The sequence below is a fragment of the Pseudonocardia hierapolitana genome (assembly GCF_007994075.1).
Classification (GTDB): domain Bacteria; phylum Actinomycetota; class Actinomycetes; order Mycobacteriales; family Pseudonocardiaceae; genus Pseudonocardia; species Pseudonocardia hierapolitana.
In genome coordinates this window covers 1,694,518-1,750,833 of the sequence record NZ_VIWU01000001.1, presented here as the reverse complement: position 1 = coordinate 1,750,833, position 56,316 = coordinate 1,694,518, and the positions used below count along the sequence as shown (strand labels likewise).

The following is a 56,316-nucleotide window of genomic DNA, read 5'->3' as shown; positions in this document are numbered from 1 at the left end:
CGGCTCGGTGAGGTAGAGCAGCACCTCGCTGATCGGCGGCCACCCGACCCCGCCGAGTCCGGTCCGCCCGATCAACTCGGCCAGCACGAGCACCGCGAGCGCACCGGCCGTGGCGAGGCCACGGTCGGCGGCTCTCACGGCGCCACCTCGGGGTCGTCGAGCAGCGCGGTGAGCTCGTCGACGATCTGGTGGAACCCGGGGTCGCGGGTGACCTCCGTGCCGCGCGGGCGCGGGATCCCGATCTCCCGGACGTGGCGTACCCGGCCCGGCCGCCCGGTCATGACGACGACGCGGTCGGCGAGCAGCACGGCCTCGTCGACGTCGTGGGTGACGAGCAGGGTCGTGATCCGCTGCTCCGCCCAGATGCGGGCGAGCTCGAGGTTCATCCGCCTGCGCGTGACCGCATCGAGGGCGCCGAACGGCTCGTCGAGCAGCAGGACGTCGGGTTCCAGCGCGAGCGCGCGGGCGATGGCGACGCGCTGGCGCATCCCGCCGGACAGCTGCCGCGGCCGCGCCGACTCGAACCCCGCCAGCCCGACGAGGGCGAGCAGGGCGGCGACGCGCTCGTGGTCGACGGGGCGGCCCGCCACGCGGAAGGGGAGCGCGACGTTGTCGCGGGCCGTGGCCCACGGCAGGAGGGCGTGCTCCTGGAACGCCACACCGAGGCGATGGCTGCGGATCAGGTCCGCCGGGCCGGCGCCCTCCACGGCGACATCGCCCTCCGTCGCCCGCTCGAGGCCCGCGACCAGGCGTAGCACCGTGGACTTCCCGCAGCCCGACGGGCCCAGCAGCGCCACGAACTCGCCGTGGCCGATCTCGAGATCGAGGTGGTCGAGGGCCCGCACCGTCTCGCCCCGGCGCAGTGGGAACTCCTTGACGATGCCGGTGAGGGCGATCGCGGTGGTGGTGCTGGGGCGGGTGAGCATGCAGGCGGCTCCGTGGGTGAATCGCGCGGTTCACGTCACGCTATGGAGCACTGGTTGCTGCCGTGTTGCGCACGCGGCGCCCGCACGTAACGCCTGACGCCTGGGCTACCGTGCTGCGCCATGGGTGGCGAACCGGAGCGGGACCGGCTGCTCCGGCTCATCGCCGACTACGTCCTCGAGCACGGCATCGCCGGGATGACGCTGCGCGGCCTCGGCGCCGCGATCGGCACGAACAACCGCATGCTGCTGTACTACTTCGGCTCGAAGGAGCAGCTGATCGGGCAGGCCCTTGCGGAAGCGGCGCAGCGGTTCCCCGCGTTCACCGCGGGCATGGCGGCCCTCGACGACCCGGGTGTCCCGCTCGTCGACCGGCTGCTCGCGGCGTGGCGGGGCATCGCGGCACGGGAGAACCTCCCGTTCCTGCAGCTGTTCTTCGAGGTCTTCGGCCAGGCCGTGCACAACCCCGGCCGGTTCGACGACTTCCTCGCCCGCGTCGGGCACGACTGGACCAACCAGGTCGCCAAGGCGCTGCACGCCGAGGGCATCCCCGCAGCGGAGGCCGCCGCTCTGGCCCGCGAGATCGTCGCCGTCTGGCGCGGGCTGCAGTTCGACCTGCTCTCCACGGGCGACGCGGACGCGGTGGCGGCCAGCTACGCCGGCACCGCGGCCGCCTTCGCGGAGCGCTGCAAAGCAGCTGCTCAGCGTTGATGTTCGCTCCGCAAGCTCCGCTCAGCGTTGATGTTCGCTCCGCAAGCTCCGCTCAGCGTTGATGTTCGCTCCGCAAGCTCCGCTCAGCGTTGATGTTCGCTCCGCAAGCTCCGCTCAGCGTTGATGTTCGCTCCGCAAGCTCCGCTCAGCGTTGATGTTCGCTCCGCAAGCTCCGCTCAGCCGGCCAGCTGAGCAGGCGCCTTCGGCATCACGATGTCCAGCTCACCGGCCGGCACGGCCACGGCCGCGCTGCTCCAGCCCCAGATCGAGTAGAGCGTGCGCGCCGGGTCGGTGTAGCCGTGGCGGCCGTGGAAGAGCCGGTAGTTGTCCACGCACGCCATCTCGCCCGCCTCCAGGCGGAACCGGGCCCCGGAGTCGCGCGCGGCGGTCACCGCGGCGGTCCAGTGCTTGACGAACGGCCACTGCGCCTCCTCATCCGGTCCCGTGACCGGCGCGAGGTAGGGGTGGTGGCGCACCTGCGTGCGCCCGGCGGGCGTGGTGCGCAGGATCGGCGAGTACGTGCCCTGCGGGAAGTTCGGCTCGGAGTGGTCGATGTCGACGGTGCGGCAGAACCGGACCATCTGCGCGTTCGCCGGATCGCGCTCGAGGATGTCGAGCACGGCGACGCCGTCGATCAGGAACGACTCGCCGCCGGTGACCGCCGGGCGCTCGCTGAACAGGAACAGCCGGTCCGGCGCGTAGTCGCCGAAGGCGAACCCGTCGTTGTGCGCGGGCATCGGGAGCGACGTGTCGGTGACGAACCTGCGCTTGCGGCCGCGGGCGTCGGCCGGCTGCTTCGCGACCTTCGCGCTCTCCTCCTCGCCCCGTTTCCTGGTGACCTCGATCTGCCGGCCGATGCGCCGCAGATCCGCACCCAGCATCGCCCTGCCGAAGGCGATGGCCGCCTCCTCGTCGGCGATGCCGCTCACGATCGCGGCGCCCTCGGAGTCCACGACCTCGCGGGCCTCCTCCGGGGACGACACCCGGCGGGGCACGACGCAGGCCTCGGCGAGGTCGGAACTCAGCTGCATGGCGCGCTCCTGTCGTTGAACCAACCGGTTCAAGAGACTCTAGGGGCGCCGCGTTGCCCTGGCGTTACCCGATCGTGACGGCCTCGCCCGGTGGCCGGACGGCCCCCCGATGGAGACGATCTGCACGTCGGCAGCGTGCCGCGCCGTCGTGACGCGGCATGATGGCCGGGTGGAGCCGGTGCTGTCCGTCCCCGAGCACGGCCTGCCAGGGCACCTGGTCGACTTCGTCGGCGCACTGCGCCGCCGCGGGGTCTCGGTCGGGCCGGGGGAGACGATCGACGCCGCGCGCGTGCTCACCGCCCTCGACCTCACGCACCGCGATCACCTGCGGGAAGGCCTGGCGGCCGCGCTGTTGCGCCGGTCCGGGCAGCGCGAGGTGTTCGACCCGCTGTTCGACCTGTACTTCCCGGCCGCGCTGGGAGCCGGGGCCCGTCCGGTGGAGGTGCCCCGGGTCGACGACGGACCGGTGGACGTCGACGCACTGCGCGCCGTGCTGGTCGACCTGCTGCGGGACGGCGACCCGGGCGCGCTCGCCGAGCTGGCCCGTGCGGCCGTCGACGCGCTGGGGCGCTCCGGCGCCGCGGGCACCGGGGTGCGTGGGGCGGCGGCGCAACCGGGCTGGTCGGCCTACCAGGCGCTGCGCGTGCTCTCCCCGGAGACGCTGCTGGCGCAGATCATCGCCGACCTGAAGGCGGGCGCCGATGAGGACGGCTTCGCCGACGAGGTGCTGCGGCGGGAGGTCCGCGACCGCATCGCCGCGTTCCGCCGGATGGTCACCGACGAGGTGCGCAGGCGCACCGCGGAGGTCCGGGGCCGCGAGCAGGTCGCGCGCTCCGCGGTACCGACCCAGGTCGAACAGGTCGAGTTCCTCTCCGCCCACGCCGAGCAGCTGGCCCGGCTGCGGCGCACGGTGCACTCGCTGGCCCGCCGGCTCGCGTCCCGGCTCGCGGTGCGCCGCCGGCACTCCAAGCGCGGCGAGCTCGACATGCGGCGCACGCTGCGGCGGTCGATGTCCACCGGTGGCGTGCCGATGCGCCCGGCCCACCGCAAGCGAAGGCCCGGTCGGCCCGAACTGGTGGTGCTGTGCGACGTGTCCGGGTCGGTCGCCGGGTTCAGCCATTTCACCCTGCTGCTGGTGCAGGCGCTGCGCGAGCAGTTCAGCAAGGTGCGGGTGTTCGCGTTCGTCGAGCGTTCCGACGAGGTCACGCACCTGTTCGAGCCCGGAGCGGAGCTCTCCGGTGTGATGCAGCGGGTGCTGCGCGAGGCCGACCTCGTCGCGTTCGACGGGCACAGCGACTACGGCGGCTCGTTCGGCGGCTTCGCCGAGCACTGGGGCGACGCGGTCGGGCCGAGGACCTCCCTGCTCGTGCTGGGCGACGGGCGCACCAACTACCGCGACCCGAACCTGAAGGTGCTGACGCGGCTGGTCGGGCAGGCCCGCCACGCCCACTGGCTCAACCCGGAGCCGCGGCGGCAGTGGGGCAGCGGCGACTCGGCCGCCCTGCGATACGCCGAGGTCCTCCCGATGCACGAGTGCCGCACCGCCGCCCAGCTCGCCGACGTGGTGGAGGCACTGTTGCCGGTGTGACGGCGGTAGCGTGGAGAACGACCGTTCCCCGCCGACGAGGACCGCCATGGCACCGCCCGACACCGAGACCGCCCGTACCTGCCTGCTCGACGCCGCGGAGGAGCTGTTCTACGCCCGCGGGATCCAGTCGGTCGGCATGGACGAGATCCGTGCCGGGGCCGGCCTGCCCCTCAAGCGCGTCTATGCGCTCTACCCGGCGAAGGAGAACCTGGTCGAGGCCTACCTGCAGCGCCGGGACGTCCGGTGGAGGGGACGGCTCGCGGCGGCGGTGGAGGAGGTGGCGGACCCGCGCGAGCGCATCCTCGCGGTGTTCGACTGGCTCGGGTCGTGGTTCCGGGAGCCTGGGTTCCGCGGCTGCGCGTGGATCAACGGGTTCGGCGAGCTCGGCGCCGTGTCGGAGGCGATGGCCCGGCAGGCCCGGGCCCACAAGCAGGCCTTCGCCGACTACGTCGCGGGTCTCGTCGCCGACGCGGGCGCGCCGGCCGGGCTCGCCCCGCAGCTGGTGCTGCTCGCCGAGGGTGCCATGGTCACGGCGGGCATCCTCGGCACGGACGCCCCCGCAGCCCAGGCGCGCACCGCCGCGGATGCGCTGCTCCGTGCGGCCGGTGTTGATCCGAGAACGAGCGTTCTCTAGGCTCGGTGAGAACGCTCGTTCTCGCCGTGAGGAGACCCGATGGCCGACCGCCCGCCGCTTCCCCCGTTCACGCTCGAGACCGCGCGGCAGAAGGTGCAGGCCGCCGAGGACGCCTGGAACACCTGCGACCCGGAACGCGTGTCACTCGCCTACAGCGAGGACTCGGTGTGGCGCAACCGGGACCGCTTCGTCCGCGGCCGCCGGGAGATCGTCGAGTTCCTGACCGAGAAGTGGGAGCGCGAGCTGGACTACGCGCTGCGCAAGTCGCTGTGGGCCTTCGCCGGCAACCGCATCGCCGTGCGCTTCCAGTACGAGTGCCATGACGCGTCCGGGATCTGGTACCGCAGCTACGGCAACGAGAACTGGGAGTTCGACGAGCACGGTCTGATGGTGCGGCGGGAGGCCAGCATCAACGACCTCGTCATCGACGAGTCGGAGCGGCGGATCTTCGGGCCGCGCGCGGAGGGGGAGCGCGACCTGGAGATCCCGCTCCGGTAGCGAGATCATCATCGAACTGATGTTCGATTCGGGGTAGCGTGGCGGTATGGCCGCACCGGACCTCGCCTGGCAGCCCTCCCTGCTCGACGCGCCCGTGCTCGAGCTGGACCGCTCGTTCGCCGCACTGCGCCGGCGGGAGCTCGCCGACGGGGCCTGGGTCGACCACGCTCCCGGCTGGTGCCGCGGGGCCGACGCGCTCTTCGCCCGGCTGCTGGAGGACACCCCGTGGTCGGGGCGGGAGGTGCGCATGTACGACCGCGTCGTCCCCGAGCCCCGGCTCACCCACCGCTGGCGGCTGGACGACGGCCCTGCGCCGCCCGCCGAGCTGTGCGAGATGGCCGACGTGCTGAGCGAGCGGTACGGCGTGGCGTTCACGCAGGTCGGGGCGAACCTGTACCGCGACGGTGCCGACAGCGTCGCCTGGCACGGCGACCGCGTGGCCCGCGAGCTGCCCGAGGCCGTCGTCGCGCTGGTCTCGCTCGGTGCGCCGCGCCCGTTCCGCCTGCGCCCCGCGGGCGGAGGGCCTTCCGTCGGCTACCTCCCCGGCCCCGGGGATCTGCTGGTGATGGGCGGGTCCTGCCAGCGCACATGGCAGCACGCCGTGCCGAAGACGCGGGCGTCTGCGCCGCGCATCAGTGTCCAGTTCCGCCACGCCTACTCCGTCTGATCGCCTCCGCTTCGCTCCGGCCCGCACGCCGCTCCGCAGTCGCCTCCCCGCAGCGCATTGCTGTTCCGCACGTCTCAGAAGATCGGCTCGAGTCGTCTTGACCGGGCGGCCAGTCAAGCGCATCATGAAGTCATCTCCTCACAAGGGAAGGGTGATATCCATGACCAGGACATGGCACCGGTGGCAGGACTGGACGGCACTCGTGATCGGTGTGCTCACGCTCCTGTCGCCCATCGTGGTGTCCACCGACGCCGCCGCACTGTGGTCGCTGATCGTGTTCGGCGTGCTGATCGCCGCCACGGCGCTGTGGTCGCTGGCGCAGCCCGGCTCGGTGGCCAGCGAGTACGTGCACGCGGTGCTGGGCGTCCTGCTGTTCATCTCGCCATGGGTGTTCGGATACGCCGACATGGCCGGCGCGGCCTGGACGTCCTGGATCGCCGGCGTGCTGACGCTCGCGGTGGGTCTCGCCGCGGTACCGGCCGCCCAGGCCGACCACAGGGGGCTCGCCGGCCAGCACTGACCGGGCCGCAAGACACCACCGAACACCGGAACGGCCGCGGCCGCGGGTTGGCCGCGGCCGTCCCGCGCGTACAAGATGGGCCGGTGAGGAGCACATGAGCGACGTCCCGCCGCCCGGCGAGCCCGGAGCCCGCGAGCGGATCCTCGCGGCTGCCGAGGAACTCTTCGCACAGGCAGGCTTCGACGCGACGCCCACGTCGCGCATCGCGGAACGGGCGGGCGTGCCGAAAGGCCTCGTCCACTACTACTTCAAGCGCAAGCCGGACCTGCTGGCCGCGCTCGTCGAGCGGCTGCCCGAGGATCGCATCGACCTGGGCGCCGTGGTCGTGCCCGGGGACGTCGCGACCAGCCTGCACCGTCTTGTCGACGTGTTCGACCATGCGCTCGAGGCGTCGGCGGTGCTGTCCCACCTGTTGTGGCGGGAGGCGGACACCCACCCGGCCGTTCTCGACGCGCTCCAGGCGCGCTTCGACCGCATGGTCGGGGAGATCCGGGAGGTCGTCGCGGCCGCGCGCCCCGACGGCTGCCCGGAGGCCGACGTCGACTGCGCGGCACAGCTGCTCGCCTCGGCGATCAGCTACCGGCACTCGGTGGCCCGGCACGCCGAGGACGGGCAGGAGGCCATGCACCGTGAGCTGCGCTTCCTCGCCGACGCACTCGCCGCCGGGGCGGGCGTGACCACGGCGTCGCATAGTCTTTGACGGTGCACCGCAAGATCGGGGTCATGGGCGGGACGTTCGACCCGATCCACAACGGCCACCTCGTGGCGGCCAGCGAAGTGGCCCACCGGTTCGATCTGGACGAAGTGATCTTCGTGCCCACGGGGCAGCCGTGGCAGAAGTCCGAGCGCGCGGTGAGCCGCTCCGAGGACCGCTACCTCATGACCGTGGTGGCCACCGCGTCCAACCCGATGTTCTCGGTCAGCCGGGTCGACATCGAGCGACCCGGCCCGACCTACACGGCGGACACGCTCACCGACCTGCACGCCGAGCACCCCGACGCCGAGTTGTTCTTCATCACCGGCGCCGACGCGCTCGCCCAGATCCTCACCTGGCAGCGGCTGGACGAGCTGTTCCGGCTCGCGCACTTCGTCGGTGTCACCCGGCCCGGCTACACGCTCGGCGACGACCACCTGCCCGCGGGTGCGGTCACCCTCGTCGAGGTGCCCGCGATGGCGATCTCGTCCACCGACTGCCGGCGCCGGGTGGCCGAGGGCCGCCCGGTCTGGTACCTGGTGCCCGACGGCGTGGTGCAGTACATCTCCAAGCGCCACCTCTACCGCTCGTAGCCACCCGGGTCGATCCACTTCCACTGGCCGACCGGCCGCGGACGACGCACGTCCTCGGGAGTACGCGGGATGTAGCCCGCTGGGCGACGTCGACGGCGCTCTCGTCCGCGACGCTTCCTCACCGTAGGAACGGACGAGGGGCCGGACGTGGCGGCACCTCCCGGTGCAGGAGGGGCATCCGATGGAAGCAGACATCCCGCGGGCGAGGCGGTGGCGTCGGACGGCGGGCAGGGCACTCGCTGCCGCGGTGGCGCTCACGGGTCTCGCGAGCGCGTGCGCGGAGACCGACCCGCCCACGGTGCAGGAGTGGATCACGGCGACCGCCGTCCCGCTGGGGACCGGTGGTCCCCGCGCCCCGCTCGACGACCTGGCGCCGCTGCGGGCCGCGATCGGCGACGCCGAGGTCGTCGGCCTCGGGGAGTCCGTGCACGGCGTCGCCGAGGAGCTCACGCTCAAGCACCGGGCGCTGCGGGTCCTCGTCGAGCAGCTGGGCTTCCGATCCGTCGCCTGGGAGGAGGACTGGACGACGGGGCGCCTGATCAACCACTACATCACCGCGGGCGTCGGTGATCCGGACGAGCTGGTGGGCCGGATGAGCCCGCAGTGGCAGTCGCGCGAGGTGGTCGACGTCCTGCGATGGCTGCGCGAGTTCAACAGCGGGCGGCCGGACAAGGTGCTGTTCGTGGGCGTCGAGTACTACCTGACCGGGCAGGAGGCCTACGACGTCGTGGAGGCCCACGTCGCCGCGGCCGCTCCCGGGCGGCTCGACGAGCTGCGCGAGCACCTTCAGGCCGTCCGGCCGGCCACGGCGAACGTGTTCGAGCACATCCAGGCGTACGCGGCCGAGGCGGACAAGGAGCCGTACCTGCGCCACGCGCGTGCGGTTCGGGACCTGGTCCTCGGCCTGCCGCACACCCACGGGAACCGGGACCACGATCTGGCGGCGCACGCCGCCCGCCAGATCGTCTCGTTCTACGAGCACTTCGACCTGCCGGAGGGCGAGAGCCACGCGTACCGGGACGCGCACGCGGCCGAGCACCTGATCCGGTGGCAGGAGCTGACCGGCGACAAGATCGCGTACTGGGCGGCGAGCCCGCACACAGCACGTGCCCCGCAGCTGCGGATCGTCGCTCCGGACGGCGAGATGCGCTTCCGGAGCGCCGGCTCGTACCTCGCCGACCGCTGGGGTGGGCGCTACCTGTCGATCGGCTTCCTGGTCGACGGCGGCAGGGCGAGCGTCGGAGGCGGGCAGACCTCGGACCTCGGCGAGCCTGCGGAGGACTGGTTCGAACGGCCGCTCGGCAGGGCGGGGCTCGACCGGTGCCTGCTGGACCTGCGCGCGCCCGCGCCGCAATCCGTCCGCGACTGGCTCGCCGCCCCGATCAGGACGCGCGGCCCCAGCGGGCCCGGTTCGTACGTCGACGGTGGCACGGCCTCGCAGTGGTTCGACGTGATCGTGCACGAACAACGGGCGGCACCGGCGGGCTCGCTCTGAGCGGGGGCGGGGCCAACGTGGCACATCCGGCTGCGCGCTCACCTGCCCAGCGGGGGCACCTTCGCGCTCGTCAGCAACATCGTGACGCCGTCGACCTCGCGGGTGACCTCGACGGCGTCCATGCACGTGTGGATCATCACCAGCCCGGGGCCCTCGAAGCCCTCGGGCTCCGGTGTCCAGTGCTCGCCACCGGCCACCGCGACGAGCACCCGCCGCTCGCCGCTCCGCTCGGCGTACTGGCGCGCGGCCACCCGCACCTCGGCTCCCACGGCCGACGGGTGCGTGTGCTCGACGGCGCTGGTCACGGCCTCGTTCACGGCCATCACGACGTCGTCGACCTCGCGCGGGGGCCAGCAGAGCGCCCCGAGCCACCGCCGAAACCGTTCCCGTACCACCGAGAGCGACACCGGATCGGCCATCAGGACCATCGAGATCACATCGTCGGGTGGACCGGCGGCCTGCGGGTGCGGCGAGCTTTCCACGAGCGGCTCCCGCCGCTCAGGCCGCAACGGCCTCGTCGACGGTGCGGAAGAGCGACAGCACCTCGTCCAGGCCCATCGTGCGGATCGGCCGGATCACCGGCCGGGTCGGGTCCACGACGACCCGCAACGGGGCGCCGAGCTCGCGGCCGTCGTCGTTCAGCGCGACGAGCAGGCCGAGCCCTGAGGAGGAGAGGAAGTCGACCCCCGTGAGGTCGAGGATCACCGGCTGGTGCGCCGATTCGTGCAGCGCCGCGCTGCCGGCCTCCATCAGCCGCCCTCCCGTACTCAGGTCCACCTCGCCGTACACGACCAGTACCAGGCATCCGTCCCGGTCGTCACGCTCGATCGTCATCAACTGCTCGGCTGGCGGTACCCCGCCGAGTGGGCCGTTCATGTTGGCGCAGCGTACAGCGGTTGGCGTCGCTGTCGTCCGATCGCGGCCCCCCTGTCGTGGCGAGGCGGGTGGATTCGCGCAGCACACGGTGGGCGAGCGCGACGACCTCGCGCAGGCCACGCCGGTCGAGCAGCCGCGCCACGTCACGGGCCGCCGCCTCGGCGACGCCCTCCGTGTCCTCCAGCGTGGCGTCCTTCACGTGACCGTCCCCGCCCGCAGCTCGCTGCTCGGCCCGCTCGTCAACCCGGCTGCCGTCGATGGTCTCGTCGGTCGCCTCGTTGGTTGCAGTCATCGGCCCTCGCAGCCCTCGGACGTCCGCACACCGAGCCCTTTCCCGCTCCGCGCGGACGGCAAACCACCTCTCGCCGGACCGCATACAGGCGACGCCGAACGGGACTGGGACAATGGACGTGGAGCAGGTGGGCGTGACCCGCCGGGGAAGGGGAACGGGTGACGGCGACCGACGAGGCGCTCGACATGGCCCGCGTGGCGGTGGCTGCCGCGGCGGACAAGAAGGCGCAGGACATCGTCGTCCTCGACGTGTCCGACCAGCTCGTGATCACCGACTGCTTCGTGATCGCATCGGCCCCCAACGAACGGCAGGTGCAGGCGATCGTCGACGAGGTCGAGGAGAAGCTGCGCCGCCACGGTGCGAAGCCGACGCGCAGGGAGGGCACGCGGGAGGGCCGCTGGGTGCTCCTGGACTTCGTCGACGTCGTGGTGCACGTCCAGCACACCGAGGAACGCGGCTTCTACGGGTTGGACCGGCTCTGGAAGGACTGTCCGCGGGTGGCCTTCCCGGAGGCGGTCGTCGACGCCGGACCGTCCGACGACGCGACGGGACGGGCGGAGTGAGCCTGCGCAGGCTGGTCCTCCTGCGCCACGGCCAGACCGACTACAACGTCGGTGGCCGCATGCAGGGCCATCTCGACTCACTGCTCACCGAGACGGGCGTGGAGCAGGCGGCCTCCGTGGCCCCAGAGATCGCCCGGCTCGTACCCGATCGGCTGGTCAGCTCGGACCTGCGGCGCGCGGTGGACACCGCAGACCTCGTCTCGGCCGCGTGTGGCCTGCCCGTCAAGTACGACGCCCGGCTGCGGGAGACCCATCTCGGGGAGTGGCAGGGCCGCACCGTCGCCGAGATCGAGGACGCCTGGCCAGGGGCGATCGCCGCCTGGCGTTCGGATCCCGGTTGGGCCCCGCCCGGCGGGGAGTCGCGCATCGAGGTCGTGCGCCGCTCGCTGCCCGTCGTCGAGGAACTGGACGAGGAGTACGCCTCCGTCGGGCCGGAGGTCACCGTCGTGCTGGTGGCCCACGGCGGTTTGATCGCCGGGCTGGTCTGCGGGCTGCTGGCGCTGCCCACGTCCGCATGGCCCGCGATCGGTGGCATCGGCAACTGCCGGTGGGCCGCGCTGGCGCGCCGGGCCGACCACCCGCGGTGGCGGCTCGCCGGGTACAACGTCGGGATCGGTACCTGACCGACGCGATGAACCGCCCGGTGCTGCTGGTGCTCGGCGACTCCCTCGCCTTCCACGGCCCCGAGCGGCCCGAACCCGCCGACCACCCGCGGCTGTGGCCCAACGTCGCGGCCGCGGCGCTCGGCGCCCGCGCCGAGATCGTCGCCGGCACCGGCTGGACCGCGCGCCACGCCTGGCACGCGCTGATCTCCGACCCGCGGGTGTGGGCGCTCATGCCGAGGATCGACGCGCTCGTGCTGGGCGTGGGCGGGATGGACACCCTCCCGTCCCCACTGCCCACCGCGGTGCGAGAGCTGATCCCGGTGCTGCGGCCGGACGGGCTCCGCCGCCGCGCCCGGGCCGCGTACCTGCGCGCACAGCCGGTGCTCGCCCGGACCTTCGCCGCGGTCCTGCCCGGGGGCGGGCCGGTTGCGCTGCCCCCGCGGCTCACCGTGGACTACCTGGAGCGCTGCCGCAGTGCCGTGCTCGCGGTCCGCCCCGACGTGCCCATCGTGGCCGTGCTGCCGCCGCCGCACCGCGCCGAGTGCTACGCGTCGGTGCATCCCGGGCGGCTGCCCGCGGAGCGGGCCACCCGGACGTGGGCGCAGGCGTGCGGGGTGGCCCTCCTCGACCTGCCCGCCCTCGTCGGCGACCACGTGCTGGGCGGCCACGGCAACCCGGACGGGATGCACTGGGGCTGGGACGCCCACGCGGTCGTGGGTGGGGCGTGCGCGCGGCTGCTGAGGGCGGGCGGGCGCTAGGCTCCGGCGTCGTGCCCGTCGCCGTCGTCACGGACTCCACCGCGTACCTCCCGAAGGGGGTTGCGGAGGAGCAGGGGATCGGCGTCGTCGCGCTCGAGGTCCGGATCGGCGACCGGATCGGGCGCGAGGGCATCGACATCGACGCCGCCGAGCTGTCCGCGGCGCTCGCCGACCGGCGCCTCGACGTGCAGACCTCCCGGCCGACACCGGCCCAGTTCGTCACCTGCTACCGCGCCGCGCTCGACGGCGGCGCCGACGAGATCGTGTCCGTGCACCTGTCGCGGGAGCTCTCCGGCACGTGGGACGCGGCCCGCATGGCGGCCGAGGAGGTCGGTGCCGACTGCGTGCACGTCGTCGACTCCCGGTCCACGGGGATGGGGCTGGGCTTCGCGGTGCTGGCTGCGGCCGAGGCCGCGCAGGCCGGGGCGCCGGGCACCGACGTCGCGGCCGCGGCGGAGGACGTCGCGGCGCGGTGTCGCCTGTTCTTCTCGGTCGAGACGCTCGACCGGCTGCGCCGCGGGGGGCGCATCGGGGCCGCCGCCGCACTCGTCGGCACCGCACTGGCCGTGAAGCCCCTGCTGCACGTGTCGCAGGGCCGCATCGTGCCGCTGGAAAAGGTCCGCACCACGGCCCGGGCCGCCCAGCGGCTCGTGGAGCTCGCGGTGCGGGCGGCGGGGGACGGGCCGGTCGATCTGGCGGTGCACCACCTCGCGGCGGCCGCGCGGGCCGAGGAGGTTGCGGCCCGGCTGCGGGAGCGCTTGCCCGAGGTTGCCCGGCTGCTCGTGTCGGAGGTCGGCGCCGTGATCGGCGCGCACGTCGGACCCGGTCTGCTCGGTGTGGTGGTCGTGCCGAAGGGCTAGTGCTCCCCGCCCGTGGCATGCAGGTGACGCCGACGGTTCCTCCGGTCGCCCGGCGAGTTGTCCACCTCGGATCCCGGCCATCCACAGCTCAGCAAGACATCCGTGCCCCGCGCCTTCGCCGGCCTAGCGTCGAACCCATGACGAGATCCGAATCCCTCGTCCTGCCCGCATCTCCCGAGCCGGCGGGTACGCCCGAGGCCGGCGCACTCGGTTCCGGCGGGGTCTGGCCGCCACCTCGCCCGGGAGGCGCGCCGAGCGGGCGAAGCGGGCTCGATCCGCCCACGGTGCCGATGCTGCTGGCCGGCATGCCCGATGCGCAGCCGCGGGCGGGCCCGCGCCGGCCGCTGGAGCGCCTCGCGCCGGACGAGAATCGCGCCGATGTCGGAGCGGATGGCCCGTTCGACTCCACGGCGGAGCCGCCAGGTCGAGTCGGTGCGGCGTTGCGCCGCCTGGCGCCCGCGTCGTGGCGCGAGGCGCGCATCGACCCCGGCCGGCCCGGTGCCACCGCGCTCGCGCTCGTGGCTGCGGTGGCCGCCGTGGTGGCGGCGGTGGGGGTCTGGTTCGAGCGTCCACGCGCGGAGCCGGTACCCGACCTGCCGGCCGTCGCCGTGTCCGCGGCCGAGACCGCCGCGTCGGCGGCGCCCGCTCCGGCGGCCGCCACCACCGCTGCGGCCCCGGCTGCACCGCCCGCCCCGCTCGTGGTGAGCGTGTCCGGCAAGGTCCACCGGCCCGGCCTGGTCGAGGTGCCGGAGGGCGCGCGCGTCGCCGACGTGCTCGACGCGGCCGGTGGCGCGCTCCCGGGCACCGATCTCTCCACGCTCAACCTGGCGCGCCGGGTGGCCGACGGCGAGCAGGTCGCCGTGGGGGTTCCGCCCGCACCGGATGCCGCCGCGAACCCGGCACCGGGCATCGGCTCGCCGGCGGCCGGGAGTGCTCCGGTGGGAAAGGTCGACCTCAACGCCGCCACCGTCGAGCAACTCGACGCGCTGCCCGGCGTCGGTCCGGTCACCGCGCAGCGGATCCTCGAGTGGCGCACGCGCCACGGCCGCTTCTCCCGGGTGGAACAGCTGCGGGAGATCGAGGGCATCGGGGAGCGGCGGTTCGCGCAGCTTCGGGAGCTGGTGGTGGTGTGACGATCGGCCACGGACGGCGGCTGTGCTGCCACCCGCCACCAGCCGGGTCCAGCTCCTGCAGCACCCGGTCGTTCACCGCCACCAGGCGTCGATCGGCGCGATCGGCGCGGTGAAGTCGGTGTGGCGCTCCAGCATCCGGAGCGACCGCTGCGTCTCCGGGTGGTCCGCACCCAGCACCGTCAGCTGGCCGTCGATCACGAGCGCGAGCAGCGCCATCCCCCGCATCCGCTGTCCGGTGTGCAGCAGCACGTGGGCGAGCGTGAAGGTCCAGCGGAGGGTGAGCGGGTCGTACGTCCCAGCCATCTTCTCGAGCTGCTTCACGTACACCTGCAGCTTCCCGGCGGCGTCGTCGTACCGGCCTGCGTCGATGTGCGCACATGCCCGCTTCATGATCCACACGTCCATGGCCCACTCCGCCGTGCCGAGGACGTAGGCCATCCCGAGGCCCACGGCGAGGAAGACCGCCATCGTCCGCATCCACTGCGGCGTGGCGTCGACGCCGCCGACCAGAACGGCGATCCCGACGCCTGCGACGAACAGCACGACCGCGGCGATTCCGATCGCCATCGCCGGAGGTACGGACGTCCGGTGCCGGCGTCGGTTCACGATCTTCGGTACTCCCGGGGATTCAGCCACACCGGGCACGACCCGGGGCGGGCCGCCGCGGTTGGGGTGATCAGTGTCGGCGCCGCCCTCCGGTGTCCAGTGTGGCCGGGGGGACCGACGGTTCGAACGATCCGGCGAGCGGGGGCGGCGAGTTGTCCACCTCGGGGTTCGGCCATCCACAGGTTCGGGCGAGGTCGCCCCACCGCCCCCGACCGCTCCTAGCGTCGGACGCGTGACGCTCCCCGCCCGCTCGCCGACTCCCGACCTCGACCAGGCGCAGCCGCGGCCACCCGACCTGCGGCTGGTGCCCGCGGCTGTCGCGGTGTGGGCGGTCGTGCTGCTGGGCATCGGGCTCGGCCCGGTCGCGGGTGTGGCCGTACTGGTCGCGTGCGCGCTGCTCGCCGGGGTGTCGGTGGTCCGGCGCCGCGGAGCGGCCTGGGTGCTCGCGGCCGGCGGCTGTGCGGGGGCTGCCGCGCTCGTCGTCACGGCCCACACCCTGCTGGTCGACCGGCACCCGCTCCGCACGCCGGCCGAACGAGGCGCTGCCGCGAGCGTGCGGGTGGTCGTCGCCGACGACCCGCGGCCGCTGCGGAGCCCGGGCTACGGCGCCCGGCCCGGGGAGGCGAGCCAGGTGCTCGTGCCGGCCGAGTTGCTGCGGGCCGACGTCGGCGACTCCGGCTGGGCAGCCGGTGGCCGGGTGCTGTTGATCGCGCCCGCCGAGGAATGGGCGGCGCTGCTCCCCGGACAGGCCGTCACCGGTCACGGGCTGCTCGCCCCGGCGGGACGGCGGGATCTCACGGTCGCGGCGTTGCGGGTCCGCGGCCCGCCCGAGGAGGTCTCGGCGCCGCCGTGGTGGCAGCACGCCGCCGGCGGGCTGCGGGCCGGGCTGCGAGAGGCCGCGCAGGTGCTTCCGCCGGCACCGGGTGGGCTGTTGCCGGGGCTGGCCGTCGGCGACACGAGCCTCCTCACCGCTGAGGTCGAGGCCGACTTCCGGGCTGCGGGGCTCAGCCACCTTCTCGCGGTGTCCGGGGCGAATCTCGCGATCGTGGCCGGCGCGGTCCTCGCGCTGCTGCGCCTGCTGCGGGCCGATCCCCGCCTGACCGCCGCTGTGAGCGCGGCCGCCGTCCTCGGGTTCGTGGTGCTCGCGCGGCCGTCCCCGAGCGTCGTGCGCGCGGCGGCGATGGCGGCCGTCGTGCTGCTCGCGCTGGCGATGGGGCGGGGACGGTCCGCGGTTCCCGCGCTGGCGGCGGTGGTGCTGGTGCTGCTGCTGGCCGATCCGGCGCTGGCCGTCGACCCCGGGTTCGCGCTGTCGGTGCTGGCCACCGCCGCACTGGTGCTGCTCGCCCCGGGCTGGTCGGTCGCGTTGCAGCGCCGCGGCGTGCCGCGGTGGATGGCGGAGGCGCTCGCCGTGCCGGCGGCGGCGTTCCTCGCCACCGCTCCGCTGGTCGCCGGGCTGAACGGTGAGGTGAGCCCCGTCGCCGTGGCCGCCAACCTGCTCGCCGTTCCCGCCGTCGCCCCGGCCACCGTGCTGGGCGTGCTGGCCGCTGTGCTCTCGCCGCTCGGTGCGTTGCCGGCGCAGGTGTGCGCGTGGGCCGCCGGGCCCGCCGTCGGGTGGCTGGTGCTGGTGGCCGACCGGTCCGCGGCCGTCCCGGGTGCGGTGCTCGGCTGGCCCGACGGGCTACCGGGCGCGGTGTTGCTGGGTCTGCTGGTGCTGGGGTTGCTGTGGTTCGGCCGCTCCCCGCGGTGGCGTGCGTTGCTCGTCGCCGTTGCACTGGGGCTCGCGCTCGTGCTGGTGCCCACGCGCATCGTGCCGCCGGGGTGGCCGCCTCCCGGATGGGCGGTGGTCGCCTGCGACGTCGGCCAGGGTGATGCCATCGTGCTCGCCACGGGCCGGCCCGGCTGGGTCGTGCTGGTCGACGCGGGTCCCGACGCCGGCCCGGTCGACGCGTGCCTCGACCGGCTCGGCGTGCAGGGGATCGCGCTGCTCGTGCTCAGCCACCTGCACGCAGACCACGTCGCCGGTCTCGAGGGCGCGCTGCGCGGCCGGGCGGTCGGCGGCGTGGCGGTCGGCCCGGTGCGGGAGCCGGGGTGGGCGTTGCGAGACGTCGCCGACACGGCCGCGGGCGTCGGCGTGCCGCTCGTCGCGCTCGCCGCCGGCAGGCGGCTGACATGGCCGGCGCTCGCCATCGACGTGCTCGGCCCGCTGCACCCCGCGGCATTCGTCGACGGCGAGGACGGCACGGCGGTCAACGACGGCTCGCTGGTGCTGCGTGCCCGCACCCCCGCCGGCACGGTCCTGCTCACCGGCGACGTGGAGCTCGCCGCGCAGGCCGACCTGCTCTCCTCCGGCGCCGACCTGCGCGCCGACGTGCTGAAGATGCCACACCACGGCAGCCGGTACACGTCGGTGGAGTTCCTCAACGCCGTGTCCCCCCGCGCGGTGCTGGTGAGCGTCGGCGCAGGCAACCGCTACCGCCACCCCGACCCCGGCCTGATCGGCGGCCTCGAGCGGGCCGGGGCCGCGGTGCGCCGCACCGACACCGCCGGGGACATCGCGCTGGTAGGGCGGCCCGTTGACGAGGACCTGCAGCTCGTCTCCCGCGGCTCCCCACTCCCGGCGCCGCGGTGAGGCGGGCGAGCACATGACCTCGATGGTCGGGCAGGCTGCCCGGCATCGTCGCTCCTCCCCGCCCGCCGCCACAGCGCAAGCAGGACACCCTGCACCGGCTTCAGCAGGACGTGGACGCCTGGGTTGCGACGAGTCGGGACGGCGAACTCCCGCCTCTGTCGCAGTCGTCGGCGGTGACGAACCGCTCGATGCTGTTGTCGGCGAAGTCGAAGTCGCGCCCCTGCGGGGGACCGACGACGCCGGCATGGACACGCCAGAGTCCGGGCCGGCATCCGGTCTTCACCTCGTGGACCTGGCGCTGGCGCGTGGGGATCGCGGTGCTGGTGGTCGACTCGGCGGTCTTCCACGTCGGCCTTGGCCGTACTGCACGCTGAGGGTGAGCACGTGCCGTTCGGGTGGGACGCCGCAGACCGCGAAGGCGTTGCCGAGGATGCTCGGGCCGGTCACGGTCGGGTTGGTGGGCGTGAATCCGAGATTGCAGGACTTGGCGAGGGCCTTCACGGGAAGAGCCGCCTGATCAGTGGCCTGGGCGACCGTGGCTCCGGATCCGAGGGTGAGGCCCGCGGCGACGCCAACGAGGATCACGGCCCGCACGGCACGGGCTGGCCATCGACGACCGTGGCGGCGGCCAAGCCGGCCCAGGGCGTGGATCCAGCGTGAGGTCTTCGGCGAGCGCGTCATCGTCATGGCCTCGTCAGACCACAGCGACCGCGGAGCGGTTCCCGTTCCTCTCGTCGCCGCCTCGGCCGCCGAAGCTCTCGTGCGCCATCAGCCGCGCCAGATGCAGCGTGATGGGCTGTTGAGCAGGGCGAACGTGTCCGCGGCCGCCTTCAGCTGTGGCTTGCAGCGGCAATTTCCTTATTGACCTTGCCATGCTCCGGACCCGAAGCCCCATGCGACCGGTTGCGCACGCCGATGGGGCGGTCCGCCCTGAGGTCTCGCCTCGCCGGAAGCGACGCGAGATGTCGGCCACCGGCAAGGCGCTTGTGTTGCCGTACGCGGCCCTATACACCGTGCGTGACGGGCTGATCGTCAGCGCCGGGAACTACTGGGACGGGCTGGAGGCGCTCGACCAGCTCAGGCAGACGCCGACGTAGCTGGTCCCCGACGCGCCCATGCTTGCAGTACGTCCGCACCCGTGCAGTATCGGCCACGGCGCTCGACGGGCGACATCTCCTATGCCGGAACCGTGCGCTCGCCCGTGAGCGGCCGGGCGTCGGTGCTGGTCACGGACGCACACGCCAGGCGATCCCGGCATCGGGCCCGTCAGGCGGGATCGCGCCACATCGGCCACATCGGCGGGCCTCCCGCCACGGAGATCGGGGGGCGGGCGCGGAACCCGTGCCGTTCGTAGAGCGCCTTGTTGAGAGGGCTCGTCGCCTCCAGGTAGGCGGGTGCGCCCGCCCGGTCGGCGCGCTCGAGCACGGGGGCGATGAGTGCAGACCCGATCCCGCGACCCTGCGCGGCCGGAACGACGCCGACGAACCACAGGTACTCGTGCGGCGCGTGTGGATGGCTCTCGTCCATCGCCGCGATCAGCTCCAGTGTCCGGTCGGCGTGCCGACCGCAGATCTCGGCGACCTCGGCGGCGAAGCGCTCGGCGCGTTCGTCGGACATCGGAGGCCGGCCGTAGGGAACCCACAGCGCGGCGCCGGTGATGCCGTCCGTGGTGGTCCAGGCGTCGTCGTGCACGGCCAGGACCTCGACGACGAGGTCGAAGAAGGCGCGGGTGCGGGCGGCGCGGTCGGTCTCGTCGGGCAGCATCCAGCGGAAGACGGGGTCATCCTCGAAGGCGGCGGCGAGCGCGGAGCTCACCACCGCTGCTTCGGCCGGCGCGGCCTTGCGGACGGCGGTGCGTGCGGGTTGCAGAGTGGTCATGGTTTCCTCCTGCTCGGTCGGCGGTCGGGATGGCCGCCTGCGAGACACCGTCGGTGCGCGACCTGTCAGTGCGATGACGTTCCGATGTCACCCGCGGCGTGCGACGATCCGCCGTGCATGTGGGAGGCCTCGTGCTGTTCCGAGTGCTCGGTCCGTTGGAAGTGGACTCCACCGAGGGCGTCGTCGTGCCCCCGGGGCCGCGCGCCCGCGCGCTGCTCACAGCCCTGCTGCTGGAGCGGGGAGCGGTGGTGCCGGTGCACCGCCTGGCCGAGGCCGTGTGGGGCGAGGAGCCGCCCGCCCGCGTGGAGAACGCCGTGCATGTCGTCGTCGGACGGGCGCGGCGCGCCCTCGGGCCCGCCGGAGCTCGGCTCGTCACGCGCGCGCCTGGGTACCAGCTCGACCTCGGCGGCGCACGGATCGACGCCGACCTGTTCGAGCAGCGCTGCCGCGCCGCTCGCGCTCTGTCGGGTCGGGATCCCGCCGCTGCCGCCAGGCTGCTGGACGAGGCGCTCGGGCTGTGGCGGGGGCCTGCGTACGGCGAGTTCGGCGAGTCGTTCGCCCGGCCCGCCGCCGTGCGTCTGGACGAGCTGCGCCGGGCCGCGGCCGAGGACCGCGCGGAGGCGCTGCTGCGGGCGGGAGTGGTCGAGGATGCGGTCGCGGCGGCACGGGATCTCGCCACCGCGCATCCGATGGCCGAGCGGCCGACGGCGGTCCTGATGCGGGCGCTGTCGGCGGCGGGTCGCACCGGCGACGCCCTCGACGCCTACCAGCGCTACCTGCGGGTGCTGCGGGACGAGCTGGGTATCGACCCGCCGGCCGAGCTCCGGGAGCTCCATACGCGGATCCTCCGCGAGGAGGTCGGCCCAACCCCGCGCCAGGCGGCCATGGACACCACGCCGCCGGGCCGGAGCCAGCTCCCGCGGCGCCCGTCGCCGCTGATCGGTCGCGAGGACGAGGTACGGACGCTTTCCGCCGCGGTCGCCGACACCGCTCTCGTGACGCTCCTCGGGCCCGGCGGGGTGGGCAAGACCCGCGTGGCCCTCGAGGTCGCGCACCAGTGCGCGGCGGCGAGCCGGCCGGTCTGGTGGGTCGACCTCGTGCCCGTGCAGTCCTCGCGCCTGCTGGAGGCGGTGGCGGCGGCGACCGGCGTGGAGATCGCCTCGGGGCGCGATCCGCTGGATGCCTTGTGCACCGCGCTCGCGGCGCACCGCGGCGTGCTGGTCCTCGACAACGCCGAGCACGTGCTGGACGAGCTTGCGGTGCTGGTCGAGCGGCTCCGCGACGGCGCGCCGGGGCTCGCGCTGCTGGTCACCAGCCGGGAGCGGCTCGCGCTCGACACCGAGGAGGTGCAGCGGATGGCGCCCCTTCCGCTGCCCACCGGGGCTGACCCCGACAATCCCGCGGTGCGGCTGTTCCTGGCGCGGGCGCCCGGCCTCGCGCTCCCCGACGAGGCCGGGCTGGCTCTGGTCGCGCAGGCCTGCCGCAGGCTGGACGGGCTGCCCCTGGCCATCGAGCTCGGCGGCGCACGGGCCGGCGGGCTGGGCCTGACCGTGCTCCTGGATCGGCTGGGCGACCGGCTCGACGTGCTCGGCGGTGGGCGACGCACGTCCGACCGGCGCCACCGCACGCTGCGCGCCGTCGTCGAGTGGTCGCATGACCTGCTCGACCCCGAGGAGGCCGTGCTGTTCCGGCGCCTGGGGGTGTTCCCCGGCTCGTTCACGCTCGACCAGGTGGAAGCGGTATCCGGTGGGGCGTCCCGCGGATCGCTTCCGGCCCTGCTCGCCCGGCTGGTCGAGCAGTCCCTGGTCCAGTCGGCCCGATCCGGCCGGTTCCAGCTGCTCGAGACGCTCCGCGCGTTCGCCCTGGAACGTCTCACCGCGGCGGGCGAGGAGCACGCGCTGCGGGACGCGCACGCCCGGGACACGGCGGCGCGGCTCGCCGCCACCAGCAGGCGGTTGTGGAGCGAGCACGAGGGCGAGGCGGTCGGTGACCTGACGGCACTGTCACCCGACCTGCATGCGGCGTGGGAGCACGCGCTCGCGCACGATAGGCCGCTCGCGCTGCGGCTGGCCGGGGACGTCTACGAGTTCGCCTACTTCCGCCAGCGGCTCGACCTGCTGCGCTGGGGATTTCCGATCGCGGATTGGCCGATCGACGATCCGGAGCTGGCCGCGGCGCTGGGCACCGCGGCGGCCGCGCTCTGGTCGGCGGGGCGGATGACCGAGGCGGCGGCGACGGCCGAGCGGGGAATCACCCTGGCCGGAGGTCCCGATGCCCCAGCGGCCGCGCTGCCGATGAACGTGTCGGGTGACATCGCGATGTTCCTCGGTGACACCGACGACGCGATTGCCCGGTACCACCGGCACGCCGAGTTGCGGCGGGCCCGCGGGCAGCCGGTCCTCGGCCTGGTGACGGAGCTGTCGGTCGCGCACGCGCTGGTCAACGCGGGACGCGCGGAGGAGGCGGCCGCCGTCCTCGCCGAGCTGCTGCCGCAGGCGGTGCGGTCGGCGGTCCCCACCGTGATGGCGTGGGCGCACTATCTGGCCGGGGAGGCGGCCTCCGAGGCCGACTCGGAGCGGGCCGCAGCGAGCTACCGGACCGCCATCGAGCACGGCCTCCGGGCTGACTCGCGGCTGTTCGTCACGATGGCCCGCACCTCTGCCGCGGCGCTTGCCGCGCGCACAGGAGCGCTGCGGGAGGCGCTGGCCGGCTTCCCCGTGGCGCTCGAGGAGTGGGTTCAGCTCGGCAACCGGTCGGTCGCGTGGTGGCTGGTGCAGCACGTCACGGTCCTGCTGGAGCGGGCCGGCGCCCACACCGACGCTGCGGTCCTCGCCGGAGCGGTGCTCGCACGGGAGGACGCCCTCCCTGGGTTCGCCACGGATGCCGAGCGATTGCAGGCGGCGCTGGCCGCCGTCCGCGAGCGGCTCGGGGAGCATGCGACGACGGCCGCGCTCGAGCGGGGGGCGGGGCTCACCGATGCCGCACTGGTGGCCCGGGCGCGGCAGGCGCTCGCCGACGCCGCCGCCACGATGAGCTGAGGACCCGCGCCGCCGTCCCGGTCCGCCCGGCGGGGTTCCGGTCCCGACGGCATCGGCCACACCGTGTACGCCGCCCCCGCGCACGCGCAGCCCGCGCCCGGATCCACTTGAACTCCACGATCGGGTGAGCGCGGCTTACTCGTCGCCGGTGACCGAGCGCAGCCCGCCGTCGGCGCACAGCGCGCGGCAGCGTTCGATGAGGGCTTCGTGGGCGGCGATGAGGTGCTCGGGGAAGACGGCGATGTGCAGCGGGAGCCCCGGCGCCGACGAGCTCGGTGGTGAACATGCGCCGGAAGTTGTGCGGGGTGGACCCTCGCCGGGGTACGGCCCGCCAGCGGGCTGTCCACGTCGCCGGCGCTCGTTGGACACGCGCCGAGCTCCGTTCACTTCAGCGTGTAGCAGAAGGAATGCTCTGAGCTAGTCGCAAAGCGATGCCGCCGATCTTCAGGTTTGCGAGTACAGTTCGTCGGTGGTCGGCATGACACGTTCCGAGGCAAGGAGTGTCGGCATGACCGACGGAGCGGTTCTCACGTTGTGGCGCTACCCGCTGAAGTCGATGCAGGGGGAGGAGCTCAACGCATCTCATTTCAACGATTTTGGCCTGCTGGGTGATCGCGCTTTCGCCCTTGTTGATGTCGAGACCGGCAAGGTCGTGAGCGCCAAGAACCCGAGGAAGTGGCCCGACTTGTTCATCTTCCGGGCGATGTTCACTGCGCCACCGGAGCCGGGCGAGCCGCTCCCGCCGGTCGCCGTGACGTTGCCCGATGGCTCAAGGATCAGCTCTGACGACGCCCGCTTCGCCGAGATCGTCTCCGCCGTCCTCGGCAGGCGCGTCATGCTGGCCGCCGCCGGGGCGCCCCGGCCCACCTTGGAGGAGTACTGGCCTGACATGGCAGAGCTTGACCATCAGGACACCGTCACTGACGAGGCGATGCCCGCCGGGACGTTCTTCGATCTCGCGGGTGTTCACGTACTCACCACGAGCACGATCAATCGGCTCCGCGAGCTTCACCCGCGAGGTCGGTTCGAAGTTCGGCGGTTCCGGCCCAACATCGTCGTGCAGGCCACCGACGACGTTGCCGACTTCACGGAAAATAAGTGGTTGGACCGGCGGGTGCACATCGGGGACGAGGTCGTCCTGGAAATTACTGGCCCCTGCCCTCGTTGCGTCATGACGACGCTCCCGCAGGGCGATCTGCCCAAGGACAGGGAGATCCTGCGCACGGCCGCCCGGTACAACGATGTGAACGTTGGCGTGTACGCAGAGGTGCGCCAGATCGGGATGGTCCGACGCGGTGACGCGGTCTCACTCGCCTAACTTTCTCGTCTGGCTCGGCCATTGCTGGCCGCCGATCCCTACAACCGGTGGGGGTCCAAGACTCCACTGCCAAAGCGCTGGTCGCCGCGACGGGCAACCCTGTGGGTGCCGAGAACCCTGTCAGGTCATGCAGCCTGCACGTACCCGTGTATGAGGCCGCCAAGCCGGTCTCGCCGCAGTGGCCGCGTCGTTGCGCCGGAGCGCGGGGGGCCTGCTGGGTCACCCCGCGTTCCGGTGGGATGAGCGGTGATCCTGGCGAGGTGGACGCGGCGGGTGCCGTGCTCGATCACGACGAGGATGTAGAGGCGTCGCAGGAGGATGGTGTCGACGTGGGCGAAGTCGACGGCGAGGATCGCGCGGGCTTGTGTGGCCAGGAATTGTCGCCAGGTCGGTCCGGGCTGTCGGGGAGCGGGGTCGATGCCAGGAGCGTGGAGGATCTTCCACACGGTGGAGGCGACGATGTGCTCGCCGAGTCCGACGAGCTCGCCCTGGATGCGTCGGTAGCCCCAGCTGGGTTCTCTCGGGCCATCCGCAGCACCAAAGCGTGTATCGGTTCCGAAGTGGGTGGGCGGCCGGGTCGGCGTCTCGGGTAGGTCCAGCGGCGGGCGACGAGGCGGGCATGCCAGCGCGGCACGGTTCGGGGTGAGACGAGCCGCAGTCGACGCAGGCGTGTCGGCAGCAGTCGGCTCAGCGCGCTGAGGATCACGCGGTCAACCCATGTCAGCATCGGGGTTCGCGCCGCTCCCGCGGCCTCCGAGGGCCGAACGCCTCACTCGGTAACCGCGCGGCGACATCGGGTAACACGCTGCGGCGGCAACCCGACCCCAACCACTGACGGTCCGTAGTGGGAGGTCGACATGAGCACGGTCGCCTTACAGGGCAGCTCGATTGATCTCGGCGCTCCCGCAGCTGAGCGGGACATCGACCGAGGTCTCGAGCACTACTTCGTCGAGTCCGACGCCTTCCGGCGCGTCCTCCGAGGCGAGACGACCGTGATACTCGGCAATCGGGGCGCGGGTAAGAGTGCGATCTTCCAGATCCTCGCCCGACGCAGCCGGGGTAACGGGGCACGAGTCATCGAGCTTGCTCCTGACGACTACTCGTATGAAATGCTTCAGCGCACCATGCAGACCGAGGAGCAGGGCTCTTGGGCTAAGCAAGGCGCCTACGCCGCAGCGTGGAAGTACACGTTGTACGCGCTGGTGATGAAGGAGCTGTGCAAGAAGCAAGTGCGGTCGAAGAATGCGTCCGAGGCGGCGATCCGAAAATACATCCGAACCTACCATCACCAGCCGGGGATGGGGAAGCTCTGGGCGCTGATCTCCTATCTCAAGCGGCTCGAGGGCTTCAAGATCGGCAAGTACGAGGCACAGGTCAAGACGAAGGAGTTGGAGCGGCTATACAAGCTCGAGGAGATCCGCCACCTTGTGCCCCACCTGCAGAAGGCTCTGGAGGACCAGCGGGTCGTCGTCGTCATCGATGAGCTCGACAAGGGCTGGGACTCCTCCGAAGACGCGCAAGCGTTCATAGCGGGGCTTTTCCAGGCATGCGTCTCGCTGAACGGACTGTCCGTCAATCTTCGCTTGTACGTCTCATTGCGTCAGGAACTCTATGAGAACACGCCATCGCTCTACGAGGACGCTCAGAAGTACCGAGATATGATCGAGTCGGTGTCGTGGTCGGAGGCAGACCTCTACAGCCTGATCGCCCGACGGATCAGGTACGCGCTGCCGAAGCTCGCCGACGCCCCGGATCAAAAGTGCTGGAACACGCTATTCGTCGCCAGGCCTCGCAAGGGGGCGAACGAGCCGTTCCGCTACATCGTCGACCGCACGCTCCACCGTCCCCGCGAGATGATCCTCTTCTGTGTACAGTGTCTTCATACGGCGGGCGAGCGCAAGGTGCCACTGCCCCTTGGTCTGGATACGATCGTGCTCGCGGAGTTCGAGTACTCACGGGGTCGCACGCATGACGTCGCGGCCGAGCAGAGGTTTCAGTACCCGGATGTGCTCAGTGTGTTCGAAGCGTTCCGAGGCCACGAACACACCTTCGAACGTGCCCAGCTCGAATATCTGATGCTCGAGATCATATCCGGCGAGCTTACGGTCGGAGTCCGCGCACGCACTTGGCTGGCGGACTTCGACGAGGACGCGCTGATCGACGTGCTCTGGAGAGTCGGATTCCTCACCGCAGAGATCGCAGTGAGCACCCAGCGCCGCGACGGCGCCACTCCCTTTGTCGGGCACCACCAGGTCCCGCAACTCGACGTCCGGAACGTGCGGAGGTTCGCGATCCACCCGATGTACCGGGCCTACCTGGGAACTAGAGAGCCCTAGAGAGCGCGGGGCACGGGTACGAGAAGTACACGGTCATGCGTGAAGCGCGGGCCGACCTCGACACACTGCTGCGGCCGGCGGGCAACGATCAGGCCAGACTTCGGCCCGGTACTAAATGTTTGCAACGCGGAGGTGAAGGGTTCGAAGGGGATCGTGATCTTGAACAGATAGTTCGACGGCTAATTCAGCTCAGTGCACGGGATTACGATAGTTTGATCATCCTCGTGAGCTCTGACGCTTATCAAGTTGTAGATCTTCAAGGTGGGAAGTGTGGTTGACCTGCGGGTTCACCGTCGGGATCAGCAGAGTTTGCGCACCAAGTCGATCTCGTGGCCTGCTGTGTTGTGGCGTACGTGCGCGCGGGCACGGCTCCAGTCTCCTTGCTAGATCAGGAGCCTCTCCACCGCCCAGGACGATTCAGGCAGGACGGTGGGGCCTACGGCCCAACCAAGCACGCTGGACTCCAACGACTTTGCTCAACCCCTCGAAACCGCGGCCGCATGAACAAGCGCTCGCCGTCCCCCGTGGCTTACGGCATCGGGCCGGGGTGACCGCCCGCGACCGTCGCCTGCTCACTGCGGCCGTCTTTGACCGCGAGCGGGTCGCCCGCGATCCGCGCCGGCTCCTCGTCGCACCGTCGGCGCCTGTTGGTGATTCCAGGGCGCTCAGGACGCGAGTGGTGTCCGCCGGCCCGCGAGCACCGTGCCGAGGAACGTGGCCACGACGTCGTGGACGGCATCGCGATCGTGCTCGTTCAGTACGTCGTGCAGGTCCCCGGGGAAGACCCGGAGGGCTGCCTGGGGCAGGATCTGCGCCACGGCGTGCGCGTCGGTCACGGGCACGATCGGGTCGGCCTCGCCGTGGACGAGGAGCACCGGTAGGGCAGGGCGGGCCTCGGCGAGTCCGGCGGCGATCTCCGGCCATACGGCCCTGACCGCGAGCAGCGTCTCCCGCCGGAACCCGCCCTTCCAGGTCAGCGGGTCGTGCAGGAGGGCGTGCACGTACCGCGGGTGGGTGCTCATCCACTCGGTCGGATCGCCTACCTCGGTTTCGGCGGCGCCGGTCGCGAGCTCCGCGTCGATCCATTCCTGGGCGAGCAGCGGCGCGCCGGAGAGCACGAGCGCGTCGAGGGTCTGCGGTGAGCGCAGCGCGAGCAGCATCGCCGCGAGCGCGCCGCCGGAGTGCCCGATCACGACCAGGGGCACTTGGCGGTGCTGCGCTCGGACGAGGTGCACGAGCCTGCGGGCGTCGTCGGCGAACTCGCCCCACGAGGGGATCACGGCCCTCTCGCCGTCGCTGCGTCCGTGGCCGACGGCGTCCATCGCGTGCACGGCCAGGCCGTCGGCGACGAGCCTGCGGGCGAGCGCGTCGTAGAGCCCGAGGTGCTCGCCGTAGCCGTGCAGCAGGACGACCGCGCCGTGGGCGGCGCCGTCGGGCTGCCAGCTGTCGTGGAAGATCCGGCCCCGGGAGCCGATGAACGTGGGCATGAAGACGGTCCTCTCTCGTGACGGGCGTGGCGGTTGGTGTCCGCGATCAGAAGTACTGGCAGTGATCCGCGGCGATCGCCTTCTCCTCGAGGAACCAGGCGGCATCGACGATTCCGGCCGCCTCCGGGATGAGGTCGGACTCGTCGACGCCGAAGGTGGCGGCGGCGAGGCGGCAGCCGTAGAGGTTCACCTTGCCGGTGCCGGCGAGGTAGGTGAGCCAGTCGAGGATGTCGGTCGGTTCGCCGTCCTCGACCAGCGTGCGGCGGAGCGCGGCCGCGTCCGCGGCATGTCGGCCGTCGATCTCCAGCGCGGCGGCGCCCGCCTTGGTGAGGGCGCGTACCGCCCAGAGCACGAACAGGATGTCGACCTGCACGCCTTTTCTCGCGCTGAGGAAGGCGAAGGTGAGCGGCGTGAGCATTTTGTCGTAGCCGTCGTCCCGGACGACGATGGCGAGCTTTTCCATGACGGATCTCCTCGAGTGTGAACGGATCGGTTTTGGATCTCGGGCCTGGGTCGCCGTCCGGCTATCGCCGGATCTCGTACACCACGTTGAACGGGCTCTCCGCGACCCGCCGGAACCTGGTGAACCCGGCCTTGGACGCGACCTCACGGATCGCTGCCTCGCCGGCCTGCGCGCCCAGTGCGTAGCCGCCCGGCTGGGACAGCCCGTTGGGTACGCACAGGAACGTCGAGCCTGCGTAGTAGAGCCGGCCGACCGGGTTGAAGTTCTCCTCCACGGTGTCCGAGGCGTTCGGCTCGACCAGCAGCCAGGTGCCGTCGGGCGCCAGGGCGTCGTGCACCCGGCGGGCGGCGTTCACGGGGTCGCCCATGTCGTGCAGGGCGTCGAACATGGTGACGAGGTCGTAGCCGGTCCCGCTGAAGGTCTGCGCGGTGGCCACCTCGAATTCGACCTGGTCGGCAACCCCGGCGTCGGCGGCCTTCTTGCGCGCCCGCTCGATCGACTCGGCGTGGTAGTCCGAGCCGATGACCTTGGTGTTCGGATACGCCTGCGCGATCAGCACCGAGGAGGAACCCAGGCCGCAGCCGAGGTCGGCCACCCGGGCGCCGGCCGCGAGCTTCTCCGCCACGCCATCCAGTGCCGGAATCCAGCTCGGTACCAGTTCAGCGACGTAACCCGGCCGGTAGAAGGCGTCGCACCCGACGAAGACGTCCTCATGGTGCTCGTGCCACGCGAGGCCGGCGCCGGTGCGGAACGCCTCGGTGATGCGCGGCTCGGCGCGCAGGTAGCCGAGCGCGATGAGGAAGGCGGCCGAGATGTTCGGCCCGCTCGGGTCGGCGAGGCAGAACGCCTGCTCGTCGGACAGGAAGAACTCACCGGTCGCGAGGTCGTAACTGACGTAACCACCGGCGGCCTGGTTGTTCAGCCACTCGGTGAGGTAGCGCTCGTGGCAGCCGGTGCGCTCGGCGAGCACGCCCGGGGTCGCCGGGCCCTGCGCGAGTGCTCGGTACAGCCCGAGCCGGTTGCCGATGACCGCGAGGCCGGCGGAGCCGGTCGCGCCCAGGTCAGCGGTGAAGCGGCCGAGGAACTCCATCAACTTGTCGTGATCCACGATCAATCCTTCCGTTGTGCCGGCTCAGGGCCGGTCCCGCACGAGGCCCGCTGTCGCGTCGCCCGTCGTGACGCCGGGTGCGCCCGGTGATGCTCCGCACCCGGTGAGTGCGGCTGCGGGCGGCTACTGGATGTTTTGGTGGGTGCGGAAGACGCCGTGCGGATCCCAATCGGCCTTCACAGCGGCCAGCCGCTCGGTGCTGGTGCCGTAGGCGGCGCGCATCCGCTGGCTGCCTTCGTCGCCGAGGAAGTTCGGATAGGTCACCCCGGTCGACCAGGGACGCAGATCGGTGCGGAACGCGCGGGCGAGGGCCCGGTTGCGCTCGTCGTCGGACGGGTCCTCCCACAGCAGCAGGGGGTGGACGATGAACCCCGCGTCGCGGCCGGCCAGCGGTGAGTGCTCCGTGCCGATGCCGGCGACCGCCCCGCCCCAGGCCACGATGAACAGCTGCGAGGGGCCGGCCGGCAGCTCGGCCGCGCGCCGGACGAGCGCGTCGATCGCCTCGTCGGGCAGGTCGACGACGTTCTCGGCGGTCCAGTAGTTGCGGTATCCGGGCGGGTCGTCGACCGAACTCTGGAAGTCGGCGTATCCGGTCGGGCCGAAGAAGTCGGCATCGGGGCCGAGTCCCCGGATCGGCGCGAGCGCCCGCGCTCCTTCGTCGACGGCGCCGGCCCACATGCCCAGGATGGCGACCGCTGGGCGGCCCCACAGCCGGGTGGGTACGTCGTCGTCCTCAGGCGCGGTGATGAAGGCGCAGGACAGCGAGAGCTCGTCGGGGGCGTGGTTCATGGTGTCGCGGAAGGTGCTCAGCACCTCGTGGGCGCGGGCCGTGTCGAACAGGGCCACGCCGGCGAAGACCTCCGGCCCGAGCGGGTGCAGCGCCAGCTCGAGTGCGGTGACGACGCCGAAGCTCCCACCGCCGCCGCGCAGCGCCCACAGCAGTTCCGGGTTCTTATCGGTGGATACGCGGACGATCCGGCCGTCCCAGCTGACCAGCTCGGCGGCGAGCAGGTTGTCGCAGGCCAGCCCGTGCTTGCGTTCGAGCCAGCCCGAGCCGCCGCCGAGCGTCAGCCCGGCCACGCCGGTCGTCGAGACGCGTCCGCCGGTGGTCGCCAGCCCATGGGCCTGCGTCGCGCGGTCGACGTCCGCCCAGACGGCGCCGCCGCCGACGCGCACGACGCGACGGTCTGCGTCGACCTCGATGTCGACCATGCCGCGCACGTCGAGCACCAGGCCGTCGTCGCACAACGACAGGCCGGCAACCGAGTGCCCGCCGGCGCGGACGGCGATCGGCAGGTCGTGGTCCCGGGCGAAGGCCAGCGCCGCCACCACGTCTTCCACAGCCACACACTCGGCCACCCACCGTGGCCTGCGGTCGATCATGGCGTTGAACAGCGTGCAGGTGTCCTCGTAGTACGCGTCGCCGGGCTCGTGCACACCACCCTGCAGGCGGAAGCGGAGCTCATCGATACCGGACGCGCCGGAAGTGACTGTGCTGATCAGTGGCATGGGCAGAGTTTCAGCCCCGAACCGACCCGGTGACTTCACCTGAATCGGCCACCCTGCGGGATGGCCGGAAACGGCCAGCCGTCCCTCAGAGCAGGCTGTGGCGGGTGGCGTAGGCCACTGCCGCCGCCCGCGACCGCACCCGTAGCTTCGTGCGGATGTTCGCGATGTGGCGGTGCACGGTGTGCGGGCTCAAGAACAACCGTTGGGCGATCTGGGCGTCGCCCAGCCCGCGCCCCACCAGCCGCAGGATGTCGACCTCGCGCGGACTCAGCTCCTCCGTCGTGCCCCGGCGTGCCGGCCCGCGCGCACCAAGGAGCGCGAACGCCTCACGCGCGGCGCGCGCCTGTGCCTCGGCCCGCTCAGGCCGCCCGAGCGCCTCGAGCGCCTGAGACTGCAGCATCCGCGCCTGGGCGGTCTCGAAGGGCGCCGAGCAGGCGGCAAACAGGTCGACGGCGTCCTCGGCGGCCCGACGCGTGCCATCGTGATCACCGACCGCCAACATCACCTCCGCGCGCACCAGACGACCCCGCCCACGCATGTACGGCGTCGCCAACCGCCCCGCCTGCGCCTCCACCTGATCGGCCGCCGCAGCGGCGCCGACCCCATCACCCGCGGTGGCACGAGCGCGCGCGAGCAGCTCGAACGCCGGCAGCCGGTCCAGGACGTTCGCATCCCCCAACCGCCGCAGCACCCGGTCCGCCGCGTCCGCTGCCGCAGTCGCGTCTCCGCCGGTCAGCTCCAACTCGCCGAGCGCCAGGATGGCCTGCGGCAGCGGCAGCGCCGACTCGAACAGCAACCGCGCCTCGACCAGCTCACCCTGCCGAGCGCGCAGCCTGCCCAACCGGACCGCGGTCGGCGCGGTGAGAGCCGGCCGCGTCAAGCGCAGATCCTCCATCGCACTGAGCAGCTCCTGCTCAGCCGATGACCAGTCACCGCCGGTCGCGAGCACCTCGCCGTAGGCCGTGCGACACACACCGAAGAAATGCCGCGCCTGCCAGGTCTCCGACCAGGAGTGCAGCGCCCGGCACCACTGCGCGGCGCGCCCGAAATCACCCACCTCCGCACACGCCGACACCGTGTGGCACAGCGCCCATCCCGGGGCCGCGATCTCGGAGAACTCCTCGCCGACCGCCAACGCCGCCGACTCGTCCAGCCGGCGCAAGCCCTCCTCGATCTGGCCGGACGCAACGAGCGCGCTGCCCAACACGGCCAGCGCGACCACCTCGACCCCGACATCCGACAGGCCGCGCACCACCTCCAGCGCTTCCCGCGCCAGGCGCTCGGCCCTCACCGGATCGCAGGCCGCCAGCAGCGCAATATCCGCCTCGAGCACGACGATGAAGCCCAGCTCGACGCACGGCCCACGATCGCCCACCAGCGCCCGGCCACGCCGCAGCCACGCCGCGGCGACCGCGTCGTCGCCCCGGAAATCGAGGTGGTCCGACGCCAGCCACATCGCCATCCGCGCGGCAGCGCACACATCACCGGCGCCGCGGTATGCGCGGTAGGCGCGTTCGCGCGCGTGCAACGTCGCCTCCTGGTCGCCCTGCCACCAGGCTGCCCGGCTCAGCCCCTCCCACCCCTCGGCCACATCCCCCGCGGCGACCGCCTCCTCGAAACGCGCCCGCGCCTGCGCCCAGGCCGCGCACGCCAACGCGGCGCGACCCGCCGCCAACGAAGCCTCTTGTCCCGCCGCCACATTCACTCACCTCCTCCGGGACTCGCCGCGCACGACGCAAGCGCTACTCTCCCCGACCAGACACGAGCTGGAGTCGCGGGCGGGTGATCGGCCTCGCGAACGGCAGCCTCGTCGCCGGTGCCGCGTACTCCGCCAGCCGCGGTGCGTACGCCCGGTGAGCTTCCACCCCCGACGCGGTCGCAGGGCTGGTGTTGAACACACGCTGGCACTGCGACCAGCGGGTAGGCCTCGTGTGGGGGTGGCTGCTGCCGCCATCGATCGGCGGACCTTGACGTCGCCCCTCGCTCCGCGACGATGGCGCGGTGACGACGCAGTGGCACACCCGCGACTCGAGCGCACTGCTGCTCTCCGTGGTGGCGTCGAGCGTGTTCGCCGTGGGATCGCTGGTTTGGGGCCTGCTCGCGGGCTCGCAGATGATCGTGTTCGACGGGCTGTACTCGTTCGTCTCCGTGGCGCTGTCGCTGCTGGCCGTGTGGGCGCTGCGGGCCGCGCGCTCGGGGCCGGACGAACGCTATCCGTGGGGCCGGGAGATCTTCGAGCCGTTGACGATCACTGTCAAGGCGGCGGCGTTGGCGGGCCTGTGCGCCTACGCGATGGTCGGCGGGATCGAGGAGATCTTCGCGGGCGGGCGGGAGATCGAAGCGGGCTGGGCGGTGCTGTACGGGGCCGTCGCCACCGCGGTCGGCCTCGGCGTGTCGCTCGTGCTGCGGCGGATGAGCCGCGGCGCCACCGACCTGGTGCGCGCGGAGGCCGCGGAGTGGATGGGCGACGCTCTGCTGTCCATCGGCGCGTTCGCGGGGTTCGGGGTGGCGCTGGGCCTGCAGCTCGCCGGGCGCGGCGACCTCGCCCGCTACGTCGACCCGGCCATGGTCGTCCTGACCTCGGCGATCTACCTGCGGATTCCGCTCCGGCTGGCCGTCGAGGGCCTGCGCGAGGTGTTGACGATGAGCGCGGCACCCGCGATGCGGGAGCAGGTGTCAGCGCTCGTCGACGATGTGGCGCGGGAGTGGGGCCTCGCCGAGCCCGCGGTACGGCAGTCCAAGGTGGGCACGCGGCTGGATGTCGACATCATGTTCCTCGTGGACGCGGGGTCGACTGCCCGCAGCGTCGAGGAGTTCGACCGCGTCCGCGCGCAGTTGGAGGACCGGCTGCGGGTGACCGGGCTGGAGCCGTCGCTGTCGGTGGGCTTCACCGCCGACCCGCGGTGGGTGGCCTGAACCCAGTGCCCTAGCCCTAGCCCGTCCACTCCAGCCAGGCGGCCCCGGGGTGCGCCCGGCCGAGCACGGTCCCCGTGCGCACCCCGTCCCGGATCCGGACGTGTCCGATCACGCCGAACACGCCGCCCTTCCGGTTCTCCTCGATCCACTCCGGGGGGACGTCGAGGTGCTGGACCGTGCGCCGCGCGTCGGGGCCGAGCGGGACGAGGGGGTCCACCGACACCCAGTCGAGGTCTCGCCCGCGGCCGATCTGCGCGAGGAGGTCGTCGAACCGGGCGAGGTCCGCCGGGGGCAGGAAGACGTGCACATAGGTGTCGACGAGGCAGACCAGCGCGTCGGGCGGGAGGTCGGCGACCACGTCGGACAGCACGTCGAGCAGGCTGCCGCGCACCGACCGCGCGGGCTCGGCGCGGGCAAGCGTCGACGCTTCCGCGAACCGTGTGACCGCGCCCGCCTCGGGAGGGACGCAGGCGGCGAGCCAGGCCAGTGTGTCGGGGTCGGTGAGGTCCAGCGGCTCGACGTCGATCCCGACCCGGTCGGCGATCACGGGCACCGAGGGTGGCAGCGGCGGCGCTCCCGCGCGCACAACGCAGGACAGGCGCACCGGGGCCGCCGGGTCGCCGACCGTGCGGGCGGATCCGTCGGGTGCGCGGTAGGTATAGCGGTAGCGGTCCAGATGCAGGCCGAGCCCGGCGCCGGTGCCCAGGTCGACCAGTGCGATCGGGCGATCGTCGGCGGCGGCGATCATGCCGAGCGCAGGCAGCACATCAACGCAGCGGGCGACCTCGTTCATCTGGTAGCGGTGCGCCTCGCACAGCTGTGCGACGCGGTCCCTCCGCGCGGCCGCGAACGCCGCCAGCTCGGCGCCGAACGCGGGATCCGGCGGCGGCTGCTCGCCTCCCGGCACGGGGTAGTGCCGCGCGATCGGCGCATCCGGCTCGGCCCCGACGAGGTACTCGAGGACCGCGGCCAGCAGCAGCGGCGGAAGGCGGTCGGGTGGGATCTCGGCGGCCAGCTCCCGCAGGACGTCCTCCCGCGCGATCGCCGCGAACGTCGCCGAGGTGAGCCACCAGCTCTGCGGGGCGTCGGGCGGCGACCACGCGTCCGCGATCGCCATGGCCTGTCCCGCGACGACCGCGGGATCGGTGCGCGTCATCCGCGCATTGTCGGGCACGGCGGTAGCTCGATCACCTGCCACCAGCCGGCGAACAGATCCTCCGCCTTCCTGGACGGGATCAGCACCGCGCGCAGCCACCGCGCATAACCTGTCACCTGTCATCATCGTGAGCACTGGCTACAACGCCGGGGGCGGGTGGAACGGCATCCGCGGTTCGTGGCTGATACCGCCGGGGACGGGCGGGCGGACATCGTCGGGTTCGGTGGTGCCGGGGTCTGGGTCTCCAGGAGCCAGCCGGACGGCACATTCAGCGCGCCGAACTGGTTGGCGCACGCGACCGACGGCGGCCGGACCGACGTCCTCACCCAGCTCGATGAGGCCACCGGGCATGGCCATCCTTCGACTCGACCACGGACGTGATCAACCCCTCCGCCCGGTACCGCTGGATCCTCCGCTGCGACGGCCCGATCTGGCGCGCGAGTTCGCGTGTCATGACCGCCGAGATGCGGTGGTATGCATGGCCCGCCCCCGCCCTCCAAAATGACCTGCGGCTGGCGCCACCGAGGGCAACAGCATGCGAGCCGGTGGTTCTCTGACCATGGGGCGACACGAGGACGATCAGGCGGCTAGGACTTTGGCGAGGTGGGCCCCCAGCTCCTCGGCGCGCGTCCGACCCGCACGGAACCCGACCTGCCCATCGGGGCGGATGAGGTAGCAGCAGCCACCGACCGCGCCGTAGGCGGTCTGGAACTCACCGGCCGAGTCCCGCACCACCGGCACCGGGGGTCCGTCGAGCAGCCCGCCGGCCGTGTCGTCGCTGATCTCCGAGTCGGCGGCGAGGACGAGTCGGACGTCGACGTGGCCCTTGGCCCGGTCCCGAGCCAGCGCCACGACGGCTGCCAGTTCGGCGAGCTGCTCGGCCTCGTCGGCGCAGAGCAGCAGTGTGTGGCGTCGCCCGTCGAGCAGCTCGTGCAGCCGGAGTGGGAATGCCACCGCGGGGCGACGCAAGCCCCGGCAGTCCGGAGCGCGCGAGCCGGGAGCTGGTCCCCCTTTGAGCGCTTCGGCGCCGGCGCCTTCGCCGACCAGCGGGCTGTCCGGGTATGCGACCAGCAGTTGGGCCTCGCGGCGGAGCATGGTCTCCGGGTCGTCGGTCTCGAAGCCGGCGCGGGCGTGCCGCACGGTGCGGCCCACCACTTCCTCGCCGACGGGGCGTCGTTCCGCGTCGTAGCTTTCCAGCAGTCCATCGGCGGCCATGCCCTTGACGGCCAGCGCCAACCTCCACGCCAGCGCGACCGCGTCCTGGATGCCGGTGTTCATCCCCTGCGCGCCGGTCGGGGGGTGGATGTGCGCGGCGTCTCCGGCCACGAACACCCGGCCGCGTTGGTAGCGATCGACGATGCGGTGGCTGATGCGGAACACCGACGACCACCTGAGGTGGGATGCGCGGGTCGGCTCGGGGGCGAGCCGGTCCAGGACGGCCTGGATGTGTTGGAGCTGCGGGGCGCGGTCGGACTCGAGGCCGTGCTCGACACCGTCCTGCTGTGCCGGCGCGGAGGCCAGCACGTCGGGAACCAACATCGACATCCGGTACCGGCGTCGGCCGGGCAAGGGGATCGCGACGAGCACGTCGTCGGTGTTCCCGTCGACCTGGTGCATCGACCGGATGCCGTAGCCCACCGGCTGGTTCCAGTCGACCTGCACATCGCCGAGCATGTACTCCTCGGGGAACGCGTCGCCCGTGAACGCCAGTCCGAGGCCCTTGCGGACAGCGCTGTGCGCGCCGTCGCACCCGACGAGATAGTCCGCCCACACCTGCGACTCGCCGTCCGGCCCGCGCAGCACGGCCGTGACGCCGTCGGTGTCCTGGGCGAAGCACACGAGCTCCACGCCGCGTTCGACCCGGCCGCCGAGCTCGGCTAGCCGGTCGGCGAGCAGCCGCTCCGTCTCGTACTGCGGCAACCCGAACGAAGCCGTAGGGCACATCGGGTGGCAGCGCCAACTCCATGCGTCCGACCTGTTGCCCGTTCACGAAGACGATCTGGCCGTGCATCGGGGTCGCGGCGTCGAGCGCGCGGGTGAGCACACCGGCCGCCTCCCACAGCTCCAGGGTGCGCGGCTGGATACCGACCGCCTTGGCATATTGGGCGGGGGCGGCCAGCCGGTCGATCACCCGGCAGCCAACGCCCCGGCGGCGCAGCTCGAGCGCCGCAGTGAGCCCGACGGGCCCCGCGCCCACGATCAACACTTCGGTGTCGGCCATGTCCGACCTCCGTCGCCGATTGGAGGGACTGCGTCGTCACCGCTGTCAGCCGGGTTGCCCGACCTTGCTGCCGGTCGCGAGGGCAAGCCGTTTTCGTGGTCGATCACGCACAAGCCGGCGGGCCCGCTCGATGTCCGGCGGGGCGGGCGCGTCGGGCAGCAGGCTGGTGGCCAGCCGGAGGGCGCGCAGGGTGATCGTGGCGCCCAGGTCGGTGGTCGGGATCCCGGGCAGTCCGTACATCCGCCGGGCCCACCGCGGGAGCGTCGCCATCGCAAGCGTGGCGAGTGCCGGGACCGCCACCTTTGTGGCGGTGGGCGCCTGGCCGCGCGGAGCGAAGATCCCGCCGACGGCGATGCGTGCCTCGTCGGTCAATCTGAGCACCGGCCTCGTGCGCCGCAAGTACTCCCGCATCTCGGCCCGGGAGGCCGGTGCATCACGCAGCCCCACCACGCGGGCGGCGCGCACGCTCTCGGCGAGGTATTGCTCGGCCTCGCCCTCGTCGATCACGCCGGCCCGCAGAGCGATGTCGGTGTAGGAGTCGATCTCAGCGCAGTGCACCCACAGCAGGTAGGGCGGCTCGTCGATGCGGAACGTCTCGCCGGTGTCCGGGTCGTGGCCGCGCAGCGCGGCGTGCAGCCTGCGCACCCGCGCCGCGGCCCGTTCGACGTCGGCGCTGGAACCGTACGTGCGCACGCCCACGAACTCGACGGTTCGTTGGAAGCGCGACATCGCCCGGCGCGGGTCGAACAGAGCCGAGTTCTGGTACGTCGCCCGGATCACGCGGGGGTGCAGCGACTGCAGCAGCAGCGCGCGGAAGCCGCCGACCCAGAGCACGGGTTCCAGGTGCACGCGCCACGTGACGGAGGCGGGTCCGAAGAGGCCGTCGTCGGGGCGGGTTCTGCGTACGGTCACGGCGCTCCCGGCGGTCCGGGGCGGCAGGGTTCCCACCGCTGGTCCGTCCAGCACAGCACCGTCCGCGCCATCCTTCTAGAGGCGGATCGGTTGACGCGGGGTGTCAGCGTGGAGCTGGCGGGTGACGTCACGTAGGGCAGCACCCGGATGATGAGGAAGCTTGGTCGTCTTCGGCTGATCTCACCTGACCCGAGGCCCTCGCCGATGTCCGCTCATGGCCCCTATGCGCAGCTGCTGATCCATCGGCTCGATGCCTTCCATTCGGTTTGAGGCGAGATTCAAGCTTGTCGGTACCTTTCCGGTCCCATGGGTTGGGTGCTGGAAACCGAGTTGCCAGTCAGTCGCCGGTCCAGACCCTCCCCTGGATCAGCACCCCGTTGTGAATGAGGAACCCCCTGATGATGTTGGCGTTGGACACCGCCTCCTTGCCCTCCCACCCCTGTTCGGCCGCGAACTCCTCGATCCATTCGTTGACCGCGACGCGGCGTTTGACGCTGACGAACCGCACGCCGGTGTCCCGCTTGCGGAGGAAGCAGAAAGCCACCAACTCGTCGGGTGCCTTGCCGACGTGGGCGCAGAAGTCTGCGAGGACGCGCAAGTAGTGATCCTGTACGTCGGAGGGACCGCGGTCGTGGCCGGCACTGGCGAACCAACGCTGGACCGACGGCGCGCCGTGAACCGGCCCCGTCACAGGGGCAGGCCGAAGCGCTCGGCCAGCTGTCGGACCTCGCGGGCGCGCGCCTCGGGGTCCATCGGTTCCTGGATCATCCCCTCCTTCCGGAGTCGCTCGGTCACCTCGGGGATCTCCTCCCAGGGATTGCCGTAGCGACCCCGGTGGAAGTTCGTCGACAGTGACCGGCGCGGTCGCTGGCCACCGGCCTTGCGGTCCTCGGCGGGGTAGCCGACCAGCAGCATCCACATCGGGAGCCAGGTGTCGGGGATGTCGAGCGCCTTCTTCGCGACCTCGGAGTTGAAGGCGTGCAGGCCGACGCCGAGGCCCTCGTCGACGCCGGCCAGCATCGCCTGCGCGATGGCAAGGCCGCACTCGACCGAGACCGCCCAGACGCTCGCCGTCGCGTCCTTCGACAGCGGCTCGACGACCTGGGCGTAGGCAACCTCGTCGACGTAGGCGTGCGACCAGCCGTGCGTCACGGGCAGCGCCCCGAGGTCGGTGAGCTCCTTGAGCCGCTCCTGCGCGCCCTGGGCGAAGGTCAGGTCGCCGTACCAGAAGATCGCCACCGGGGCGAGATCGAGCTGGACGGTCGTGGTGGGAGTCTTGAGCTGTTCGCGCACATCGTCGGTCAGCTCGTCGCGGTAGCACACAACGGCCTTGATGAAGTCGGCGTTCACAGCACGGGAGGCACGGTTGGCGGCCTCCAACATGACCTGGATCTTCTCCGGTTCGACCGGCTGGTTCGGCTCGAAGAACCGGATGGTGCGCCGGTCGCCGACGACCTGCTTGAACTCCATGAATCGTCTCCTCCACTCGATGGCCCGGGTTCGAAGCCCTAGTTCGACAGCACCGTGACGACCATCGCTGCGGCGTCCCGGCCGAGGAACCCGCCGCCGTTCTCCGCCAGTGCGGTCCGCGCCCCCTCGACCTGCCGTTCCCCGCACCTGCCGCGCAGCTGATCGGCCAGCTCGACGATCTGGCCGCAGCCGGTCGCGCCGATCGGGTGCCCCTTGGACAGCAGCCCTCCGCTCGGGTTCACGACGCGCCGCCCACCGAGCCGGGTCTCGCCGGAGCGCAGCAGGGCCGCGCCCTCGCCGCGAGCGCACATCCCGAGCTCCTCGTAGGTCATCAGCTCGGCGGGGGCCGCGGCGTCGTGCAGCTCGACGACGTCGAGATCGGCAGGCCCGATCCCGCCGGCCTCGTAGGCCCGTGCCGCCGCTCGCTCGACCGCCCCGGGCTCGTCGCCGGTTCGGTCCATGCCCGATACCAGCGCACAGCTGCGCACCCGCACCGCGTCGGCGCCCAACCGCTTGGCCCGCTCGGCCGAGCACACCACCACGGCGGCGGCACCGTCGCCGATCGGGGAGCACATCAACAGCGTGAGTGGGTCGGACACCATGCGGCTGGCCAGCACCTCCTCCCGGCTGACCGGAGAGCGGTACTGCGCCTTCGGGTTCAACGCCGCGTGCTCGTGGCTCTTGACGGCGACCTCGGCGAAGTCATCGACCGTCGCTCCGGTGGCTTCCATGTACGCCCTGGTGTTGGCGGCGTACACGTCCATGAAGAACGATCGCTTGCCGCTGGAGTCTTCCGCCTCCTCGGGCAGCGGGGAGCCTGCCGAGCCGCCGCGGGCCCACTGCTTGAGGTCCTCGAGCTGGAGGAGGTCGACGGCGGTGCCGATCGCCGCGAATGAGCGCGCCTTGTCCTCATGGGTCATCTTCTCCGCGCCGACGGCGAGCGCCACGTCCACCGAGCCGGACGCGACGGCGCCGACCGCGAGGTGGAACGCGGTGGAGGCGGACGCGCACGCGTTCTCGACGTTGACCATCGGCAACCCGAGCAGGCCGGTGTGCCGCAGCGCCACCTGGCCGCGGATCATCTCCTGACCGGTGATGATCCCGGCGACGGCGTTGGAGAAGAACACCATCCCGACGTCGGCTGCGCCGATAGCGGCGTCGGCGAGCGCGTCTGACACCGCTTCCTCGGCCAGCACCCTGATGGTGCTGTCGGGGAACTTGCCGAAGCGGGTCATCGCCGCTCCGGCGATCACGACATCGCTCATCCGCTCCTCCGTCCAGCGTCGGCTTTGCCGATGGGGTAGCCGGCCTGCTCGCGGTCCCACGTTCCGGGCGTCACGCCACGGGCCCGCAGCGCCGCGTACTGGTTGCGCTCGGTGGCGGTCTTGGGCAGCTCGTCGAGGAACTCCACGTAGCGCGGCATCGCGTGCCGCGCGATCCGGCCCGCGCAGTGGTCGAGGATCTCCTCGGGGGTGACGGTCATGCCCGGGCGCGCGACGATGCAGACCTTCACCTCGTCCTCGCCGAGGTCGGACGCCACGGAATGGGCTGCACTCTCCAGGACGCCCCGATGGCTGTTCACGACCGTTTCGATCTCCCAGGCCGAGATGTTCTCGCCGAGCCGGCGCATCGACTCCGTCTTGCGTCCCCGGTAGTAGAAGAACCCGTCCTCGTCGTACTCCGCGAGGTCGCCGGAGTGGAACCAGCCGCCTCGGTACGCCCGCTCGGTCGCATCGGGAAGTTTGTGGTACGTCGTCATCCGGCCTCTGGGGTGGCGGAACACCAGCTCGCCGACGGTGCCGGGGGGCTGCGGTCGGTCGTCGTCGTCGACCACCCGGAACTCGACGCCGGACACCCCGGAACGCCCCATCGACCCGACCCGGCCCACGTCGTTGAGCAGGATGCCGGGCGAGTCGACCATGCCGAACCACTCGATGATGCGGACGCCGAAGCGCTCCTCGAACTCCCGCCACCGATCCGGCGGGCATCCTGCGGACAGCACGACGCGCAGCGGGTTGTCCCGGTCGTCGGGGCGATCGGGCTGCTTGAGCAGGATCGAGATCATCCCGCCGAGGGAGTTGGCCGCCACGGCCCCGTAACGGCGGCAGTCGTCGAAGAAACCCGATGCGGTGAACCGCGGCGCCAGCGCGAGCCTGGCGTCGCGGATGATCGATCCGATCATCGAGACCAGCAGCGCGTTGCCGTGGAAGAGCGGCAGCCCGGTGTACATCGTCTCGCCCGGCCGCACACCCGAGGACTCGAGCAGCACCGTGAGCGGGGTGAGGTCGTAGTTCGTGGCCACAACGCCCTTGGGCGGGCCGGTGGTGCCGGACGTGTACATCATCCCGACGCCACCCGTCGGTTCGGCGAGCTCGACGTCCGGTTCGCGGTCGGCTCCCGAGAGCAGCCGTTCGAGGTCGCAGTCGACGCCGCCACCGGGACCTCCCTCGGCGATCACGCAGCGAAGGGCGGGAAGATCGTCGCGAACGGCGAGCACCACGTCCCGCAGATCCCGCTGGCAGACCACGGCGGCGGTATCGGAATCGGCCAGGATGTGGGTGAGTGTCGGGCCGCGCTGGGAGATGTTCACCGGCACCGACGAGGCACCGATCAGCAGGATCCCCAGGTGCACCCAGATGAACTCCGGGCGGTTCGCCATCATGATCGCCACTCGCTCGCCGGGGCGGATCCCGAGCTCCAGCAGCCCGTTCGCCGTCCGCTGCGCGTTCGACAGCACGTCGCGCCACGGGACCCGATCGTCGTGCCACAACAGCCAGGGATCGTCGGGATGGTCCGCGACGCGTTGCCGGATGAGCTGTTCGACCGCTCCTTGCGCCCGAGCCATCGCCGCCTCCGAATCCGGGGTCTGGCCCCTGACCGTGGCACCGGTCACACCACTGGGCAATGTGCGGCAGCGCCGAACCTTCCCGGGCTCGTTGGCAGGAGCCCACACAGCGGGCGGAACGCGTTGGCGGGGCGAGCCATTGGCGGACCTGCGGTTGCGGGGCACCCTGGCCTCCGCATGACGGGGTGAGGAGGCGACATGGTCAAGCTGGTGTACATCCTGCGCGCCCGCGACGATGTCGACCCCGGCCAGTTCCACCGGTACTGGCTCGAGGTGCACGGGCCCAAGGTGCGCGCGGTCGCCGAGGCGATCCGGGCCCGCCGCTACGTGCAGAGCCACACCATCGACACCCGGTTGAACGACGCGCTCGTGGAGAGCCGCGGCATGGCGCCGATCTACGAGGGAATCACCGAGGTGTGGTGGGACACGTTGGACGACCTGCACGCGGCGGTGGCGAGTGCCGATGGCGCCGAGGCGATGCAGATGCTGCTCGAGGACGAGTCGACCTTCATCGATTTCGCGCGGTCGACCATCTTCATGACGGAGGAGCACGAGATCTTCGACCACACCGTGGCGCCCGACGGTGGTACCGCGGGAACCGGGGCGAGCCTATCGTGAATCGGTGCCCTCGCGGCTGAACGGCCAGTCCGTCGCCGTCGGTGCCGCGCACCGTTCGGCCCCGGTCGAGAACTTCCTGCGCAGGCTGGTGTGCGCAGACACCGTCGCCGCTGCCACTCAGGCCGCGGTAGACGTCGTGCGGGAAGCCCTGCCGGCCGATGTGAGCTGGTGCGGGATCACCAGTGGCGACTACCTGACGATGGCCGCCCACAGCGGGATGCGGACCGCCGAGATGCCCGCGCTGTGGCGGCTTCGCGTGGGTCAGGGCATCGGCGGACGGGTGGCCAAGGAGGGCCGCACCATCACCACCCGCGACTACCGGCGGGACCCGCGCCGCGTTCCGGTGATGAAACGGATCATCGACGCCGAGGGGATCCGTGGGGGGATCTGCGCACCCCTGACGGACGGTATCGAGGTCCTGGGTGTGCTGTACGCCGACCAGCGCACCCCACGGGACTGGACCGCGCCCGAGATGCATTTCGTCACCGGGATCGCCCATGACACGGGAACGGCACTGGGCCGGATCAGGGAGCGGCAACGCGAGCGGCAGCGCGCCGAGGAGGCCGAGCAGAGAGCCAGGGACAAGTCCCGCACGCTCGACGTCGTTCGGGCGGCCGCCACCTCGCTTGCTCGCAGTGGCGACATCAGCGCAGGCGTCGACATGCTGGCCCAGCACCTCGGGTACGACGTCGAGCTGCTCGACCCCGCGCGCGAGCCGCTGGGGGAGACCCCATCGGACGCCGGGGCCGCGCCGGTACGGCTCCTGGTCGACGTCGGCGACGAGCCGCTCGGCGCGCTGTGTGTCCGCGCCGACCACGAGCCGACGTCCTCCGACGCGGAACTCGTGGACGTGTGCGCGCGGCTGATCGCGCTGCAGCTGCTGCGCGAACGTGCCGCGCTCCAGAGCGAACTGCGGGTACACGGCGAGCTCCTCGACGATCTGCTCGAGGGCCGAACCGATGACCGGAACGGGCTCCTGAGCCGGGCTGCGCTGCTCGGCGTGGACCTCAAGGTGCCCCGCTACGTGGTGTGCATCGGCCTGCGCGCCCCGTCGGGCGAGCTGGATCGGGAGGACGCCGCACGCGCGGTCTCCCGACGCCCCTTCAGTCAGGTCGAACAGGGCATCCGCCGGTATGCGCCCGAATCCATCGTCGTGCCCCGCGGCGGGGACATCGTCGTGCTGCTCGCCGCGGGAACAACCGATCCTGGGCAGATCCAGCGAGCTCTGGAGGCGGTTCTCTCCGCCGCGCACACGGCGGAAGGCCTCGCGGCCGGGCTGGGCCGGATGTGCATCCGGGTCGCCGACTACGCGGAGTCCTACGCGCAGGCCGCGCTCGCGTTGAGCCTGGCGCGCACGCGCGGGCGGCGCGAGGTGGTGCTCTCGGCCGCCGACCTCGGTCTGTACGGCCTGCTGGTCGGAGGCTCGACGCGGCAGTCGCTGGAGTCGATGGTCGAGAGCGCGCTGGGTCCGATTCTCGAGGCGGACGCGGTCGGGGGGTCGGAGTACGTCAAGACCCTCGACGCCTATCTCGCCAGCGACCGGCATCTCGAGCGGGCCGCGGCGTGCCTGCACGTCCATCCGAACACCGTGCGCTACCGGTTGGCCAAGGTGCAGGAGACGCTCGGCGTGAACCTGCGGGACGTGGACGACCGGTTCCTGCTCGAGCTCGCGCTGCGGGTCCAAGCGGCGCTGGACGGCCAGTAGCCGCCCCCTGTCGACGCGCCACAACGGCCGCCGGCATCGTTGGCACGCACCGCCATTGTTGCCCGACGTGACGGCGGTCACGCTGGAATGCGGCACCTGTCGTGCCCCGACCGGATCTGGCCGGCCATCGCACGCCGGCTGGTCCGACGATGCGGTGGAGGAGCTCCATGACCACGACGGCAACCCCGCCCGGCCAGATCACCGACGACGAGCAGCGCCAGCTCACGATGTTCTTCGAACAGGGCCGGTCGCTGCCGCAACTGCTGGCGACGCTGCGCAGCCGCCGGGTGGCGATGGGATACCAGATCGAGAGCGGCGAGGAGGAGACCACGGCTGCCGGCCGGCGGCTGCACCAGCCGAAGGGGCCGCTCGCCTTCGTCTCCGAACACCCGGTGGTGCCGCTGTCCGAGGTGGAGGAGGCGGTCGTCGCCTGGTCGGCGATGGGACCCAACGGCATGGCGCACTGGGACATCGCCAGCACAGGTGGCTTCCACGAACTGGTCGGGATCGCCGGGCGCACGGCCGCCGCCCCGGGCAACTCGTTCGCCCATGACCTGCTCGTGATCAAGGACGAGGGCGCCTTCGTCTACAACCCCGGTGACGAGCGCGAGCGGATGGTCGAGATCCAGGGCGCGGAGGACTACCACAAGGTCCTCGACTGGTACCGGAACGGGATGCACAAGATCATGGACGGCCGTCCGGACATCGACTGGGCGCTGCGGGTGCCCGGCGCACCGAACGCGTCGCTCTTCGGCCCCTACCAGTACAACGTCAACCGGCCGGGGACGACTTGGTTCATCCCGATCACCGACCACGGGTGGCTGTACTTCAGCGTGATGCTGAACATCTTCGACGCGTGGCACATCTACCTCACCGACGACAAGACCGGCGAGCCCGCCGGAACCGGCGAGTGGGTGCGGGAGGGCCAGCTCGAGTTCCCGATCACGATCAGCCAGTTCGAGCAGTTCATCTTCCAGGTCGAGACCTATCCACCCGGCTCGTACGTGCAGAACATGCGGCTCGCCGCGGAGTCGATGGGGCTGGGGAACTGGATCTTCTGTGGCTTCTTCGACGACGTCCTGATGGGCGCGTTCCCCGACGTCGCCCGGGGCCTCGGATTCCGGCACGAGCCGCTCAACGAGCGGGCTCCGCTGGCCAGCGGAGCGCTGAAGACGTTCGGGATGAAGGGCGTGAAGGAGGCCACCTACATCCCGTCGGAGAAGTACCCGGACGCGCGGTCGGTGGTGACCGCGATGATGGAGGAGAAGTACGGCCTCGGGCGCACGATGTCCACCGGCGAAGACAACTGGATGCTCAGCCACGGCGGCCCGTACACGGCAGAGGCGGTACGCAACATCGTCAACAGCCCCGCCGTCCGGGTCAGCGACTGGGCCGTCGAGGCATGCGTGGCGTACTTCGACTACTGCGTCCAGACCTACGGGCAGTGCCCGGTCTACTTCAACCCGATGCAGTGCAACTTCGGAGCCGTGATCCACCACGTCGACCCGGCGTTCTACGAGAAGTACTACGACGGCTCGACTGTGACGAGGCAGATCCGCGAGCACATGGACGGCTGGCACTGATGCCGAACCTCGTGAGGGAGTTCCTGTACCACGCCGATCTCGTCATCCACGACGTCGGCGCCGGACCGTTCGGGCAGCGGACGATCGCCACGGTCACGGGTGGTGAGCTGACCGGTGAACGGCTGAAGGGGACCATGGTCGGGGCCGGCGCGGATTGGTTGCTCGTCGGCCCCGACGGGTTCGGCCGTCTCGACGTCCGGTTCACCTTCCGGACCCACGACGAGGCCCTCATCTACGTCCAGTACTTCGGGCTGGTCGAGCTCACGCCCGAGCTCACGGCCGTTCTCGGCGGGGGCGACACCCCGACCGGGTACGGCGACCAGTACTTCTTCACCCAGCCCCGGCTGGAGACCGGGGACGAGCGGTATGCGTGGGTCAACCGGACGCTGTTCCTCGGCGAGGGCCGCCTGCTGCCGGGCCCGCGTGTGGAGTATCGGGTCCACCGGGTGGAGAACGGCTGATCGGTCAGCGCCGTGACCCGCGGCGTCGTCGGCATCGGCGGGGGCATCGGCGCCTCGCGGTTCTGGCGCGCGCTCCTGCGCGTGCTCGAGCCGGCCGAGCTCACGCTCGTGGTCAACACCGGCGACGATCTGTGGCAGCACGGGCTGCGGATCTGCCCCGACCTCGACACCACCCTCTACGCGCTGTCCGGCAGGCAGGACGCGCAGCGCGGGTGGGGGTTGTCGGGTGAGACGTTCCGGTGCATGGACGCCCTACGCGATCTCGGGCAGGAGGTGTGGTTCAACCTGGGTGACCGCGACCTGGCCACTCACCTGCTGCGCACCGGCCTCCTCGGGGACGGCACGTCGTTGAGCGAGGTCACCGCCGTTCTGGCGCGGGCGATGGGCGTCGGGGTGCGGGTCCTGCCGATGACCGACGACATGGTCACCACGCACGTAGTGACCACGGCGGGCGCGGTGCTGCACTACGAGGAGTTCCTGGTGCGCCACCAGGCCGCTCCCGAGGTTGCAGAGGTGCGCTACACCGGCGCCGGGCGTGCCGTGCCCGCGCCCGGCGTGCTGGCCGCGATCGCCGACGCCGGGCTGGTGGTGCTTGCTCCCAGCAATCCGCTGGCCAGCATCTGCCCGGTGCTGGCGGTGCCCGGGATCCGTGCGGCGCTGCGCACGACCGCGGCGCCGGTCCTGGCCGTCACCCCGATCGTGTCGCGGGTTCCGATCAGCGATCCCGGTGAGCGGTTGCGGGCAGCCAGCCGCGCGGGGCTGCTCGCCGCGCGCGGCTTGCCCCCGACCGCGGCGGCTGTGGCCTCGCTGTACCGGGATCTCTGCCGGCACTTCGTGCTGGATGCCGCGGACGCCGTCGAGTGTGACGCGGTCCGTGCCGCCGTGCGGGACGTGATCGTCGTCCCCACCCTTCCCGGCACCGGCCCGCCCGACGATGTTCTGGCCCGCGCCGTTCTCGGCGCTCGCCGGCACGAGGCCGTGTGACTCACCGCCGTGCGCGCGCCCGTTCCAGCGGGTGGCGCAGTGGCGCCTGTGCCCGATCCGGAGGCCACACCACGACGCGCCTGCCGTCCTGCCACTGGACGGTCAACACCTCCTGCCCGACCTGCCCGCCGGTGTCGGGGTCGAGCCGGAACCGGCCGAACAGGGTGACGCAGTCGAGCCGGCGTGCCGTGGCGAGCAGCGCATCGCGGCGCGCGCTGCCGGACTCACTCAGACACCGACCAGCGATCAAGCCGGATGCGAACGCCTGGGCTGCCGGGTAAGGCGGCTCTGCGCCGGTCCGGCGGCGGAACGCCGCGACGAACTCGGCGGCAAGCGGGCCCACGTCGGGATTCGGAGCGGCCGACGCGAGCCATTGCGCCGGGCCGAGCAGCCCCTCCCGGAGCGGGCCGATGCCGGCCAGAACCTCCTCGACGCCTGCTCCGACGAACCCCGCGGCGCGCCACCGGCCGGGCAGCAGCAGCCGTGCGGCGCCGAGCTCCTCCTGGAAAGCGCCCGCCACGAGCAGCAGCTCGGCCTCCGGCGCCCTGATCGCGGGGAGTGTCGCCCGCCGTACCGCCATGCCGAGCCCGCTCGTGGCCCGCTCCCCGCCGTCACAGACGGCGCGGGCGAACCCGGTGCCGGATCCCACCACGGCCACCCGTCGGACCGCAGGATCGGTCCGGGCGACGACCTGCACGGTTCCGTCGAAGTACCGCGCCGCCGGCGCGAGCACACTCACCACGTTCCGGGCGGGGGCGACCCGTGCCCCGCCGTGGTTCCACATCAGGTGAGCGGTGGCGGCCGCCACCGCGGTAGCGGGACCGCTCCCGTACGGACCGAACAGGAGATCGAACCCGTCCCTCTCGGCCCGTCGGACCGCCGTCGCCGGATGGGGGTGCGCATCGTAGGTCGCCACCCTCGGCGCAGGCCGCCCGGCGAACTGCGAAGCCCAGATCTCCAGCGCGTCGACGCCTGCGCGGCCGTAGTCGGCGAGCGGACCGGACAGCGGGGTCACGAGCGCCGCGCGCAACACAACGGCCAGGCTAGACGGTAGAGAGCCGAGCAGCCGGTCGGTGGCGCCGGTCGAAGCCCAGACGCCGCCGACCCTTCGAACGCACACCGGAAGGCGTCTCCACCCACGTCTACCAGGTCATGCGCGGATCCGACACCTTCTACCTGCGCAGCGCCGAGGAAGCCGACGAGGATCTGGGAACCGACACCGTCGGCGCGGGATGTCCGAGCTACCTCCACCTCCGGCACTCGACGTGCGGGCAGCAGCCTCCCGGGCTCGACCAGCAAGATCAATTACCTGGTCGACATCGCGTATCGAGCCACTAGCGGGCGGGGTCGATCGCGACCGGTTCCCGGTGCGCCTCGTGGTGGTTCGCGTTCTTGGGCGTCTCGAGCACCGCCCGGGTTCGCTCGTCGAGCGCCGCCTCCGACAGCGCGCCGGAGCCGGCGAGCACCGTCTCGAGTGCGGTGAGCCAGTGTTCGTAGTACGACCACGGCTCGCCGCTGTCGCCCTGCTCCCACTGCTTGATCGCCTGGATCAGAGAGAGCTGGAACTCCGACCACTCGTACTGCCCGTTGTGGTACGCCGCGACGGCCATTGCGAACGCGCGCAGCTCCCAGGGGTGCTCGAACGGCCGCTGCTCGGCCCCGGGCAACTCGGACACCAGGGCCTCGACCCGGCGCCGGGCGTCGCCGAGCTCGGTCGCGTCCTGTCGGTACCCCATCACGGAGCCTTCGGTTGGCCGGTGCCGATCATCGAATCGCGGGTGACCAGCGCGGCGAGCGCCTTCTCGTCGAGGTCCTCGGTGCCCGCTGGACGCTGCGGGAGCACCCAGTAGCGCATCTCCGACGACGAGTCCCACACGCGGATCTCGGTGGAGTCGGGGAGGTCGAGGCCGAAGTCCTCGCGCAGGACCGTGCGGGGTTCGCGGACGATCCGGGACCGGTACTGCGGGCCCTTGTACCAGTTCGGCGGCAGCCCGAGCACCGGCCACGGGTAGCACGAGCAGAGCGTGCAGGTGATCACGTTGTGGACGTCGTCGGTGTTCTCGACGACGACCATGTCCTCGCCCTGCAGGCCGCCGATGCCGAGCTCGGCACACGCCTCCGTTGCGTTCCGGAGCAGCCGCGCCTTGAACTCGGGATCGGTCCACGCCTTGGCCACGACGCTTGCACCCAGCTGCGGGCCGACCTCGTTCTCGTAGATCTCGGCGAGGCGGTCCACCGCCTCCATCGTCATGATCCCCTTCTCGATCATGATCGCCTCGAGGGCCTTGACGCGGGCGGCGATCTCCTCCCGGGTGCGGACCTTCGGCGGGTTGATCGGCGCGGTGCTCATGTCGTGGCCTCCTCCGTGCTGGCCGGGACGATGTAGGGCTCCCAGACGTCGAAGTAGACGACGCCGTTGGGTTCGGCGGCCTCCGGGCCCCAGAGCTCCTCGTTGGTGAACCTGACCGAGTAGACGTGCTCCGGGGCGTCGCCGCGGCCGTTCCCGGCGCTGTCCGGGTAGATGAACGTGCCGTACGCCTTCTCGATCACGCCGGTCTTGCCGCGGATGTAGCGCGCCTTGCGGGTGTGGCCCCTCGGGCTGTCGTCGACGACCGTCACCCGGTCGCCCACCGCGAACGCCTGCGCCTTGTCCGACTCGCGCCGCGCCGGGGCACCGTTCTTCACGACGGCATCGACGAACGCCATGAGGTCGGGATCGGAACGCTCGGGCAGCGGAGCGTCGGGGTTCTCGAGGTAGTACTGCGTGCGTTCCTCGATCTCCTCCGGGTCGAGCACACCCCGCGCCACCCCGTAGTGCTCGGCGGTGTGCGCCCAGTGCTCGTAGTAGGGCGAGAGCAGGTAGATCGCCGGGTGCATCTGCTCGATGCCGTAGCGGAACTCGTCGACCCCGAAGAAGCCGGCGCGGAAGGGCATCGAGAACATGCCGAACGCCGCCTTCTCCCAGTCGGCGTGCCAGACCGGCTCGTCCTGCTCCACCGGGACGGGGCCGAGGCCGTCCGTCCCACCGAGGTCGTGCACGCCGTTCATGAAGTACTCCCCGCGGAGACCGGCTGCGGCGTCGGGAAGCCCCCGACCGCCTGCTCGAAGACGTGTGCGACGCGCAGCACGGTGGCGTCGTCCCAGTGTCCGGGCGGGTCCACGAGCGCTCCGGGGCGGCGGGGACGGAGGCGGCGTAGAGCTCCTCGACGGCGTCCCACGAGCTGAGCAACCCGTGAACGAACGGGCAGAACGACGTGACGTCGGCGTCGGACAGACCCAGACCGCAATGCTCCCCGACGTGGCGAATCGTGTCGGGATCGGGCGGTTGCAAGGGCATGGCGCCCTCCTCCGGGTCGAGACCGCGAAGTTGCTGGACGATGCTATTGAGGCCCATTGATCGATTCAACGGCCTCGGTTGTGCTGTGGACGGCCGGTGTCTACGGTGATGTGTCTCCTCGCCGGGAGGTGCTCGTGATGGTTGCCGTAGGGACGCCGGTCGGCACGATCAACATCGTCGATCCGTCACCGCTGAACTGGTTGTTCATCACCTGGAACACGATGGAGGAGCCGATTCGGATCGACGAGGACGGGCGCACCGTGTTCGCGCTCGCCGAGTCGGCAGACTGGCGTGATGAGAGGACGCTGGAGCTGAAGCTCCGCCGTGGGGTGCGGTTCCAGGACGGTGAGCCGGTCACCGCGCACGCCATCAAGCTCAACTTCGACGAGATGCAGCGCTGGGCGGCGCCGCACCCGCCGGGTACGTGGGTGAACTTCCCGCCGGAGTCGGTCGCGGAGGTCGTGGACGATCACACGATCCGGTTCCACTTCCCGGGCCCTGACGGGCTGGCAGTGGGGAAGATGCGCGGCTTCCACATCGCGTCCACGGCGTTCTGGAAGGGCCCCGATGCCCCCGGGTTCGGCTACAAGAAGTTCGGTTCCGGCGAAGGCCACTGGTGAGTGATCGACGAGCCGGGTCCCTGGGGGACCGGCCCGTTCACCCTGGTCCAGGGTGCATCGTCCATCCTCACCCGCCACGCCGTCATGTCCCCGAACCCGTACACGGCGTCCTGGCTGATCGAGTCCGAGGACCGCTCCGCCGAAGTGGTGCTCGAGGCCAACCTCGATCACTGGAACCGGGCCGAGCGCGGCCCCCGCGTGCAACGCGCGGTGTTCCGCAACGACCTGTCCCCGTCGCAGGCGTTGGAGCTGTGCATCTCCGGTGACGGGGAGGTCGACATCGTCACCGAGGTCAGTCCCGCCGACGCGGAGCGCGTGCGGACCTCGCAGTACGCGCGGCTGATCACCGCCGATGCCAACCGGGTGCTGACCTGCATCATCAACCGGGGTCGCACCGACGTCCCGCTCGACAGCGTCGACGTCCGCAAGGCGCTCAACCTGGCGGTCGACCGCCGGCGGATCGTCGAGGACGGGTTGGCGGGCTACGCCAACGAGATCCCGGCCATGACTCCGTCGTGGTGCTCGGGCTTCCCGGAGGGCGCCACCCCGTACCCGCACGACCCCGACGAGGCGAAGCGGCTGTTCGAGAAGGGCGGGTGGCCCACCGGTCGGCCGATCCGGATCGCGACACCCATGGCGTTCGTCGGGATCGCCCAGCTGATCGGTGATGATCTCCGCAGGTCCCTCGGCGTCGCGGTCGAGGTGATCAGGGTCCCCGAGGAGAACGCGCTCGCCGGATCCCGTGCGCTGGTGGAGAAGAAGCTCGACCTGCCGTGGGACCTGCTGGTGCACGCGTGGTTCGACCTGTCGTCGGAGGCGCCGCCGGCAGCGGTGCACCGGGAGTTCTTCGGCCGCGACGGCGCCTTCCGCGCCGGACCGCCCGACCCCGGGTTCGACGAGCTGTTCGCCCGGATGGCAGTGGAGCTCGACGGTGCGCGGCTCGTGCGGGTCGCCGAGGACATCGACCGGTACTGCTTCGACAATGCGCTCGCGGTGTTCCTGTGTGCGCCGCAGGCGCTGTACGCGGTGAACAACCACGTCAGCTTCGGGCCGTACCGGACGACGTTCGAGATCGCGGAGGTCACGGTCGACGAGGGGCACTGGTCCCGGCAACCAGACATGGCGCAGCCCGCCGGTCCCGGTTCGCCCCCGGCCGACGCGGCGAACTGGGACAAGCCCGGGTTCGCCGGCGCGGCGGGCAACGCCTGCTGACCGCCTGATGCGCTCGCGGCGGGCCCCTGCGCTCGCGCGCGGCCACCTCCATCCCGAACGCCTCGGTCCAGAACCGCACCGAATGCTCCACGGCCACGGCACCGAGCCGCCCGGGACGGTGTGCTGTACGCCCGGTGCCGGGCTCGTGCCGGGCGATCAGGCAACCTCGTCCTTGAGCAGGTCGGCGATGCAGGCGTCGATCTGCTCCCGGTCGGAGTCGGTCATGCAGAACATCGCGAAGTGCGCCCACAGGCTGTCGACCACGCGGAACTCGCTGTTCGGGATGAGCTTCTGCTCGGCCTCGCAGTCGGCGGGCGGGAAGAACATGTCGCGGGAGAACGGCACGACGTAGGTCCTCGCAGTGATCCGGCTGAGCGCGGCGGCGAGATCCCCGCCGGTGTGCCGGCTCACGTCTCCGTGACGCCACTTCCAACCCATCCAGATCAGGTTGTTGGGATCCATCGGGGCGAAGTAGCCTTCCCAGAAGCGGCGCAGGAAGTCCTCGAGGGAGGTGAACCCTGCGCCCCGCCATGCCTCCGCACTGTAGAACTCGGGGCACAGTCCCATCACCGACCAGATCTGCGCATGCCGGCGCAGCCCGACGTGGACCTCGCTCTGATCGCGGTAGAAGCCACCGTTCCAGGCCGGGTCGGACTTGAGGGAGTCCTCGTGGCTGCGGACGAAGATGTAGTCGTGCGGAGTCGTCTTCGCGGTTCCGGCGAAGGGGAGCGCGCGTTTGACCATGTTCGGGTAGCGCACCGCCCACTCGTAGGTCTGCTCGGCACCCATCGACCAGCCGAGCACCAACTCCAAGCGTTCGATCCCGTACTCCTCCGTGACGAGCCGGTGCTGGGCGCGGACGTCGTCGCCGATGCTGACGTTCGGAAAAGCGCCGCCGTTGAATGGTGGCGGCGTGTTGCTGGGCGACGACGAGAAGCCGTTGGCGAACTGCCCGGGCAGGACGATGAAGTACCTGTCCGGGTCGAGTGGCCGGTTGCGGCCGATGAAGATCTCCATCGCCTTGGGCGTGCCCGACCACATGTGCGGGAAGAGGATCGCGTTGTCCTTGGCCCGGTTCAGCTTCCCGTGGGTCTTGTAGCCGATCCGCGCGCCCGGCAGCGTGATCCCGCTCTCCAGCTCGAAGTCGCCCAGTTCGAAGTACTCGTGGGGGCCGTGTCGCTCCTCGGAGTAGTAGTCGCCCATCGTCCCGCTCCTTCCCGTGGCTCTCGAGTCAGGGACGTCGGTCATCGTTCTCGCCGGCCCGGGAAGGTCAATCGGCCAGGCGGCGGAGCGGCCGCCGGCGACAACCGCACCCCCGGCGACGACGGCATCGCCCCGCGATGACGTCCACGAGGACGGCGAGGAAGCGGCCGTCGTCGGGCAGGCCCAGCGCGACAGCACGTGCGCTCGCCTCGGCGGGGACCGGTGTCATGCTCGGCGATGTTCTCGTCGGCATGCCTTTCCCTACTCGATCTCGACGCGGAAGGGCATCGGCTGGGCGCGCGGCAACCACGTCCAACAGCAGGGTTGACAGATGGACGAGCATCGGAGCTCGAGGAGGCGGGCCCCATGTCCGGCACCTTGATCGACCTGCTTCCCGAGCTGACCCGGCGTCGGGCGCTCGTGGGCTGGATGCTGGCCTCGTTCCTGGTCACGTTCCTCGCGACGAGGGCGATCACCCGCGCGATCAGGACGGGTCGCGGGCCGTTCCGGAACGCGAAGTTCGGGGGCGTGCACGTGCACCACCAGGTGTACGGGATCTTCCTGCTCCTCGGCGCCGGAACGGCCGAGTTCACCTACCGGCCCGCAACCCCGTGGTCGGACCTGCTGGCCGTCCTGTTCGGGATGGGCGCCGCGCTCACCCTCGACGAGTTCGCGCTCTGGCTGCACCTCGAGGACGTGTACTGGGAGCGGCAGGGTCGCAGCTCGGTGGACGCCGTGCTCGTCGCGATGATCGTCGGGGTGCTGCTGGTGGTGGGGGTCAACCCGTTCGGGGACGACTCGGGGGGCAGCGCGTCGGTGACGGCGGTCGGAGTCGTCGGGAACCTCGTGTTCGCGCTCGTCGCGATCCTCAAGGGCCGCCCGGTGCTGGGGGTGGTCGGTGTGTTCGTCCCGTTCCTGGCGCTGGTCGCGGCCCTGCGGCTGGCCCGGCCGACGTCACCCTGGGCGCGCAGCCGCTACGACGACCGCCGCATGGCGCGTGCGCGCCGCAGGTTCCCATCCGGCCGGCAGACCCGCTGGGACCGGCTCGTCGACATCTTCGCCGGTACGCCCGCACCCGCGGATCGCGGCCGGACGCCGCTGTAGCCGACACGCGCGTCCCCCCGTCGGTGGACACCGGCTTCAACCTCGGCATGGCCTGCCCGGTGGACGGTGCGCGCGCCGCGTGAGCGGCACCGTAGAGGCATCGGGGAAGCGCCCCGGGAGAAAGCATCCAGGAGATCATCATGAACACCACGACCACCACAGCCACCGACGTCCAGCAGCCCGTCCAGCAGCCCGAGCGGCGCAGCTCCGGCGCCCGCACCGTGGGGATCGCCGTCGGGTGCGCCGTCGTCGGCGCGGCCGTCACCGCGGGCCTCGTGCTGGGTCTCGGCGGCCTGACCGCCGGCGCAGCCCCGTCGAGCCCCTCGTCCGCCGACCAGGGCAGCGGCTACTCCGCCGGGTTCACGCCGAGCAGCGGACACGTCGAGGTCCCGTCCGCGCCCGCGGGTGCTCCCGCTCACCACCACGTGGTCCCGAACCCGCCCGCGCCGCCGAAGCCGCCGGCTCCCTCCGCCGCGGTCTCGACACTGCAACGGGAGCTCGGCCAGCTCAACTACTACGAGGGCCCGGTCAGCGGGGTCATGAACAGCCAGACCACGCAGGCCATCACCTACCTGCAGCGCGACGCCGGCCTGCCGCAGACGGGCACCATGAACGCCGCGACCGAGCAGGCGTTGGTCCAGTTCCTCGCGCACGGCAACAACCAGATGGGGTCCTGACCGGCCATCCCCGACCACTGGCCCGCACCGGAGACGGCGCGGGCCTCGGCCATGCGCTACTCCAGCAGCCCGCGGCGCATCGCCTCGGCCACGGCGGCCGCCCTCTCCGAGACACCGAGCTTCTCGTACAGGCGCTGGGTGTGGGTCTTGACGGTGCTCACCCCGATGAAGAGCTCCGCCGCGACCTGCGGCATCGACAGCCCTCGGGCGAAGCCCTGCAGGACCTGCTTTTCCCGCTCGCTGAGCACCGGCCCCTGCGTCTGCGCGCGCATCCGGATCTCACCCGCGAGCCCCGCGGCCATCTCCGCGGGGACCACCGTGCGGCCCCGCGCGACGTCCAGCACGGCCTCGACGATCTCCGATCGGCGGGCGTCCTTCGACAGGTACCCGGCCGCACCCTCCTGGAGCGCCTGGAACACCACCGGGCCGTCCGTGTGCGCCGACAGCAGCAGGACACGCGTCGGGAGCTGGTCACGGAC

General features: G+C 71.8%; 55 protein-coding genes and 1 pseudogene (2 of these 56 cut by a window edge). 28 read left to right on the top strand and 28 right to left on the bottom strand.

Annotated features, from left to right (window positions below):
* Together FHX44_RS08260 and FHX44_RS08255 are read right to left on the bottom strand one after the other, a co-directional pair.
* Positions 1-138, bottom strand: the start of a protein-coding gene (locus FHX44_RS08260) for an ABC transporter permease (protein WP_147254939.1). Its footprint begins 606 nt before the window's first position; the window shows 138 of its 744 coding nt (coding positions 1-138); the start codon lies at positions 136-138; its stop codon lies off the left edge, out of view.
* Positions 135-926, bottom strand: a complete 792-nt coding sequence (locus FHX44_RS08255) for an ABC transporter ATP-binding protein (protein ID WP_147254938.1) — start codon at positions 924-926, stop codon at positions 135-137. Before FHX44_RS08255 ends, FHX44_RS08260 begins: the two co-directional genes overlap by 4 nt.
* Before the next feature lie 120 nt (positions 927-1,046).
* Here FHX44_RS08255 and FHX44_RS08250 point away from each other — a divergent pair, with 120 nt between their 5' ends.
* Positions 1,047-1,634: a TetR/AcrR family transcriptional regulator gene (locus FHX44_RS08250; RefSeq protein WP_147254937.1), complete on the top strand. Its 588-nt coding sequence runs from the start codon at positions 1,047-1,049 to the stop codon at positions 1,632-1,634.
* Positions 1,635-1,810: 176 nt separating this feature from the next.
* On the opposite strand, the gene FHX44_RS08245 is transcribed toward FHX44_RS08250, so the two are convergent.
* Positions 1,811-2,665 carry a TauD/TfdA family dioxygenase gene (locus tag FHX44_RS08245; RefSeq protein ID WP_147254936.1) on the bottom strand — a complete coding sequence of 285 codons (855 nt, stop codon included), beginning with the start codon at positions 2,663-2,665 and terminating at the stop codon, positions 1,811-1,813.
* Between the two features lie 169 nt (positions 2,666-2,834).
* On the opposite strand from FHX44_RS08245, the gene FHX44_RS08240 reads away from it, so the two are divergent.
* From FHX44_RS08240 to FHX44_RS08205, 8 genes are all read left to right on the top strand, one after another.
* Complete coding sequence (locus FHX44_RS08240) at positions 2,835-4,253, top strand: vWA domain-containing protein (RefSeq protein ID WP_246170267.1); 1,419 nt, start codon at positions 2,835-2,837, stop codon at positions 4,251-4,253.
* 46 nt (positions 4,254-4,299) lie between these two features.
* Positions 4,300-4,887: a TetR/AcrR family transcriptional regulator gene (locus tag FHX44_RS08235; RefSeq protein WP_147254934.1), complete on the top strand. Its 588-nt coding sequence runs from the start codon at positions 4,300-4,302 to the stop codon at positions 4,885-4,887.
* A 39-nt stretch (positions 4,888-4,926) separates the two neighbouring features.
* Complete coding sequence (locus FHX44_RS08230) at positions 4,927-5,385, top strand: nuclear transport factor 2 family protein (RefSeq protein WP_147254933.1); 459 nt, start codon at positions 4,927-4,929, stop codon at positions 5,383-5,385.
* 46 nt (positions 5,386-5,431) lie between these two features.
* A complete protein-coding gene (locus FHX44_RS08225) occupies positions 5,432-6,052 on the top strand; it encodes an alpha-ketoglutarate-dependent dioxygenase AlkB (RefSeq protein WP_147254932.1) in 621 nt (206 codons plus the stop codon).
* Between the two features lie 160 nt (positions 6,053-6,212).
* A complete protein-coding gene (locus tag FHX44_RS08220) occupies positions 6,213-6,572 on the top strand; it encodes an SPW repeat protein (RefSeq protein ID WP_147254931.1) in 360 nt (119 codons plus the stop codon).
* Between the two features lie 94 nt (positions 6,573-6,666).
* Positions 6,667-7,272, top strand: coding sequence for a TetR/AcrR family transcriptional regulator (locus FHX44_RS08215; RefSeq protein WP_147254930.1), 606 nt, complete (start codon positions 6,667-6,669; stop codon positions 7,270-7,272).
* 2 nt (positions 7,273-7,274) lie between these two features.
* Positions 7,275-7,859, top strand: coding sequence for a nicotinate-nucleotide adenylyltransferase (gene nadD / locus FHX44_RS08210; protein WP_147254929.1), 585 nt, complete (start codon positions 7,275-7,277; stop codon positions 7,857-7,859).
* Positions 7,860-8,040: 181 nt separating this feature from the next.
* Entirely contained in the window at positions 8,041-9,354 is a 1,314-nt protein-coding gene (locus FHX44_RS08205) for an erythromycin esterase family protein (RefSeq protein WP_147254928.1), read from the top strand.
* Positions 9,355-9,392: 38 nt separating this feature from the next.
* Here the strand turns inward: FHX44_RS08205 and FHX44_RS08200 are convergent, their stop codons facing one another.
* Genes FHX44_RS08200 through FHX44_RS08190 form a run of 3 tightly spaced genes read right to left on the bottom strand, consistent with a single transcriptional unit; the run spans position 9,393 to position 10,522 of the window.
* Positions 9,393-9,836, bottom strand: coding sequence for an ATP-binding protein (locus tag FHX44_RS08200; protein WP_147254927.1), 444 nt, complete (start codon positions 9,834-9,836; stop codon positions 9,393-9,395).
* Positions 9,837-9,852: 16 nt separating this feature from the next.
* Entirely contained in the window at positions 9,853-10,188 is a 336-nt protein-coding gene (locus tag FHX44_RS08195; RefSeq protein WP_147254926.1) for an STAS domain-containing protein, read from the bottom strand.
* A complete protein-coding gene (locus FHX44_RS08190; protein WP_147254925.1) occupies positions 10,172-10,522 on the bottom strand; it encodes a hypothetical protein in 351 nt (116 codons plus the stop codon). Before FHX44_RS08190 ends, FHX44_RS08195 begins: the two co-directional genes overlap by 17 nt.
* Positions 10,523-10,680: 158 nt before the next feature.
* On the opposite strand from FHX44_RS08190, the gene rsfS reads away from it, so the two are divergent.
* The 5 genes from rsfS (at position 10,681) to FHX44_RS08165 (ending at position 14,441) form a co-directional block, all read left to right on the top strand.
* Positions 10,681-11,085 carry a ribosome silencing factor gene (rsfS, locus tag FHX44_RS08185; protein ID WP_147254924.1) on the top strand — a complete coding sequence of 135 codons (405 nt, stop codon included), beginning with the start codon at positions 10,681-10,683 and terminating at the stop codon, positions 11,083-11,085.
* Entirely contained in the window at positions 11,082-11,708 is a 627-nt protein-coding gene (locus FHX44_RS08180; RefSeq protein ID WP_147254923.1) for a histidine phosphatase family protein, read from the top strand. The genes rsfS and FHX44_RS08180 overlap by 4 nt, the downstream gene beginning before the upstream one ends.
* A gap of 8 nt (positions 11,709-11,716) precedes the next feature.
* Positions 11,717-12,448, top strand: a complete 732-nt coding sequence (octT, locus tag FHX44_RS08175; RefSeq protein WP_147254922.1) for a diglucosylglycerate octanoyltransferase — start codon at positions 11,717-11,719, stop codon at positions 12,446-12,448.
* Positions 12,449-12,459: 11 nt separating this feature from the next.
* Positions 12,460-13,308, top strand: a complete 849-nt coding sequence (locus FHX44_RS08170; RefSeq protein ID WP_147254921.1) for a DegV family protein — start codon at positions 12,460-12,462, stop codon at positions 13,306-13,308.
* A 137-nt stretch (positions 13,309-13,445) separates the two neighbouring features.
* Positions 13,446-14,441: a ComEA family DNA-binding protein gene (locus tag FHX44_RS08165; RefSeq protein ID WP_246170266.1), complete on the top strand. Its 996-nt coding sequence runs from the start codon at positions 13,446-13,448 to the stop codon at positions 14,439-14,441.
* Positions 14,442-14,513: 72 nt separating this feature from the next.
* Here FHX44_RS08165 and FHX44_RS08160 read toward each other — a convergent pair whose 3' ends face one another.
* Positions 14,514-15,008: a hypothetical protein gene (locus FHX44_RS08160; RefSeq protein ID WP_147254920.1), complete on the bottom strand. Its 495-nt coding sequence runs from the start codon at positions 15,006-15,008 to the stop codon at positions 14,514-14,516.
* 271 nt (positions 15,009-15,279) lie between these two features.
* Here FHX44_RS08160 and FHX44_RS08155 point away from each other — a divergent pair, with 271 nt between their 5' ends.
* On the top strand, positions 15,280-17,676 hold the full coding sequence (locus FHX44_RS08155) for a ComEC/Rec2 family competence protein (RefSeq protein ID WP_246170265.1): 2,397 nt from the start codon (positions 15,280-15,282) through the stop codon (positions 17,674-17,676).
* A gap of 1,266 nt (positions 17,677-18,942) precedes the next feature.
* Here the strand turns inward: FHX44_RS08155 and FHX44_RS08145 are convergent.
* Positions 18,943-19,554: a GNAT family N-acetyltransferase gene (locus FHX44_RS08145; protein ID WP_147254919.1), complete on the bottom strand. Its 612-nt coding sequence runs from the start codon at positions 19,552-19,554 to the stop codon at positions 18,943-18,945.
* A gap of 131 nt (positions 19,555-19,685) precedes the next feature.
* On the opposite strand from FHX44_RS08145, the gene FHX44_RS08140 reads away from it, so the two are divergent.
* Positions 19,686-22,592, top strand: coding sequence for an ATP-binding protein (locus tag FHX44_RS08140; RefSeq protein WP_170308830.1), 2,907 nt, complete (start codon positions 19,686-19,688; stop codon positions 22,590-22,592).
* Positions 22,593-22,727: 135 nt separating this feature from the next.
* Here the strand turns inward: FHX44_RS08140 and FHX44_RS08135 are convergent, their stop codons facing one another.
* The gene (locus tag FHX44_RS08135; RefSeq protein WP_147254917.1) at positions 22,728-22,961 is read right to left on the bottom strand and encodes a hypothetical protein; all 234 of its coding nucleotides are present in this window, start codon (positions 22,959-22,961) and stop codon (positions 22,728-22,730) included.
* Between the two features lie 139 nt (positions 22,962-23,100).
* Here FHX44_RS08135 and FHX44_RS08130 point away from each other — a divergent pair, with 139 nt between their 5' ends.
* Both FHX44_RS08130 and FHX44_RS08120 read left to right on the top strand, forming a co-directional pair.
* Complete coding sequence (locus tag FHX44_RS08130) at positions 23,101-23,910, top strand: MOSC domain-containing protein (protein WP_147254916.1); 810 nt, start codon at positions 23,101-23,103, stop codon at positions 23,908-23,910.
* A gap of 857 nt (positions 23,911-24,767) precedes the next feature.
* Positions 24,768-26,246: a P-loop ATPase, Sll1717 family gene (locus FHX44_RS08120; RefSeq protein WP_147254915.1), complete on the top strand. Its 1,479-nt coding sequence runs from the start codon at positions 24,768-24,770 to the stop codon at positions 26,244-26,246.
* Between the two features lie 665 nt (positions 26,247-26,911).
* On the opposite strand, the gene FHX44_RS08115 is transcribed toward FHX44_RS08120, so the two are convergent.
* From FHX44_RS08115 to FHX44_RS43150, 5 genes are all read right to left on the bottom strand, one after another.
* The gene (locus tag FHX44_RS08115) at positions 26,912-27,733 is read right to left on the bottom strand and encodes an alpha/beta fold hydrolase (RefSeq protein WP_170308829.1); all 822 of its coding nucleotides are present in this window, start codon (positions 27,731-27,733) and stop codon (positions 26,912-26,914) included.
* A gap of 46 nt (positions 27,734-27,779) precedes the next feature.
* Positions 27,780-28,196 (bottom strand): DsrE/DsrF/DrsH-like family protein, encoded by a 417-nt coding sequence (locus FHX44_RS08110; protein WP_147254913.1) that lies wholly within the window; start codon positions 28,194-28,196, stop codon positions 27,780-27,782.
* Between the two features lie 61 nt (positions 28,197-28,257).
* The gene (locus tag FHX44_RS08105) at positions 28,258-29,304 is read right to left on the bottom strand and encodes a class I SAM-dependent methyltransferase (protein WP_147254912.1); all 1,047 of its coding nucleotides are present in this window, start codon (positions 29,302-29,304) and stop codon (positions 28,258-28,260) included.
* 123 nt (positions 29,305-29,427) lie between these two features.
* Positions 29,428-30,813, bottom strand: coding sequence for an FAD-binding oxidoreductase (locus FHX44_RS08100; protein WP_147254911.1), 1,386 nt, complete (start codon positions 30,811-30,813; stop codon positions 29,428-29,430).
* An 85-nt stretch (positions 30,814-30,898) separates the two neighbouring features.
* The gene (locus FHX44_RS43150) at positions 30,899-32,518 is read right to left on the bottom strand and encodes a LuxR family transcriptional regulator (protein ID WP_147254910.1); all 1,620 of its coding nucleotides are present in this window, start codon (positions 32,516-32,518) and stop codon (positions 30,899-30,901) included.
* 296 nt (positions 32,519-32,814) lie between these two features.
* Here FHX44_RS43150 and FHX44_RS08090 point away from each other — a divergent pair, with 296 nt between their 5' ends.
* A complete protein-coding gene (locus tag FHX44_RS08090) occupies positions 32,815-33,729 on the top strand; it encodes a cation diffusion facilitator family transporter (RefSeq protein WP_147254909.1) in 915 nt (304 codons plus the stop codon).
* Between the two features lie 16 nt (positions 33,730-33,745).
* Here FHX44_RS08090 and FHX44_RS08085 read toward each other — a convergent pair whose 3' ends face one another.
* The 8 genes and pseudogenes from FHX44_RS08085 to FHX44_RS08055 form a co-directional block, all read right to left on the bottom strand.
* The gene (locus tag FHX44_RS08085; protein ID WP_147254908.1) at positions 33,746-34,885 is read right to left on the bottom strand and encodes a DUF2332 domain-containing protein; all 1,140 of its coding nucleotides are present in this window, start codon (positions 34,883-34,885) and stop codon (positions 33,746-33,748) included.
* Between the two features lie 579 nt (positions 34,886-35,464).
* Entirely contained in the window at positions 35,465-36,829 is a 1,365-nt protein-coding gene (locus tag FHX44_RS08080) for an FAD-dependent monooxygenase (RefSeq protein ID WP_281287880.1), read from the bottom strand.
* 76 nt (positions 36,830-36,905) lie between these two features.
* Positions 36,906-37,106, bottom strand: a pseudogene (locus tag FHX44_RS43800) (FAD-dependent monooxygenase); the annotation flags it as partial.
* Positions 37,107-37,151: 45 nt separating this feature from the next.
* Entirely contained in the window at positions 37,152-38,018 is an 867-nt protein-coding gene (locus FHX44_RS08075) for an oxygenase MpaB family protein (protein WP_147254907.1), read from the bottom strand.
* A gap of 337 nt (positions 38,019-38,355) precedes the next feature.
* On the bottom strand, positions 38,356-38,616 hold the full coding sequence (locus FHX44_RS08070) for a hypothetical protein (RefSeq protein WP_147254906.1): 261 nt from the start codon (positions 38,614-38,616) through the stop codon (positions 38,356-38,358).
* 89 nt (positions 38,617-38,705) lie between these two features.
* A complete protein-coding gene (locus FHX44_RS08065) occupies positions 38,706-39,488 on the bottom strand; it encodes a nitroreductase family protein (protein WP_147254905.1) in 783 nt (260 codons plus the stop codon).
* Positions 39,489-39,526: 38 nt separating this feature from the next.
* Entirely contained in the window at positions 39,527-40,753 is a 1,227-nt protein-coding gene (locus FHX44_RS08060; protein ID WP_147254904.1) for a thiolase family protein, read from the bottom strand.
* Complete coding sequence (locus FHX44_RS08055) at positions 40,750-42,333, bottom strand: AMP-binding protein (protein WP_147254903.1); 1,584 nt, start codon at positions 42,331-42,333, stop codon at positions 40,750-40,752. The genes FHX44_RS08060 and FHX44_RS08055 overlap by 4 nt, the downstream gene beginning before the upstream one ends.
* Positions 42,334-42,531: 198 nt before the next feature.
* Here FHX44_RS08055 and FHX44_RS08050 point away from each other — a divergent pair, with 198 nt between their 5' ends.
* The 5 genes from FHX44_RS08050 (at position 42,532) to cofD (ending at position 47,684) form a co-directional block, all read left to right on the top strand.
* Positions 42,532-42,951 (top strand): EthD domain-containing protein, encoded by a 420-nt coding sequence (locus tag FHX44_RS08050; protein WP_147254902.1) that lies wholly within the window; start codon positions 42,532-42,534, stop codon positions 42,949-42,951.
* Between the two features lie 4 nt (positions 42,952-42,955).
* A complete protein-coding gene (locus FHX44_RS08045) occupies positions 42,956-44,656 on the top strand; it encodes a helix-turn-helix domain-containing protein (RefSeq protein WP_170308828.1) in 1,701 nt (566 codons plus the stop codon).
* A 167-nt stretch (positions 44,657-44,823) separates the two neighbouring features.
* Entirely contained in the window at positions 44,824-46,239 is a 1,416-nt protein-coding gene (locus FHX44_RS08040) for a hypothetical protein (protein WP_147254900.1), read from the top strand.
* Entirely contained in the window at positions 46,239-46,700 is a 462-nt protein-coding gene (locus FHX44_RS08035) for a DUF3237 domain-containing protein (protein ID WP_147254899.1), read from the top strand. Before FHX44_RS08040 ends, FHX44_RS08035 begins: the two co-directional genes overlap by 1 nt.
* 12 nt (positions 46,701-46,712) lie before the next feature.
* Complete coding sequence (cofD, locus tag FHX44_RS08030) at positions 46,713-47,684, top strand: 2-phospho-L-lactate transferase (RefSeq protein WP_147254898.1); 972 nt, start codon at positions 46,713-46,715, stop codon at positions 47,682-47,684.
* Between the two features lies 1 nt (position 47,685).
* Here cofD and FHX44_RS08025 read toward each other — a convergent pair whose 3' ends face one another.
* The 4 genes from FHX44_RS08025 to nthB form a co-directional block, all read right to left on the bottom strand.
* A complete protein-coding gene (locus tag FHX44_RS08025) occupies positions 47,686-48,717 on the bottom strand; it encodes an ABC transporter substrate-binding protein (RefSeq protein WP_147254897.1) in 1,032 nt (343 codons plus the stop codon).
* A 301-nt stretch (positions 48,718-49,018) separates the two neighbouring features.
* Entirely contained in the window at positions 49,019-49,420 is a 402-nt protein-coding gene (locus FHX44_RS08020) for a nitrile hydratase accessory protein (protein WP_147254896.1), read from the bottom strand.
* Positions 49,420-50,034, bottom strand: coding sequence for a nitrile hydratase subunit alpha (gene nthA / locus FHX44_RS08015; protein WP_147261003.1), 615 nt, complete (start codon positions 50,032-50,034; stop codon positions 49,420-49,422). The genes FHX44_RS08020 and nthA overlap by 1 nt, the downstream gene beginning before the upstream one ends.
* The gene (gene nthB / locus FHX44_RS08010; protein ID WP_147254895.1) at positions 50,031-50,732 is read right to left on the bottom strand and encodes a nitrile hydratase subunit beta; all 702 of its coding nucleotides are present in this window, start codon (positions 50,730-50,732) and stop codon (positions 50,031-50,033) included. The genes nthA and nthB overlap by 4 nt, the downstream gene beginning before the upstream one ends.
* Before the next feature lie 426 nt (positions 50,733-51,158).
* Between nthB and FHX44_RS08000 the strand changes: the two genes are divergently transcribed.
* A complete protein-coding gene (locus FHX44_RS08000; RefSeq protein WP_147254894.1) occupies positions 51,159-51,641 on the top strand; it encodes an ABC transporter substrate-binding protein in 483 nt (160 codons plus the stop codon).
* The gene (locus FHX44_RS07995) at positions 51,642-52,853 is read left to right on the top strand and encodes an ABC transporter substrate-binding protein (protein WP_147254893.1); all 1,212 of its coding nucleotides are present in this window, start codon (positions 51,642-51,644) and stop codon (positions 52,851-52,853) included.
* A gap of 156 nt (positions 52,854-53,009) precedes the next feature.
* Here the strand turns inward: FHX44_RS07995 and FHX44_RS07990 are convergent, their stop codons facing one another.
* A complete protein-coding gene (locus tag FHX44_RS07990; RefSeq protein ID WP_147254892.1) occupies positions 53,010-54,056 on the bottom strand; it encodes an alpha/beta fold hydrolase in 1,047 nt (348 codons plus the stop codon).
* A gap of 366 nt (positions 54,057-54,422) precedes the next feature.
* Here FHX44_RS07990 and FHX44_RS07985 point away from each other — a divergent pair, with 366 nt between their 5' ends.
* Both FHX44_RS07985 and FHX44_RS07980 read left to right on the top strand, forming a co-directional pair.
* Positions 54,423-55,160, top strand: coding sequence for a hypothetical protein (locus FHX44_RS07985; RefSeq protein WP_147254891.1), 738 nt, complete (start codon positions 54,423-54,425; stop codon positions 55,158-55,160).
* 140 nt (positions 55,161-55,300) lie between these two features.
* On the top strand, positions 55,301-55,837 hold the full coding sequence (locus FHX44_RS07980; RefSeq protein WP_147254890.1) for a peptidoglycan-binding domain-containing protein: 537 nt from the start codon (positions 55,301-55,303) through the stop codon (positions 55,835-55,837).
* A 56-nt stretch (positions 55,838-55,893) separates the two neighbouring features.
* On the opposite strand, the gene FHX44_RS07975 is transcribed toward FHX44_RS07980, so the two are convergent.
* Positions 55,894-56,316: the 3' portion of a response regulator transcription factor gene (locus FHX44_RS07975; RefSeq protein ID WP_147254889.1), read on the bottom strand. The gene runs 225 nt beyond the window's last position; the window shows 423 of its 648 coding nt (coding positions 226-648); its start codon lies off the right edge, out of view — the gene reads right to left on this strand; its stop codon occupies positions 55,894-55,896.

Excerpts from the sequence above, each read along its gene's own strand:
- FHX44_RS08255 (WP_147254938.1), bottom strand. The coding sequence starts at position 926 with ATGCTCACCCGCCCCAGCACCACCACCGCGATCGCCCTCACCGGCATC.
- FHX44_RS08250 (WP_147254937.1), top strand. The coding sequence starts at position 1,047 with ATGGGTGGCGAACCGGAGCGGGACCGGCTGCTCCGGCTCATCGCCGAC.
- FHX44_RS08245 (WP_147254936.1), bottom strand. The coding sequence starts at position 2,665 with ATGCAGCTGAGTTCCGACCTCGCCGAGGCCTGCGTCGTGCCCCGCCGG.
- FHX44_RS08235 (WP_147254934.1), top strand. The coding sequence starts at position 4,300 with ATGGCACCGCCCGACACCGAGACCGCCCGTACCTGCCTGCTCGACGCC.
- FHX44_RS08230 (WP_147254933.1), top strand. The coding sequence starts at position 4,927 with ATGGCCGACCGCCCGCCGCTTCCCCCGTTCACGCTCGAGACCGCGCGG.
- FHX44_RS08225 (WP_147254932.1), top strand. The coding sequence starts at position 5,432 with ATGGCCGCACCGGACCTCGCCTGGCAGCCCTCCCTGCTCGACGCGCCC.
- FHX44_RS08220 (WP_147254931.1), top strand. The coding sequence starts at position 6,213 with ATGACCAGGACATGGCACCGGTGGCAGGACTGGACGGCACTCGTGATC.
- FHX44_RS08215 (WP_147254930.1), top strand. The coding sequence starts at position 6,667 with ATGAGCGACGTCCCGCCGCCCGGCGAGCCCGGAGCCCGCGAGCGGATC.
- FHX44_RS08205 (WP_147254928.1), top strand. The coding sequence starts at position 8,041 with ATGGAAGCAGACATCCCGCGGGCGAGGCGGTGGCGTCGGACGGCGGGC.
- FHX44_RS08195 (WP_147254926.1), bottom strand. The coding sequence starts at position 10,188 with ATGACGATCGAGCGTGACGACCGGGACGGATGCCTGGTACTGGTCGTG.
- FHX44_RS08190 (WP_147254925.1), bottom strand. The coding sequence starts at position 10,522 with ATGACTGCAACCAACGAGGCGACCGACGAGACCATCGACGGCAGCCGG.
- octT (WP_147254922.1), top strand. The coding sequence starts at position 11,717 with ATGAACCGCCCGGTGCTGCTGGTGCTCGGCGACTCCCTCGCCTTCCAC.
- FHX44_RS08165 (WP_246170266.1), top strand. The coding sequence starts at position 13,446 with ATGACGAGATCCGAATCCCTCGTCCTGCCCGCATCTCCCGAGCCGGCG.
- FHX44_RS08160 (WP_147254920.1), bottom strand. The coding sequence starts at position 15,008 with ATGGCGATCGGAATCGCCGCGGTCGTGCTGTTCGTCGCAGGCGTCGGG.
- FHX44_RS08145 (WP_147254919.1), bottom strand. The coding sequence starts at position 19,554 with ATGACCACTCTGCAACCCGCACGCACCGCCGTCCGCAAGGCCGCGCCG.
- FHX44_RS08130 (WP_147254916.1), top strand. The coding sequence starts at position 23,101 with ATGACCGACGGAGCGGTTCTCACGTTGTGGCGCTACCCGCTGAAGTCG.
- FHX44_RS08120 (WP_147254915.1), top strand. The coding sequence starts at position 24,768 with ATGAGCACGGTCGCCTTACAGGGCAGCTCGATTGATCTCGGCGCTCCC.
- FHX44_RS08115 (WP_170308829.1), bottom strand. The coding sequence starts at position 27,733 with ATGCCCACGTTCATCGGCTCCCGGGGCCGGATCTTCCACGACAGCTGG.
- FHX44_RS08110 (WP_147254913.1), bottom strand. The coding sequence starts at position 28,196 with ATGGAAAAGCTCGCCATCGTCGTCCGGGACGACGGCTACGACAAAATG.
- FHX44_RS08100 (WP_147254911.1), bottom strand. The coding sequence starts at position 30,813 with ATGCCACTGATCAGCACAGTCACTTCCGGCGCGTCCGGTATCGATGAG.
- FHX44_RS08085 (WP_147254908.1), bottom strand. The coding sequence starts at position 34,885 with ATGACGCGCACCGATCCCGCGGTCGTCGCGGGACAGGCCATGGCGATC.
- FHX44_RS08080 (WP_281287880.1), bottom strand. The coding sequence starts at position 36,829 with ATGTGCCCTACGGCTTCGTTCGGGTTGCCGCAGTACGAGACGGAGCGG.
- FHX44_RS08065 (WP_147254905.1), bottom strand. The coding sequence starts at position 39,488 with ATGGAGTTCAAGCAGGTCGTCGGCGACCGGCGCACCATCCGGTTCTTC.
- FHX44_RS08060 (WP_147254904.1), bottom strand. The coding sequence starts at position 40,753 with ATGAGCGATGTCGTGATCGCCGGAGCGGCGATGACCCGCTTCGGCAAG.
- FHX44_RS08055 (WP_147254903.1), bottom strand. The coding sequence starts at position 42,333 with ATGGCTCGGGCGCAAGGAGCGGTCGAACAGCTCATCCGGCAACGCGTC.
- FHX44_RS08050 (WP_147254902.1), top strand. The coding sequence starts at position 42,532 with ATGGTCAAGCTGGTGTACATCCTGCGCGCCCGCGACGATGTCGACCCC.
- FHX44_RS08040 (WP_147254900.1), top strand. The coding sequence starts at position 44,824 with ATGACCACGACGGCAACCCCGCCCGGCCAGATCACCGACGACGAGCAG.
- FHX44_RS08035 (WP_147254899.1), top strand. The coding sequence starts at position 46,239 with ATGCCGAACCTCGTGAGGGAGTTCCTGTACCACGCCGATCTCGTCATC.
- FHX44_RS08020 (WP_147254896.1), bottom strand. The coding sequence starts at position 49,420 with ATGGGGTACCGACAGGACGCGACCGAGCTCGGCGACGCCCGGCGCCGG.
- nthA (WP_147261003.1), bottom strand. The coding sequence starts at position 50,034 with ATGAGCACCGCGCCGATCAACCCGCCGAAGGTCCGCACCCGGGAGGAG.
- nthB (WP_147254895.1), bottom strand. The coding sequence starts at position 50,732 with ATGAACGGCGTGCACGACCTCGGTGGGACGGACGGCCTCGGCCCCGTC.
- FHX44_RS08000 (WP_147254894.1), top strand. The coding sequence starts at position 51,159 with ATGGTTGCCGTAGGGACGCCGGTCGGCACGATCAACATCGTCGATCCG.
- FHX44_RS07990 (WP_147254892.1), bottom strand. The coding sequence starts at position 54,056 with ATGGGCGACTACTACTCCGAGGAGCGACACGGCCCCCACGAGTACTTC.
- FHX44_RS07985 (WP_147254891.1), top strand. The coding sequence starts at position 54,423 with ATGTCCGGCACCTTGATCGACCTGCTTCCCGAGCTGACCCGGCGTCGG.
- FHX44_RS07980 (WP_147254890.1), top strand. The coding sequence starts at position 55,301 with ATGAACACCACGACCACCACAGCCACCGACGTCCAGCAGCCCGTCCAG.